The organism is Acinetobacter sp. 2JN-4 (assembly GCF_003687745.1).
GTDB lineage: Bacteria > Pseudomonadota > Gammaproteobacteria > Pseudomonadales > Moraxellaceae > Acinetobacter > Acinetobacter halotolerans.
Map to the genome: position 1 here is coordinate 1 of NZ_RDNY01000005.1, position 57,671 is coordinate 57,671.

Annotated in this window: 61 protein-coding genes (1 of these 61 running past the window's edge); 29 read left to right on the forward strand and 32 right to left on the reverse strand. The window is 40.5% G+C overall.

Annotation, left to right across the window (positions count from 1 at the left end):
- Positions 1–413 precede the first annotated feature (413 nt).
- The 3 genes from EAH57_RS08605 to EAH57_RS08615 are packed head-to-tail and all read right to left on the reverse strand — an operon-like array spanning position 414 to position 3,221.
- Positions 414–1,475 carry a DUF6670 family protein gene (locus EAH57_RS08605; protein WP_121929701.1) on the reverse strand — a complete coding sequence of 354 codons (1,062 nt, stop codon included), beginning with the start codon at positions 1,473–1,475 and terminating at the stop codon, positions 414–416.
- A gap of 16 nt (positions 1,476–1,491) precedes the next feature.
- Complete coding sequence (gene pssA / locus EAH57_RS08610; protein WP_121929702.1) at positions 1,492–2,325, reverse strand: CDP-diacylglycerol--serine O-phosphatidyltransferase; 834 nt, start codon at positions 2,323–2,325, stop codon at positions 1,492–1,494.
- A gap of 38 nt (positions 2,326–2,363) precedes the next feature.
- Positions 2,364–3,221 carry a 23S rRNA (adenine(2030)-N(6))-methyltransferase RlmJ gene (locus tag EAH57_RS08615; RefSeq protein WP_121929703.1) on the reverse strand — a complete coding sequence of 286 codons (858 nt, stop codon included), beginning with the start codon at positions 3,219–3,221 and terminating at the stop codon, positions 2,364–2,366.
- Positions 3,222–3,339: 118 nt separating this feature from the next.
- On the opposite strand from EAH57_RS08615, the gene EAH57_RS08620 reads away from it, so the two are divergent.
- Positions 3,340–3,948, forward strand: a complete 609-nt coding sequence (locus EAH57_RS08620; protein ID WP_121929704.1) for a 2OG-Fe(II) oxygenase — start codon at positions 3,340–3,342, stop codon at positions 3,946–3,948.
- Between the two features lie 112 nt (positions 3,949–4,060).
- Positions 4,061–4,588 carry a hypothetical protein gene (locus EAH57_RS08625; RefSeq protein ID WP_121929705.1) on the forward strand — a complete coding sequence of 176 codons (528 nt, stop codon included), beginning with the start codon at positions 4,061–4,063 and terminating at the stop codon, positions 4,586–4,588.
- Between the two features lie 26 nt (positions 4,589–4,614).
- On the opposite strand, the gene EAH57_RS08630 is transcribed toward EAH57_RS08625, so the two are convergent.
- From EAH57_RS08630 to EAH57_RS08645, 4 genes are all read right to left on the reverse strand, one after another.
- The gene (locus EAH57_RS08630) at positions 4,615–4,857 is read right to left on the reverse strand and encodes a DUF2789 family protein (protein WP_121929706.1); all 243 of its coding nucleotides are present in this window, start codon (positions 4,855–4,857) and stop codon (positions 4,615–4,617) included.
- A gap of 162 nt (positions 4,858–5,019) precedes the next feature.
- Positions 5,020–6,006, reverse strand: coding sequence for a malate dehydrogenase (locus EAH57_RS08635; RefSeq protein ID WP_121929707.1), 987 nt, complete (start codon positions 6,004–6,006; stop codon positions 5,020–5,022).
- Between the two features lie 166 nt (positions 6,007–6,172).
- Complete coding sequence (locus EAH57_RS08640; RefSeq protein ID WP_121929867.1) at positions 6,173–6,841, reverse strand: ribonuclease T2 family protein; 669 nt, start codon at positions 6,839–6,841, stop codon at positions 6,173–6,175.
- A 46-nt stretch (positions 6,842–6,887) separates the two neighbouring features.
- Entirely contained in the window at positions 6,888–8,846 is a 1,959-nt protein-coding gene (locus EAH57_RS08645) for a lytic transglycosylase domain-containing protein (RefSeq protein WP_171407429.1), read from the reverse strand.
- Positions 8,847–9,094: 248 nt separating this feature from the next.
- Here EAH57_RS08645 and miaB point away from each other — a divergent pair, with 248 nt between their 5' ends.
- From miaB to EAH57_RS08665, 4 genes are read left to right on the forward strand one after another with little or no spacing between them, the layout of a single operon-like run.
- On the forward strand, positions 9,095–10,546 hold the full coding sequence (miaB, locus tag EAH57_RS08650) for a tRNA (N6-isopentenyl adenosine(37)-C2)-methylthiotransferase MiaB (protein WP_121929709.1): 1,452 nt from the start codon (positions 9,095–9,097) through the stop codon (positions 10,544–10,546).
- Between the two features lie 38 nt (positions 10,547–10,584).
- A complete protein-coding gene (locus tag EAH57_RS08655) occupies positions 10,585–11,667 on the forward strand; it encodes a PhoH family protein (protein WP_121929710.1) in 1,083 nt (360 codons plus the stop codon).
- A gap of 60 nt (positions 11,668–11,727) precedes the next feature.
- A complete protein-coding gene (gene ybeY / locus EAH57_RS08660; RefSeq protein ID WP_121929711.1) occupies positions 11,728–12,213 on the forward strand; it encodes an rRNA maturation RNase YbeY in 486 nt (161 codons plus the stop codon).
- 11 nt (positions 12,214–12,224) lie between these two features.
- Positions 12,225–12,524, forward strand: a complete 300-nt coding sequence (locus tag EAH57_RS08665) for an antibiotic biosynthesis monooxygenase family protein (protein ID WP_121929712.1) — start codon at positions 12,225–12,227, stop codon at positions 12,522–12,524.
- A gap of 70 nt (positions 12,525–12,594) precedes the next feature.
- Here EAH57_RS08665 and EAH57_RS08670 read toward each other — a convergent pair whose 3' ends face one another.
- On the reverse strand, positions 12,595–14,772 hold the full coding sequence (locus EAH57_RS08670) for a TonB-dependent siderophore receptor (protein ID WP_121929713.1): 2,178 nt from the start codon (positions 14,770–14,772) through the stop codon (positions 12,595–12,597).
- 270 nt (positions 14,773–15,042) lie between these two features.
- Positions 15,043–15,927, reverse strand: coding sequence for an energy transducer TonB (locus tag EAH57_RS08675; RefSeq protein ID WP_121929868.1), 885 nt, complete (start codon positions 15,925–15,927; stop codon positions 15,043–15,045).
- Between the two features lie 231 nt (positions 15,928–16,158).
- Here EAH57_RS08675 and EAH57_RS08680 point away from each other — a divergent pair, with 231 nt between their 5' ends.
- From EAH57_RS08680 to EAH57_RS08690, 3 genes are all read left to right on the forward strand, one after another.
- Positions 16,159–16,842 carry a hypothetical protein gene (locus EAH57_RS08680; RefSeq protein WP_121929714.1) on the forward strand — a complete coding sequence of 228 codons (684 nt, stop codon included), beginning with the start codon at positions 16,159–16,161 and terminating at the stop codon, positions 16,840–16,842.
- A gap of 195 nt (positions 16,843–17,037) precedes the next feature.
- Positions 17,038–17,751 carry a DUF3108 domain-containing protein gene (locus EAH57_RS08685; RefSeq protein ID WP_121929715.1) on the forward strand — a complete coding sequence of 238 codons (714 nt, stop codon included), beginning with the start codon at positions 17,038–17,040 and terminating at the stop codon, positions 17,749–17,751.
- Between the two features lie 145 nt (positions 17,752–17,896).
- Positions 17,897–18,472: a xanthine phosphoribosyltransferase gene (locus EAH57_RS08690; protein WP_121929869.1), complete on the forward strand. Its 576-nt coding sequence runs from the start codon at positions 17,897–17,899 to the stop codon at positions 18,470–18,472.
- Positions 18,473–18,519: 47 nt separating this feature from the next.
- Here the strand turns inward: EAH57_RS08690 and EAH57_RS08695 are convergent, their stop codons facing one another.
- Positions 18,520–19,293: a YwqG family protein gene (locus tag EAH57_RS08695; protein WP_121929716.1), complete on the reverse strand. Its 774-nt coding sequence runs from the start codon at positions 19,291–19,293 to the stop codon at positions 18,520–18,522.
- Between the two features lie 171 nt (positions 19,294–19,464).
- Between EAH57_RS08695 and thyA the strand changes: the two genes are divergently transcribed.
- The 5 genes from thyA to msrA all read left to right on the forward strand — a co-directional run bounded on the left by thyA (position 19,465) and on the right by msrA (position 23,148).
- On the forward strand, positions 19,465–20,307 hold the full coding sequence (thyA, locus tag EAH57_RS08700; protein ID WP_121929717.1) for a thymidylate synthase: 843 nt from the start codon (positions 19,465–19,467) through the stop codon (positions 20,305–20,307).
- A gap of 21 nt (positions 20,308–20,328) precedes the next feature.
- Positions 20,329–20,838, forward strand: coding sequence for a dihydrofolate reductase (locus EAH57_RS08705; protein ID WP_121929718.1), 510 nt, complete (start codon positions 20,329–20,331; stop codon positions 20,836–20,838).
- A gap of 20 nt (positions 20,839–20,858) precedes the next feature.
- The gene (locus tag EAH57_RS08710; protein ID WP_121929719.1) at positions 20,859–21,914 is read left to right on the forward strand and encodes a DUF4105 domain-containing protein; all 1,056 of its coding nucleotides are present in this window, start codon (positions 20,859–20,861) and stop codon (positions 21,912–21,914) included.
- 126 nt (positions 21,915–22,040) lie between these two features.
- Positions 22,041–22,517 (forward strand): META domain-containing protein, encoded by a 477-nt coding sequence (locus tag EAH57_RS08715; RefSeq protein WP_121929720.1) that lies wholly within the window; start codon positions 22,041–22,043, stop codon positions 22,515–22,517.
- A gap of 106 nt (positions 22,518–22,623) precedes the next feature.
- Complete coding sequence (gene msrA, locus EAH57_RS08720; protein WP_121929721.1) at positions 22,624–23,148, forward strand: peptide-methionine (S)-S-oxide reductase MsrA; 525 nt, start codon at positions 22,624–22,626, stop codon at positions 23,146–23,148.
- 54 nt (positions 23,149–23,202) lie between these two features.
- On the opposite strand, the gene EAH57_RS08725 is transcribed toward msrA, so the two are convergent.
- From EAH57_RS08725 to EAH57_RS08745, 5 genes are all read right to left on the reverse strand, one after another.
- A complete protein-coding gene (locus EAH57_RS08725; RefSeq protein WP_121929722.1) occupies positions 23,203–23,607 on the reverse strand; it encodes an ExbD/TolR family protein in 405 nt (134 codons plus the stop codon).
- A gap of 1 nt (position 23,608) precedes the next feature.
- Entirely contained in the window at positions 23,609–24,229 is a 621-nt protein-coding gene (locus EAH57_RS08730) for a MotA/TolQ/ExbB proton channel family protein (protein WP_121929723.1), read from the reverse strand.
- Positions 24,230–24,272: 43 nt separating this feature from the next.
- Positions 24,273–25,031, reverse strand: coding sequence for an energy transducer TonB (locus EAH57_RS08735; RefSeq protein ID WP_121929724.1), 759 nt, complete (start codon positions 25,029–25,031; stop codon positions 24,273–24,275).
- Between the two features lie 242 nt (positions 25,032–25,273).
- Complete coding sequence (gene purU / locus EAH57_RS08740) at positions 25,274–26,137, reverse strand: formyltetrahydrofolate deformylase (RefSeq protein WP_004668566.1); 864 nt, start codon at positions 26,135–26,137, stop codon at positions 25,274–25,276.
- A gap of 84 nt (positions 26,138–26,221) precedes the next feature.
- A complete protein-coding gene (locus tag EAH57_RS08745; RefSeq protein ID WP_004668564.1) occupies positions 26,222–26,920 on the reverse strand; it encodes a TetR/AcrR family transcriptional regulator in 699 nt (232 codons plus the stop codon).
- Positions 26,921–27,042: 122 nt separating this feature from the next.
- On the opposite strand from EAH57_RS08745, the gene EAH57_RS08750 reads away from it, so the two are divergent.
- The 4 genes from EAH57_RS08750 (at position 27,043) to EAH57_RS08765 (ending at position 31,026) form a co-directional block, all read left to right on the forward strand.
- Positions 27,043–28,497, forward strand: a complete 1,455-nt coding sequence (locus EAH57_RS08750) for a coniferyl aldehyde dehydrogenase (protein ID WP_121929725.1) — start codon at positions 27,043–27,045, stop codon at positions 28,495–28,497.
- A 167-nt stretch (positions 28,498–28,664) separates the two neighbouring features.
- Entirely contained in the window at positions 28,665–28,901 is a 237-nt protein-coding gene (gene rpmB / locus EAH57_RS08755) for a 50S ribosomal protein L28 (RefSeq protein ID WP_004649871.1), read from the forward strand.
- Positions 28,902–28,913: 12 nt separating this feature from the next.
- The gene (gene rpmG / locus EAH57_RS08760) at positions 28,914–29,069 is read left to right on the forward strand and encodes a 50S ribosomal protein L33 (RefSeq protein WP_003654787.1); all 156 of its coding nucleotides are present in this window, start codon (positions 28,914–28,916) and stop codon (positions 29,067–29,069) included.
- 241 nt (positions 29,070–29,310) lie between these two features.
- Entirely contained in the window at positions 29,311–31,026 is a 1,716-nt protein-coding gene (locus EAH57_RS08765) for a cation:proton antiporter (protein ID WP_121929726.1), read from the forward strand.
- Positions 31,027–31,083: 57 nt separating this feature from the next.
- Here EAH57_RS08765 and EAH57_RS08770 read toward each other — a convergent pair whose 3' ends face one another.
- The 10 genes from EAH57_RS08770 to EAH57_RS08815 form a co-directional block, all read right to left on the reverse strand.
- Positions 31,084–31,362 (reverse strand): hypothetical protein, encoded by a 279-nt coding sequence (locus EAH57_RS08770; RefSeq protein ID WP_121929727.1) that lies wholly within the window; start codon positions 31,360–31,362, stop codon positions 31,084–31,086.
- A 113-nt stretch (positions 31,363–31,475) separates the two neighbouring features.
- Positions 31,476–31,979 carry a DUF6586 family protein gene (locus EAH57_RS08775; RefSeq protein WP_005194988.1) on the reverse strand — a complete coding sequence of 168 codons (504 nt, stop codon included), beginning with the start codon at positions 31,977–31,979 and terminating at the stop codon, positions 31,476–31,478.
- 75 nt (positions 31,980–32,054) lie between these two features.
- The gene (locus tag EAH57_RS08780; RefSeq protein WP_121929728.1) at positions 32,055–32,411 is read right to left on the reverse strand and encodes an ASCH domain-containing protein; all 357 of its coding nucleotides are present in this window, start codon (positions 32,409–32,411) and stop codon (positions 32,055–32,057) included.
- A gap of 6 nt (positions 32,412–32,417) precedes the next feature.
- Positions 32,418–32,663 (reverse strand): RNA recognition motif domain-containing protein, encoded by a 246-nt coding sequence (locus tag EAH57_RS08785; RefSeq protein ID WP_121929870.1) that lies wholly within the window; start codon positions 32,661–32,663, stop codon positions 32,418–32,420.
- Positions 32,664–32,726: 63 nt separating this feature from the next.
- Positions 32,727–34,706: an ATP-dependent helicase gene (locus tag EAH57_RS08790; protein WP_121929729.1), complete on the reverse strand. Its 1,980-nt coding sequence runs from the start codon at positions 34,704–34,706 to the stop codon at positions 32,727–32,729.
- Between the two features lie 119 nt (positions 34,707–34,825).
- Entirely contained in the window at positions 34,826–35,398 is a 573-nt protein-coding gene (locus EAH57_RS08795) for an HdeD family acid-resistance protein (RefSeq protein WP_121929730.1), read from the reverse strand.
- 199 nt (positions 35,399–35,597) lie between these two features.
- The gene (locus EAH57_RS08800; RefSeq protein ID WP_121929731.1) at positions 35,598–36,356 is read right to left on the reverse strand and encodes a hypothetical protein; all 759 of its coding nucleotides are present in this window, start codon (positions 36,354–36,356) and stop codon (positions 35,598–35,600) included.
- Between the two features lie 89 nt (positions 36,357–36,445).
- Positions 36,446–39,085, reverse strand: coding sequence for a type I DNA topoisomerase (gene topA, locus EAH57_RS08805; protein WP_121929732.1), 2,640 nt, complete (start codon positions 39,083–39,085; stop codon positions 36,446–36,448).
- Positions 39,086–39,118: 33 nt separating this feature from the next.
- Positions 39,119–39,568 (reverse strand): ammonium transporter, encoded by a 450-nt coding sequence (locus EAH57_RS08810; protein WP_121929733.1) that lies wholly within the window; start codon positions 39,566–39,568, stop codon positions 39,119–39,121.
- 95 nt (positions 39,569–39,663) lie between these two features.
- Entirely contained in the window at positions 39,664–39,909 is a 246-nt protein-coding gene (locus EAH57_RS08815; protein WP_004668540.1) for a SlyX family protein, read from the reverse strand.
- Between the two features lie 32 nt (positions 39,910–39,941).
- Here EAH57_RS08815 and EAH57_RS08820 point away from each other — a divergent pair, with 32 nt between their 5' ends.
- Positions 39,942–41,840, forward strand: coding sequence for an ATP-binding cassette domain-containing protein (locus EAH57_RS08820; RefSeq protein ID WP_121929734.1), 1,899 nt, complete (start codon positions 39,942–39,944; stop codon positions 41,838–41,840).
- A gap of 49 nt (positions 41,841–41,889) precedes the next feature.
- Here EAH57_RS08820 and EAH57_RS08825 read toward each other — a convergent pair whose 3' ends face one another.
- The gene (locus EAH57_RS08825) at positions 41,890–42,435 is read right to left on the reverse strand and encodes an O-acetyl-ADP-ribose deacetylase (RefSeq protein WP_121929735.1); all 546 of its coding nucleotides are present in this window, start codon (positions 42,433–42,435) and stop codon (positions 41,890–41,892) included.
- Between the two features lie 138 nt (positions 42,436–42,573).
- Here EAH57_RS08825 and EAH57_RS08830 point away from each other — a divergent pair, with 138 nt between their 5' ends.
- The gene (locus EAH57_RS08830; protein WP_121929736.1) at positions 42,574–43,509 is read left to right on the forward strand and encodes a lauroyl acyltransferase; all 936 of its coding nucleotides are present in this window, start codon (positions 42,574–42,576) and stop codon (positions 43,507–43,509) included.
- A gap of 248 nt (positions 43,510–43,757) precedes the next feature.
- Here the strand turns inward: EAH57_RS08830 and EAH57_RS08835 are convergent, their stop codons facing one another.
- The gene (locus EAH57_RS08835) at positions 43,758–44,894 is read right to left on the reverse strand and encodes an endonuclease/exonuclease/phosphatase family protein (RefSeq protein ID WP_121929737.1); all 1,137 of its coding nucleotides are present in this window, start codon (positions 44,892–44,894) and stop codon (positions 43,758–43,760) included.
- A gap of 186 nt (positions 44,895–45,080) precedes the next feature.
- On the opposite strand from EAH57_RS08835, the gene asd reads away from it, so the two are divergent.
- From asd to truA, 5 genes are all read left to right on the forward strand, one after another.
- The gene (gene asd / locus EAH57_RS08840; protein ID WP_121929738.1) at positions 45,081–46,199 is read left to right on the forward strand and encodes an aspartate-semialdehyde dehydrogenase; all 1,119 of its coding nucleotides are present in this window, start codon (positions 45,081–45,083) and stop codon (positions 46,197–46,199) included.
- A 186-nt stretch (positions 46,200–46,385) separates the two neighbouring features.
- Positions 46,386–47,813, forward strand: a complete 1,428-nt coding sequence (locus tag EAH57_RS08845) for a FimV domain-containing protein (protein WP_121929739.1) — start codon at positions 46,386–46,388, stop codon at positions 47,811–47,813.
- Between the two features lie 64 nt (positions 47,814–47,877).
- Positions 47,878–49,095, forward strand: a complete 1,218-nt coding sequence (locus EAH57_RS08850; protein ID WP_121929740.1) for a FimV domain-containing protein — start codon at positions 47,878–47,880, stop codon at positions 49,093–49,095.
- Between the two features lie 63 nt (positions 49,096–49,158).
- Positions 49,159–50,124: an asparaginase domain-containing protein gene (locus EAH57_RS08855; RefSeq protein WP_121929741.1), complete on the forward strand. Its 966-nt coding sequence runs from the start codon at positions 49,159–49,161 to the stop codon at positions 50,122–50,124.
- Positions 50,125–50,138: 14 nt separating this feature from the next.
- Complete coding sequence (gene truA, locus EAH57_RS08860; RefSeq protein WP_004668529.1) at positions 50,139–50,936, forward strand: tRNA pseudouridine(38-40) synthase TruA; 798 nt, start codon at positions 50,139–50,141, stop codon at positions 50,934–50,936.
- Positions 50,937–50,982: 46 nt separating this feature from the next.
- On the opposite strand, the gene EAH57_RS08865 is transcribed toward truA, so the two are convergent.
- The gene (locus EAH57_RS08865) at positions 50,983–51,993 is read right to left on the reverse strand and encodes an AraC family transcriptional regulator (protein ID WP_004668526.1); all 1,011 of its coding nucleotides are present in this window, start codon (positions 51,991–51,993) and stop codon (positions 50,983–50,985) included.
- A 229-nt stretch (positions 51,994–52,222) separates the two neighbouring features.
- Here EAH57_RS08865 and infA point away from each other — a divergent pair, with 229 nt between their 5' ends.
- Together infA and EAH57_RS08875 are read left to right on the forward strand one after the other, a co-directional pair.
- On the forward strand, positions 52,223–52,444 hold the full coding sequence (infA, locus tag EAH57_RS08870; RefSeq protein WP_001284370.1) for a translation initiation factor IF-1: 222 nt from the start codon (positions 52,223–52,225) through the stop codon (positions 52,442–52,444).
- Positions 52,445–52,673: 229 nt separating this feature from the next.
- Entirely contained in the window at positions 52,674–53,081 is a 408-nt protein-coding gene (locus tag EAH57_RS08875; RefSeq protein WP_121929742.1) for a hypothetical protein, read from the forward strand.
- A 55-nt stretch (positions 53,082–53,136) separates the two neighbouring features.
- On the opposite strand, the gene leuB is transcribed toward EAH57_RS08875, so the two are convergent.
- The 4 genes from leuB to leuC all read right to left on the reverse strand — a co-directional run bounded on the left by leuB (position 53,137) and on the right by leuC (position 57,028).
- Complete coding sequence (gene leuB / locus EAH57_RS08880; RefSeq protein WP_121929743.1) at positions 53,137–54,216, reverse strand: 3-isopropylmalate dehydrogenase; 1,080 nt, start codon at positions 54,214–54,216, stop codon at positions 53,137–53,139.
- A 43-nt stretch (positions 54,217–54,259) separates the two neighbouring features.
- On the reverse strand, positions 54,260–54,835 hold the full coding sequence (locus tag EAH57_RS08885; RefSeq protein WP_121929744.1) for a hypothetical protein: 576 nt from the start codon (positions 54,833–54,835) through the stop codon (positions 54,260–54,262).
- Between the two features lie 114 nt (positions 54,836–54,949).
- The gene (gene leuD, locus EAH57_RS08890; RefSeq protein ID WP_121929745.1) at positions 54,950–55,597 is read right to left on the reverse strand and encodes a 3-isopropylmalate dehydratase small subunit; all 648 of its coding nucleotides are present in this window, start codon (positions 55,595–55,597) and stop codon (positions 54,950–54,952) included.
- A gap of 12 nt (positions 55,598–55,609) precedes the next feature.
- Positions 55,610–57,028, reverse strand: coding sequence for a 3-isopropylmalate dehydratase large subunit (leuC, locus tag EAH57_RS08895; RefSeq protein ID WP_121929746.1), 1,419 nt, complete (start codon positions 57,026–57,028; stop codon positions 55,610–55,612).
- Positions 57,029–57,366: 338 nt separating this feature from the next.
- On the opposite strand from leuC, the gene EAH57_RS08900 reads away from it, so the two are divergent.
- A complete protein-coding gene (locus EAH57_RS08900) occupies positions 57,367–57,582 on the forward strand; it encodes a DUF2061 domain-containing protein (protein ID WP_213071146.1) in 216 nt (71 codons plus the stop codon).
- 60 nt (positions 57,583–57,642) lie between these two features.
- A protein-coding gene (locus EAH57_RS08905; RefSeq protein ID WP_121929748.1) for a LysR family transcriptional regulator crosses the window boundary here: on the forward strand, positions 57,643–57,671 show its 5' end (the start). It continues 829 nt past the right edge of the window; only the first 29 of its 858 coding nucleotides appear in the window; the start codon lies at positions 57,643–57,645; the stop codon falls past the right edge of the window.

Here is a 57,671-nt window from a genome sequence, read left to right on the forward strand (position 1 = left end):
CTCTTCAGTTTAAAATCAGTAGTACCTTTAAAGGGTACCAATCTTGGCTCATCAATTTTCTGACAAATATTTCTCAAATAAACTTCGAGTAATTTCTACCATCTAATCAATGAAAATAATTTCGATCAATTAACCAGTAAAAATCCACACAAGTTGTTCTTCTTCAATTCTTAATGATCTTCTCGATGATTCGTCACCATCAAGCTAGGTCGGCTATATTACTCTTAATCTCTTAAAAGTCAACAGGCAATTTAGATATTTTTAAAACTTATTCTTAAACACAAGATTTAAATCTTTCAATCCAAATCCTTGTTTCTCAACAAGTTTTTATCCGCATCACCGCCGATGGATGTGCATTCTACAGCATTTCTAATCACACACAACCCCTTTTTTTAATTTATTGTGACGAGTGTCTATTTCTTGCACAAATAAGGCTGAAAATGTGGAATTTGATCTAATATCTGCTCTGTTTTACTCTTTTCTTGCCAATGTAAAGGCCGACAATCAATATATTCGCAATAACCCGAACCTTCATAGGTCTCTTCTTTCCAACGTAATTGATAATTAAAACTTCCGACATAGCCTGCTGCCAATCCAAACTTATAATCACCTCGACTTTGTGCTTTAAGGTGAAAAGTAACTTGATCATTTTCCTGACATTGCCAAATAAACTCTCGTGCCAAATACATCTCCCGACCATTTGGCGTTTGAACTTTAGGATAAACTCGCGTTACATCAAAAATCACTTGATCATCGTAAAGTATAATTTGTTGTTGATCGTATTGAATTTCAATCCTTGAAAAAATGATGTTATTCCATTGATTTCTTAATTCAGAAAGTATGATTTGCAGATCTGAACGAATCTGAACAATTTGATACGTGAAAAAATGAAAGGCAATAAATGGCAAATAAACTGCTCTGGCATGTTTTAGAACACCCTGAGTTTGTATTTCATATTTTTGTTTTTTATAGGTGATTTCACCTTCACATTGGCATTTCGCATACCAATAGTCTGCAACGCCCCATTGCAATGCTGAATGATTTTCTATTTCAGAATGGGTATTTACTCTTAATTGGCAACTTAACTCGTCATCGACTCGCTTAAAATAATAATTTGTCGATTGAACTTGAATATCATCAATATCAAGAAATTGATAACGATCAATTTCAAATTGGCATTGTTCTTTAGCACTATAACTTTTGAGATGTCCAACTGTTGCAACACTACTACTCACCAATACAGTTGCAGTATCAATGGCCGTAGTCGTAATCGCACTTGCGTTATAGCAAATCGGAATACGAGGCTGTCCAATTAAACTAATGAAATTCAGGTAATGAAACGGCTCTGGTAAATTCGGCAGAATCAAAGCCTGATAAACGATTTTAAAAATACCTTTCGGTGGATAGAAAGTTAAAGCATCTGACTTATTGAGGTTCAGCTGCTTTAATTGATTGTTACTCATCAACATTGGCATACTGAACCTCCTGATTTTAAGTTGTTATTTTTGAGTCATTCTTTTTCGCAAATAAAGTCGTTACAAACCCTGAGAGTACATACAGGATACACACAATCAAGATACCTACTGGAATGTTGTACGTGATTGCGGCAAAAATCAAGACCACAGGTAACATCACGACAAAAGGTACACGCTTGCGATCCATTTGTTTAAATGAGTAATACTTGATATTTGAAATCATCAACAACCCAATCCCCACCATAACGACAGAGTTAACAACCTGAATCACAATATCTTTTAAATCAAAGATAAACGGATAATCTCGACCGACCCAAACCAAAGAAATCACAGTGACCGCAGCAAGTGGGCTAGCAATACCAATAAAGTACCGTTTATCCACCACGCCGATTTGCACATTGAAACGTGCCAAACGGAAGGCCGCGCATGCGGTATAGATAAAGCAACACGCTAAACCAATACGCCCCAAATCATGTAAGCTCCAGCTATACATCAAAATTGCAGGCGCAACCCCAAAAGCCAGTAAATCAGACAATGAGTCATATTGTTCACCGAAAGCACTCTGCGCACCAATCGCACGTGCTACTCGACCATCTAACCCATCAAGCAATGCAGCGAGGAAAATCGCATAGATCGCTTGATTAAAGTTTCCATTCATACTCGCAATGATTGAGTAAAAACCAGATAGAAGCGCCGCTGTTGTAATTAAGTTTGGCCATAGATAAATACCACGGCGTTTTACTTTTTGCCCTTCGTGCGTATGCTCTTCTTCTTCCACTTCAAATGTAATGCGATCAAAAGAACGTCCATCTTTATTTGAATCAGAATCAGGTTTAGGAGAATTTGTCATTATTTTCAATTCCTCGACAATATTTTGACGTTGGCGGGTTACTCACCCACCAACCAACGTACTGCAGCATGACCACCATTTTCACTCATACGCAAATGTGGAAATAACCATTGTAAAGCCTGATCTGCATCTTCTGAGAATTTCCATGGCGGATTAATCACCAGTAAACCACAACCATTTAATCCCACTGGCGTGTCATCAGGCCATACACAAATTTCGCAAACCAATTGACGACGAATCCCTGTTTTAAACATTTTCTTTTCAAAACGGTCAATCATGGCACGATCTTTAATTGGATACCAAACTGCGAATACACCTGTTGGCCACTTGCTGTGCGCGACTTGTAAAAGTTCAACCAATTGCGGAAAGTCTTTACGTTCTAATTCGTATGGCGGATCAATCATCACCAATCCACGCTTTTCTTTTGGGGGAATAACCCCAAATAAGCCTTCATAAGCATCACGCTCATGTAAGCCCATGCGTTTATCATGAATATTGTGACGTAACTCGGCAAATACATCGCGCTGCATTTCAAATACAGTCGCTTTATCAATATCTCGCATTGCCTGCAAAGCAAACCAAGGAGAACCAGGGTAGCTCCCCTTACCTTCTTGCTCACGTATCTTGCCAACCAATTTTAAAAACTCCTGAATGGACTCAGGTGCTTGGCGTTTTTCCATCTCACTTAATTGCATTAAACGATGAATTCCTGTGAGGAACTCACCTGATTTTTGTGATGGTGCAAGTGATAAATTATATTTACCCGCCCCACCATGGGTGTCGACATACCGATATGGTTTATCTTTAGCATTTAAACGAGTAAGCAGTTGAAGCAAAAGTACATGCTTCATAACATCGGCAAAGTTACCTGCATGGAAATGGTGACGGTAATTCATGTTGACAAATATTCCTCAATTCAAAGGATAGTTTATCATGAAAATAAAGGCTATTCTTTAGCGTTGATGTGATCATCTAAAATTGTACTGTAATCAAATGAATGTTAACTGGAGCTGTATGCAATTCACCTCGCTTCCTAAATCTTGGCATATTGATCAAATTTTAGATGATTTAAATACGTCTGGATTTGCTTTGGTGGACAATGTATACCCGCATGAATATGTGCGAGATCTGGTTCAAGAATGTAGTTCAAATTTGGAAGCGTTTCGGGCAGCTGGCATACAAAATGGTGTAGTCAGCCATATTCGAAGTGATCACATTTTGTGGATTGATGATCAACTCCCGATCGCTCAACAGCATATCAACACCTTAGAAAACCTAGCGCAGGCATTCAATCAAGCATTTTATTTGGGGATTAAAGAAGTCGAAGCTCATTTTGCTTGTTATAACGCAGGTGAGTTTTACGCACTGCATCGCGACAATCCCCAACAAAAGAATGATCGTATGATTTCAACGGTTTTTTATTTACACGAAAGCTGGCAAGAAGATTGGGGGGGGCAGTTACGACTCCAAGATAAAAATGATCAATGGCACATCATCCCACCTGTATCAAACCGTCTTGTCATCTTCCAAAGTGATTTATTACATGAAGTGTTGCTGTCAAAGCAACAGCGCTTATCCATTACAGCGTGGCTACGGAGTAGTAATTCAATTTGGAATGGATAACCGCATAAATATGCAGACAAAGTAAGGTTGCGAAGTTTATGGAACATCAACCTTTAAATTGTGAAAAATAGCCCTATATATCTAGGCATAACTGATGATTTTGGATCAATGAATGACGAATGAAACCAAAGATGTAATTGCTCGAATTGGTGAAACAGATCAACTCTATTTATCGAGTGACACCCCAGAGCTGGCTTTAGAGCGTGCCGACTTGCGCTTGCAATTGGTCATGCTGAGCCATATTCGTCAGGAACAACTCCATTTTTTACAAGAAGCTATCGTCCTGCTTGAACAGGCACGTATTGCAAACGATGAAATGCCCCTGAGCTTGTATTTGAATTTGTCTTTATATTTAGCCAAAGCATATATGATGTATTTTGAACTGACCAAAGAGCAGCGCTTTGCTTTAATTACCCAGCAAATTTTAAAACCTTTAGCACATAACCACCATGTGGATATTTATTTCTTTTTGGCTTATGCCTCAACCGCTAAAAAAGAAAATGCTTTAACTCAACACTGGTTGAAGAAGTATGTGTCATGCATTGACCATGATTTAGCGTTATTACAAGAACATTCAGCGTTTAAGTTAGTCCGACAGGAAGACTGGTTTAAAACTCTCATACGAAATAAAGCTCACTAATCATGTGAGCTTTATTTTTTGTTTTTCTAATGTGTACTATCAAGGTGTAATTGCTGATTCAGTTCATCAATGACAATCGCCCATTCATCATCTTTATCGATATGACTTTTTAAGAAGTCCCTTTGTCCTGCACTCCAAAACTCAGCTTCATGCAATTTTTGCCCAGCGCTCAGTTGATGTGTCTGAACAAAACTTTCAATTGCGGCATCATCAGCACCAAGTCCTAACTGTTCAAACAATAATTCTAATGTCGGTTGTTGCTCAAACATTTTTCTTCTCCTTTAATCCTCTCCATCCAATTTAACAACAAACGGGAGGGCGTGGCAGAAAAGACTTTTATTTTCTTGTTGCTTTTTGTTTTTATCATTTTGAATGCATAAAAAAACGCCCTCAAATGAAGGCGTTCTCAAACTTATCTAAAAATAGATAAATTATTTTAACATGTCAGCAATTGCTGCACGCTCATCTTCAAGTTCTTGAAGTGTGATGTTCATACGCTCACGGCTGAATTCATCAATTTCAAGACCTTCAACACGTGTGTATTCGCCATTTTCACAAGTTACTGGCACACCGTACATTACACCTTCTGGAATACCATAAGAACCGTCAGATGGGATACCCATAGTTACCCATTTGCCGTTTGTACCCAACGCCCAGTCACGCATATGATCGATTGCAGCATTAGCAGCTGAAGCAGCTGAAGACAAACCACGTGCTTCGATGATCGCAGCACCACGTTTACCAACTGTTGGAAGGAATGTATCTTTATTCCATTCTGCATCGTTGATTTTGTCTTTTAAGCCTTCGCCATTTGCAGTTGCAAAACGGTAGTCAGCATACATCGTTGGAGAGTGGTTACCCCAAACTGTTAATTTTTCAATATCAGAAACTGCAACGCCAGCTTTTTGAGCAATTTGAGTCAACGCACGGTTGTGGTCAAGACGTAACATTGCGGTAAAGTTTTTCGCTGGAAGATCTGGAGCAGATTTCATTGCGATATAAGCATTGGTGTTTGCAGGGTTACCCACAACCAATACTTTAACATCACGGCTAGCAACTTCGTTTAGTGCTTGACCTTGACCAATGAAGATTTCACCGTTGACTTTTAACAAGTCAGCACGCTCCATACCTGGACCACGTGGACGAGAACCAACTAACAAAGCATAGTCTGCATCTTTAAATGCAACTTTAGGATCATCAGTCCCGATCATGCCTGCCAATAATGGGAAAGCACAGTCATCAAGTTCCATCATCACGCCTTTAAGCGCTTGTTGAGCTTTCTCAAAAGGAACTTCAAGCAATTGTAAAATTACAGGTTGATCTTTACCTAGCATTTCGCCGCTTGCGATACGGAATAATAAGCTATAACCAATTTGACCTGCAGCGCCTGTAACGGCAACACGAACGGGTTGCTTCATGTGATATTCTCCAATGAGGTGCGTTAGCACGATTGAGTTCAGTTGTGACTCAATCGAATTATCATAAACGGCAAAGATTGTACTCTAAAGCAGCATCTTATGCATGTAAAAGAGAATGATTTCAACAAAAGTCTGATAGAAAATACAAATCAAGCGAGTAAAAAAGTTAATAACTGCCTTTAATTATAAATTCGTTTGGGCAACCCGTCACAACATGACTTGCACATTGCTTATACCGTCCATTTTTTTGATAACACACTCGAATCTCGGTCAAAATTGAATCTGATCGCGAAGACTGGCAACTAAAACGAATACCATTTGCAGGTAATGTCGGGTTTAACTTGGTAAATTGCTGTCGAAGACTTTCTTTTTGCACGGTAATGGTATTTTGACTGGTCAAATCAGCTGGAACTTTTAAACGCTCAGCAAAGTTAATAATCGTTCTGAAATACTGACTGGCATTCATCGGTACACAGCCCCCCACACTTTGCCAAAGTTGTACGCGCTCATTTTCATTAGGCATTACGCGAGCGACAACCGTTGCCTGTAAAGGTGAAAGCTTAGCGGAGGACTTGGTTTCACAGTTACGGTTTACAGGAACTTCCGGAAGTAGACTTGAAATTGTAAGCGAATATCCTTCCAGACATTTTCGTTGTTTTTGTTTTGATGAATCTAAGGCACAAACAGCAGGCGTCATCTGCACATGCAAGATATAACCCACAATATTCGAGCGATCTGCTGCATATAATGGCGTACCAAATGACAAGATGATGCAACAGAGCAATGCCTGCCCCAATCTTGTCAACCGCCTTTCAAATACATCTATTGATTTCATCAAATGCCAAAACTTCATGATTTCAAATTAAACATCCGCTTGTGTTTTAAGGGGTATTTCGTACAGGAATCACTCCCATCCTTTTTTCTAAGGACTGCGCCCCTTGTCCTAACACCACCCCATAATGTGTTGCATTGGTCATGACATGTTTAACGTAGTCACGTGTTTCTATTAGTGGAATACTTTCTGTGTATTGATCAGCAGCAATGGTTTGACCATCGGGCTGCCAACGCCGCGCGCGATTTGGTCCTGCGTTATAACCTGCTGTTGCAAGCACTGCATTACCGCTTAGTTGCCCCTGAATCATGGAAAGATAATAAGTACCATAACGAATATTGGTATTCATTTCACTTAATGCTGCAGGGTTATAGGTTTCACCCATTTGACGCGCAATTAACTTGGCGGTATTCGGCATGATTTGCATTAACCCACCCGCACCCACATGAGAGCGTGCGGAAGTAACAAAACGACTTTCTTGACGCATCAGACCATAGGCCCAAGCAGGATCAATGCCTGCATTGTGACTATGACTTGTCACATTGCTACGATGCGGAGTTGTATAACGATAAATGTCATTATGCTTGGACGTAGTTCGATCCGCAGCATAAATCGCTCGATCATACCAACCCATATCATGTGCTCGTTTCGCAGCTGCCAATAAAAGGCCATCATCGTCCTGCAAATAAGCCTGTCGAACAGCCCAATTCCATTCTCTATTGGTATACGTCGCAGGTGCATTTACATCTCTTAATGTAAATGCACGTTTGAAATGAATATTCTGATTGAGTCGTTGAATATCTTGCGAACTTGGCTGCTCATCGTATGGTTTATGATTATAACGTTCACCTAAACGATCTTTGGCGAGCAAATTATGATAGTCATCGCCGGCTTGAGCCAGTCTACGATAAATCTGCTGGGCTGCTTGTTTAGATGCTGCATCTGAACGCTGCTCAGACGCTCGTGCCAACCAATACTGCCAACGATCTTCTTGTTTCTGTGTCACCGACATCGCATCGATTGCACGAATCAGACTTTCCCATGAACCGAACCGAATCGACTGACGCGCATAAATTTCCGCTTCTTCAGGACTAAATGGATAACCATAACTTTGATCGAAAGCATTCAATACGCCACGATTAAAACCATTTTTCATGACCGTGGTGCCACCCACATAACCTACTGTACGATACAAATACTGTTGCACAGCTTGTGGTGTGTCCTGAACTGCACGTGGCAGATTGGCCAATGCATTAGTTAAATCATTATCTGCAATCCGCCCTATCGCATAAATGAGATAAGCATAATCCGCATCATTGCTTTTGGTCGCGCTCCACAAATACTCTAAAGGATTGGCTTGGATCTGATTTAATTGGGCTAAGGATAAGTTCAACCCTAGTGCTTGTGCAGTTGCAATAGCTTGTCCAGACTGCCCTGCGCGTAACTGCCCCCACAATCGATGTTGACGATCTTGTGCAGTCATTAATGGACTAGAAAGCATCATTCGACCTAAACCATTACATGATTCAGGCTGTGAGTTTGTAGTCAACCAAATATCTTTGTATTCAGCATAAACCAAACTATCTCCAGTTCTCGCTCTGACTTGCGCGAGCGCACAGCTTTCTGCTTGGTCTGGATTGGTCACATAGCTTAATACAGGTTTAGCATCAGCAAAACTGCCCATTTTTACTTTTTCTTCGACATAATCCGCTGCTAATTTTTCTGCCATCGCAGATTGCGGATAGCGTTGGGCAAAACTAATAATCGCAGATGAAGGCTGAAAACCAAGATTGTTATTTAATTTCCAATATTCTGGGTAATAACCTAATACATCATTTTGCATTTGCTCTTGAAACTGATCGAGCAAAGCAGTATTACTGGCGTTGGCAGCACGTAAAGCATCATTAAATTGTGCATCTAAAGCATAGACTGATGAACACGCTAGCAAGCCACCCATTGCGATAAAACGGCGGAAATTGTTCTTTTTATTCACTTTATTACGTTCCATCGCTATTAAATCACCTTGCTTTTTCATCGTCATCAATCAACATGCCCAATTCACCCAACTGTGATAGTGTAATAAGTCTGGCTTTCCACTATTGTTGTGTTATGTAACTTACTGATTCATATTCATTAACACTTATACAATTTTCATCATAAACTGTCTTTTTTTGTCAGTTTTTTATTCTCTGCGTTCACGCAAAAATACTGCTATAATCCGCGGTTTGTTCAAATCCACCTTGTTCGGGAGCCTGCATGACGGTTCAAACATTCATTCCAAGTGCTTTAAAAGCTGCCTCAGAAAACACTGTTACCCAGCCAATGCACACCACTGATGTTTCGATTAAAAAACTCTATATCGAAACGCAAGGGTGTCAGATGAATGAGTATGACAGTCATCGCATGGCAGATTTACTCGGTGATTCGCATGGTTATGTGCTGACCACCGATCCCAAAGAAGCCGACATTTTACTGATGAACACTTGTTCTATTCGTGAAAAAGCCCAAGAAAAGGTTTTTAGCGGATTGGGGCGCTGGCGCAAACTTAAAGAACAAAATCCAGATTTGGTGATTGGCGTAGGCGGTTGTGTTGCCTCACAAGAAGGCGACAACATTCAGAAACGCGCGCCTTATGTCGATATGGTCTTTGGCCCACAGACCCTACACCGTTTACCGCAAATGCTAGATCAGCATCAAGCTCAAATCGAAAAACCGAAGAAAGAAAAAATTAAACTTGTTGATATTTCTTTCCCTGATATTGAAAAGTTCGACTTTCTACCAGAACCACGCGTGGAAGGCTTTAAAGCTTTCGTGTCGATCATGGAAGGTTGTTCTAAATACTGTTCATTCTGTGTCGTTCCCTATACTCGTGGTGAAGAAGTTTCTCGCCCACTGGATGATGTCTTGGCGGAAATTGCAGGACTCGCAGAAAAAGGTGTACGTGAGATCAGCTTACTTGGTCAAAACGTCAATGGTTATCGTGGTGAAACCTTTGAGGGTAGTATCTGTACTTTCCCAGAGTTACTACGCTTAGTTGCAGAAATCCCTGGAATTGGACGTTTGCGTTATACCACCTCTCACCCACTTGAATTTTCTGATGAACTGATCCAATGCTACCGTGACTTACCACAAATGGTGTCGCATTTGCATTTACCCGTACAAAGCGGTTCAAACGATGTACTCCAAGCAATGAAACGTAATCACACCATTGATGTGTATATTGATAAAATCGCCAAACTCCGTAAAGTCCGTCCAGATATGCACTTATCCAGTGACTTTATTATTGGTTTCCCGGGTGAAACTGATGCGCACTTTGCTGAAACATTACAGTTTATTAAAGACTTAGATTTTGACCATTCTTATAGTTTTGTGTATTCAAAACGTCCGGGCACACCTGCTTCTGACCTCGCTGATGACACACCAGATCAAGTGAAAAAAGATCGTTTAGCACAAGTACAGCAAGTGATTAAAAAATCGAGCATAGATAAAACTGATGCCATGCTTGGTAAGATCGAACGTGTGCTGATTGAAAAAGTATCTGATAAGGACCCGAATGTATTGATGGGTACTGCTGATAACACTCGTTTGGTTGCCTTTATCGGTGATGCTACTTGGGTTGGACGTTTCGCAGAGATTGAGATTACTGAAATTAAAACTTTAAATTTAGTTTATGGTGAACTCTTGAATCTTGAACCTGACGTGGCGTAATGTAGAGGTATTCTCATAAGTCAATAAGAGGGTTTCTCTTGACTGCAGCGATTCGACGTACAGTAACGTTCCCTGAGATTTCAATGGAACGCTTGAAAAGCATGCTCGGTGCGTATAACGGGCATTTAAAACAAATCGAACAACGTTTAGATGTCAAAATTACTCACCGAGGCGATGCCTTCTACCTCGACGGTGAGATTGAAACGGTCGAACGAGCCGAAGCATTATTGCAACGGCTCTATGCGGAGTCTGAAACATCACAACAAGTCAGTGCTGACTTACTCCATCTTATGATCCAATCCTCCCAAACCGACCGAGACTTCGAATTGGTCGGTGAAGGAGTAGATCAAGAGGAAACCCCCTTAGATGTCTATTTTCAGACTCGTAAAGGCCGAATTAATCCTCGCGGCACAAACCAAAAACGCTATGTGCAACGTATTCTACAAAGTGATATTTCATTCGGTATCGGCCCAGCAGGTACAGGTAAAACCTACCTAGCAGTTGCTGCTGCTGTTGATATGCTAGAACGTAATGAAATCCAACGCATCTTGTTGGTTCGCCCTGCCGTTGAGGCTGGTGAGAAACTTGGTTTTTTACCTGGTGATTTAACCCAAAAAATTGATCCATATTTACGTCCACTTTATGACGCCTTATATGAAATGCTTGGCTTCGAGAAAGTTGCCAAACTGATCGAGCGTCAAGTGATTGAGGTTGCCCCACTTGCTTATATGCGTGGTCGTACCTTAAATCACTCTTTTGTGATTTTAGATGAAGCGCAAAACACCACGCCTGAACAAATGAAGATGTTCCTCACTCGTTTAGGCTTTGGTTCTCGCGCTGTAATTACTGGTGATGTCACGCAAGTCGATTTGCCGCGTGGTCAGCAATCTGGTTTAGCACAAGCTTTGCGTGTCCTAGAAAATGTACATGAAATCCATATCACACGTTTCCACTCTCGTGATGTGGTCCGTCATCAATTGGTACAGAAGATTGTTGAAGCTTACGAAGGTTGGGATAGCGAACAGCAACGATTGTCCGCTGAAGCACGTGCCGAACGTAAGGCCAAACAAGAAGCACTGATTGCAGAGAATGACTCCGCAGCAGATGCGCAACACATTTAAGAAAAACCTCACCCCTGCTTTATAACAGTGGGGGTGAGGACGATTAATTAAGGATCTATTTTGAAAATCAATTTAAGTCTTCAACAAGACTTTCAAACGGCTGAACTACCACTAAAACGTGGTCAAATCAAAAAACAGCTCGAAACAGCATTACGCCATGTCGGTTTCGAGGTTGACTGTGAAATAGGCATTGCTTGTGTTGATATTGCTGAAAGCCATGAGCTGAATTTGCAATATCGTGAAAAAGACAAACCAACCAATGTACTGTCCTTTCCCAGTGATATCCCAGAAGAAATGCTTAACCTACTGGATGCTGAGCCTCTAGGCGATTTGGTCATTTGTATTCCAGTGGTTTTACAAGAAGCCACTGAGCAACAAAAAACACCGAATCAACATTTCACTCACCTACTGGTTCATGGTGTTTTGCACTTATTGGGCTACGATCACGAAACCAATGAAACAGATGCTGAAGAAATGGAAGCTTTGGAAATCGCGATTCTTAAAAAGCTCGGGGTTACGAATCCATACCAAGCCGATGAGATATGAGTAAAGCACCCATGTATATCGTCATTTTTAAAGCCAAAATTAAACGACTTGATGCAACTTATTCAGAAATGGCGCAAAAGCTAAGAAATAAAGCTTTAACGGAATTTAACTGTCTAAAGTTTGAAGCATGTAGTGAAAATGGCTTTGAAATTGCGCTGTCATACTGGAATTGCTTGGAAGATATAAAGCTCTGGCAACAAGATGCAGAACATCAAGTTGCTCAGCATCTAGGTAAAGAAAAATGGTATCAAAGTTTTAGTGTTGAGATCTGCAAAGTTGAACGTGCTTACTCTAGTCAAAATAGATTGTGAATAACCATCAAGTTATCCACATGCTCAATAAAAAACGGCTGAATTCAGCCGTTTTTTATTTATTAAACTTTTAGAATTGATAACGGAAAGTCAATGTTGCATTTCGTGGTGCGCCATAATTCATACGATTTTCACCAATTCCATCAAAATATTCTTTATCCAATAAATTATCCAAGTTCAGTTGCACACTGATATTTTGATCAACTTTATAACCTAACATCGCACTCAGCAAAAAAACCTCATCTTGCTCAATTAAAGTTGCTCCAGTCCCTGTATAGGTTTTACCACGATAATTTACCCCGACACCCGTATTCCACTGATCACGTTTGTATTTAACGAATAAATTAGATGTTGTGCGGGCGCTTGTCGTAGCGACTTTCTGATCTTTACCATCTTTTGCTTCAAAGTTCGCGATGCCAAAGTTGATTGCCCAATTGTCATTGATCTCCCCATCAGCTTCAAGCTCAACCCCTTTACTTACAACGCCATCAACCCCACGATAGGCTTGCTCAGAAGTATTTATACCTTGCGCATTCTTAACGAACTTACCTGAAATTGCTTCAGCGAAATTGGTTTGTTCAATTCTAAAGATAGATAGAGCTGTATTTAAATGACCACCAAACCATTCACTTTTGATTCCTGTTTCATAATTCCGTCCAATGATTGGGTCTAAATAGTTCCCATTTTCTTCGCGACGATTTTGAGGCGTGAAAATATCGGTATAACTTGCATAAAGAGAATGATCTTGAGCGAAGTCATAAATGACACCAAAATATGGCGTGATTTGATCATTAAATTGTCGATTACCTTTATGATCTTCCGATTTATATTCCCAGTTCGTCAATCTTGCCCCTGCCACAATCTTTAATGGATCAAGAACTTGGAATTTACCTGCAATGTAATATCCTGTTTGCGTGGTTTCATTTCCAGCCAATTTCTTGGGGTTAGTAATAGGCGTTAACAATTGAGTATTCATATTAGAAAAATCTAAATGTTCCCATTGATCAATATCCAAATCATTGGTTCCTTCATCTTTTCCCTGAATCGTTCCATAACGGCTATAAACCAATTCATTTTTATTCCATGAACCGCCCAATATAATTTCTTGCTTACGATTGGCAATGGTGAAAGGTGCTGATATATACATATCTACGTTATTTTCTTCATTCCTCTTATCTGAAGAATATACAGACACAGCCCCTAAGCTTTTATTTGTTTCTTTATTGACTTTACCTGCGACATAGAGCAGAGCTGATTGGTTATCGTTTTGCTGGTATGAATAAGCAATATTTAAAGCAACATCATTAAAAAGGTTCTGTTTCAAGTTAGCAAAAACCGCTTTCGTATCAACGTTCCAATAAGTCCAATCCGAACTTACAGTCAAAGAGCGATCAAATTTGGTTCTTGTTCCATCATTATAAAAAGCTGGCAATCCTCCCCAACGGATTCCATCGCGCTTTAATTCCTGATAGGTTGCAGCCAATGATAAATTTGTTTTATCAGTCATATCGTAATCAATTACGCCATAAACAATATTTCGCTCTCTTGAAAAGTTGTCCATAAAGGAATCTTCATCTGAATGTTTCACATAAATGCGACCACGTAATGAACCATCTGCATTTAATGAATTCGAAAGATCCGCCGAACTCGTATAATTATTCCATGATCCAACAGCTGCATTAACATTGCCTGTAAACTCCGTGGCATTCGCTCGTTTACGCACCATATTTACCCCCATTGAAGGGTTGCCTGCGCCAGAGTTAAGACCATTTGCTCCTTTCACCACCTCAACACGATCATAAATTCCCAAATCTAAATCACCTTCTGCAAGTGATGATGTACTTGGCATCCCATCGATTAAGTGATAATCCAATTGAAAACCTCGAGCAAAATAACTTTGACGTTCATCTGTTCGAGAAACTGTTACTCCTGTGACATTACTCATTAACTCTTGAAACGACTCAATATTTCGATCATCTAAATACTCCCGAGTATATATCTTCACTGCTTGTGGCGTTTCTCGTAAAGACATATTCAGTTTAGTCGCTGTATTGGAACTTTTTGCTGTATAACTTCCCGTGCCTTCAGTGGTCGCATCATTATTTTCTTTAGCTTTTACTGTAATCGTTGGCAATTGTGTACTTTCAATATTTGACTCAGCAGAAGCCAATGATGGTAAAAATATCGCGGCCATCGCCAGTACAAGTGGATGGGCTTTAAATAAGTTCAACTCAGAAACATGTTGCATGCAAAAATATCCTTATCACAAAATCTAGAGCATTTGGGAACATACACCTCTCTCCCCCGAAACTTTAAAGAAGGATGTATGGATGCTCTAAAGGAGAATTAAAAAATAACAAAGCAAATGATAATCGTTTTTATTATCAATTCAAGAATTATAATGAAGAATTGCTGTATAGCTGTTAAGTTTGGGTTAAAAAAAGAGAATATTTTAAAGCTAACCTATTTATTTTAATTCATATTTTCCCACACCGACTTAAAAGTACATTCAGTTGAATCAATGTACTTCAAACTCAGCATCTACTGGATCAAAACGCCATGTTCGGATAATCCGTAGCTCAGAAATATCTTTCATATTGCTGTCAAAAGCTCCAAATGGTGCACCACGGCGAACAGAAGCACGAGCTGCTTCATCCAAAATCGGATGTCCTGAGCTCTCAATTAAACGAATGGCTCGGATACCGCCTTGCGCATTTAAAATCACCATTAAACGGACTTCACCTGCTAAGCGTTGCTGTTTTGCCGCATCGGGATAATAGCGATTGCCGTACAATTCTACCTTTTGACGGAACTTATCCAAATAAGCCGCTGATGCATCTTGTTTGGCCTGAATACCATCAACGGTTTTAATACGTTGTTTACGGCTGAAATTTTGTTGTCGTTGTAAATATTGCGCTTCTAAGCTTGCCACCATCGCCGCTTTTGCTTGGAACTGACTTTGCAATTCTTCTAAAGCTTTTTTACGCTCACTTTGCTCTGCTTGTTTTTGCCAACTGAGCACTGTCATAAGCACTTTTTCTTCAAATTTTAGCTCTCGCTTCTGTTGAATCGTCTCTAAACTTTCAAGCTCAGCCTCCCCTGCCGTCGCATCGGCTTGCATTGGCGATGGCATATCACTCGACATACGGTGTGCTTTGTGAAAATCACCTGAACCGGTTTGATCAGCTTGCGCTAAAAAATCTGCATCTTTGACTTTTTCTTGACTTAAGCGAACCGAAACCGCGATTTCTTTGGTCGAAGTATCCGATGGAGATGGCATCGCAAACTGAGTCACCAGTACACCACCATGTAACAGCATCGCTAAAGCAACAGCCCCAACGAAAATTGGATCTTGCCACCAATGATGAGACAACTCAGTACGAAAATTTATTTTATTCCACATGGTATTTAAGCGACAAAAAGTCGCATCCCCAACGGCACTCACCGTATAAAAACCAAACCAATATTCAAAAGTTAAGAAAAATGTGATCCACTTATGGTTGCAGTGTTTCCATACCTTCATTTTATGAAAATGTAGCAATTAATTTTGCTACACTGCAAGCTACAAATTTAATTTTATTTTTTAGTTAATAAAAGATGGCGAATAAACCATTCACTTTCTGGAACAACTTTTATGCAAACGCTACTCTCATCCGTCGTTAAACGTCTACGTAAAGTTTACCAAAAAGCCGAAGAATTCATTGAAGAAGAAAGAGAATTTCCACTCTCACAAGTATTTGTAAATGCAACAATGGAACGTTATGTCACAGACAATGTAGAAATCATGCAAGACCTACATGCAGACCTATATGATGGCTGGCTACGTTTATACACCACATTGGATGTCAAAGGTTTAAAAACTACCCTTTCTGTAGACTTAAAACTCATACAGATGGAAATGAACCAAAATGTGCAATTGATGGTATTTGAGCAAATTAGTAATACCCAAGTCATCGAAGCAAAGTTTAAAAATATTTTCCAAAAATGGGGTTTTTATGTTGCCATTTGGTATTACCAAAAATTCAAAGAAGAAGATCCTCTAGGCAAAATTTTAGCGCATTTTGAAATCGTGACCGTCAAAGATGATTTACTTTATCTTGATTTAAATCGCTGGTTTGGTAAAAAACCAAGCATTATCGAAACACTCAGTAAAGTTCACGTCAATCGTGCTCGGGTTCGTCCCGCTGAACTGATTGTGTGGGGCAATGTCAATCTTGCTGCAATGTTATATCCATCGGATGATGATCGCTTTGATGATGAGTATATAGAAGACACGACAATTACCCCAATCCAGCAAAAAAACCTGAAGAAGAAATAAGACTCAATCGAAATCAGGCAAATAACGCAGTCGTTCTTGCCATTGGTAACACATATATCGCTATGATTTATACGAAAATTAACAAGTGCTGAGCAAAAAACCTGATTTTTTCTTCACAATCTACAGGCATAATAATTATAAATCCTCCTGATAAGCGAGTGATGCATCAGGTATTCACTCAAAGGACATCGTAATATGACAAAGAAATTATCGAAAGTTCTTCGTATCACTACTGCAAGCTCAGCTGCAATCTTATGTGCAAGCTTATCGAGTCATGCATTGGCGATGACGCCCTTCCAAGCGAGCTATCAATTTAGCTACAACAATAAGAACTTAGGTTCAGCAACTCGTACCTTGTCTCAGCAAGGCAATAACTGGAAGTACCAATTTACAGCGAAAGCGGGTGGTATTGCGTCAGCGTCTGAAACCAGTCAGTTTGGTTTTGTAGACAATAAAATTATTTCTCAGAAATTTAGTCGCAGCAGCAAAATTTTAATCCACAATAATACAATGAGTATTAACTTCAACCCCAACAGCAAAGTCATCAATACCAAAAAAGATGATAAATCTCGCTCATTTGCATGGCAAGCAGGCGCATTAGATGAACTCAATGCTGAACTGCAAATCCGTGAAGATTTGAAAAATAATACACTTAGAACCAAATACCAAATTGCCGATGCAAAAGCATTGGATGATCGTCGCTTTGTGAAACAAGGAACTGAAACAATCAAGACCAATTACGGTACTTTTAATACGATAAAAGTCGTAATGCAACACGACAAGCCTGAACGTAATACCGTATTTTGGCTAGCGCCAAAACTTGATTACCTACCAGTGAAAATGGCCCACAATGATGGAAAATCCTCATATGGACTCTTGTTAACTGGTTATTCAGGTAAAACCAATTAATCGCTAAGTTACCTGCAGCCAAATGTCAGACATCCCAAACTTATGTGAAATATCACCAAACTCTGTAATTTTGGCTTGCAATTTTTTCGATGCTTTCTAAAATATGCCTTTGCTTGAAAAAGCATCCGTTTTAGAGGATTCTCCCGTGTACGCTTTAGAACAGAAAATCTTAAATGAAGGTATCGTTCTATCTGATCAAGTCTTAAAAGTTGATGCTTTCTTAAATCACCAAATCGACCCTGTACTTATGCAGTTGATTGGTAAAGAGTTTGCCGCTCGCTTTAAAGACGCAGGTATTACCAAAATTATTACCATCGAAGCATCAGGGATTGCACCTGCGATCATGGCAGGTCTAGAACTTGGTGTACCAGTGATTTTCGCTCGTAAATACCAGTCATTAACGCTGAAAGATGATCTTTACCGTTCTAAAGTGTATTCATTTACCAAACAGACTGAAAGTACCATTGCGATTTCAAACAAGCACATTAACTCAAGTGATAAAGCACTGGTAATTGATGACTTCTTAGCAAATGGTCAAGCAGCTTTGGGCTTAATTGATTTAATTCATCAAGCCAATGCTGAAGTAGTTGGTGTTGGTATCGTGATTGAAAAATCATTCCAAGTCGGACGTGAATTATTGCTTGAAAAAGGCTATCGCGTTGAATCTTTGGCTCGAGTTAAATCATTAGTCGATGGCAAAGTAACTTTTGTGACCGAATAAGATTCAATATCTAGAAAAAGCGGATGATCACTCATCCGCTTTTTTATTTAGCAACAGTCCCAGTTATAGAGGACTTTAGAAAAATCTCTTTTCTTTAAATCTTCTGGGTGAATAAAGAAATTACCGACACCAGAATCCCCCCACATAATATCGTTTTCGGCATCATCCGTATCCAATTGAAATAGCAAAATATAGTCTTGAATATTTTCCTTATAGCCACGTGGATCGCTTTGCGTAAAAAATGGATAGCCACCTAATCGATGCCCTGTTGAAGCAAAGGTTTCACTGTATGACTCATAAACTTCATCTTCATCAATTCCAATATTAAACCCATCATCTTGAGCACTGATTGGCTGGGATGTTAAAGTGAATTCAATCGAATACTGTCCAGTAAAAGGCAAATAAGCATCTTCATCAAATTCAAGCTCGGAAAAATCCTGTTTTAAGTGTGTTGCATCTTCAATAATCTGATCAAAATATAAAACTTTAAAGCCTGATTGCTGCTGTTGGTCATCAAAATTCATCCCATATAAATCATCGGCAGCGATATAAAACTGCAAAATCCCCTTGTCTGGGAAATTAGGTAAATTTGGAATTTCAGCAAAATTGAACTGCGCCAATAAAACTAATGGATTGCCATCCGAATCGACAGGATAAGTGACGTCTAGCGGTAAATAAGGCTGCCCACCAATCTTACTTTGCCATAAAATTAAATCATCACTTGGTGTTAGCTGCATGGTGACAGTCGGCAGCATAGTTGCTGAAATTTTTTCTAAGTATGGATGCAAAGTACTCGGTAAATTCTCAGGTTGAAGTTTCATTTTGTTGATTATCCATGTCGCTATTTATAGAACTTAATATAAAACAAGCAGCTAAATTAAAATAGAGAACAAAGCTTGTACTGCGACAGTTAGTGACGCTCAATTGCCCCATTATTTATCACATAAATTCTGATAAGATTAGCCCGAGCAAAATCTGCGATAGGAATGACGATGCGCACATACTTAGACCTTTTACAACATATTCTCGACAATGGCGGCGACAAAGGAGACCGCACAGGAACTGGGACACGTTCAGTATTTGGTCATCAAATGCGCTTTGACCTCTCCAAAGGTTTTCCCTTATTAACCACCAAGAAAGTCCACTTTCGTTCGATTGTGATTGAACTACTTTGGTTCCTGAAGGGTGATACCAATGTGCAATATCTAAAAGACCACAAAGTCTCAATTTGGGATGAATGGGCAACCGCAGAACAAACTGCTCGTTTTGGTCGCCCTGAAGGCGAACTCGGTCCTGTTTATGGACACCAATGGCGCAACTTTGGCGCGACTCAAAATGACGACGGTAGCTATCAGCAAAATGGTTTTGACCAAATCAAATGGCTGGTAAATGAAATCAAAACCAATCCAAATTCACGTCGTCTAATCGTATCTGGTTGGAATCCAAACGAGGCTGGGAAAGTTGCACTCCCGCCTTGTCATACCCTGTTTCAATTTTTTGTACAAGATAACAAACTGTCATGTCAACTCTATCAACGTAGTGCCGATGTCTTCTTAGGTGTACCATTTAATATTGCCAGCTATGCCCTACTCACTCATATGATCGCGCAGGTCTGTGGCTTAGAGGTTGGTGATTTTGTCTGGACAGGTGGTGATACTCATCTATATGCCAATCACTTTGAACAAGCACAATTACAGCTTTCTCGTGAGCCATTAGCTTTATGTCAATTAAAACTCAATCCAGAGATCAACGATATTTTCGACTTTAAATTTGAGGATATTGAACTTGTAGGCTATGAATCACATCCTGCAATTAAAGCACCTGTCGCAGTTTAATTATTTTAGAGAGATTACCAGATGGCATGGCAAGGAACTGAAGTTGTACACGTTGTGGCAATGGACCAAAAAAACTGTATAGGTAAAGGCAATGCACTACCGTGGCATATTTCTGCCGATCTTAAACATTTTAAAGCCATCACCCAAGGCGGCGTAGTGATCATGGGTCGTAAGACCCTTGAATCCATGGGACGAGCGCTGCCAAATCGCGTGAACTGGGTGATTACACGTGACCCATCTTGGCAGTTTGATGGGGTTAAGGTTGCGCATAGTATCGAAGATGCATTAAATGCTGCACTTACAGACGTACAACACTCTGAAAAAGCATCCTTATTTATTATTGGGGGTGGAGAGATTTTTAACCAAACACTTGCGATTGCCGATCGTCTGGAACTCACTCATGTGGATTTAGATGTACAAGGCGATGCTCATTATCCAAAAATCTCTGAGGACTTCCATAAAGTAAACTCAGAACAACATACTGATGAAAAATCAAATGTAGCATTTGAGTTTGCAACTTATCAAAAATAAAAAATGGATCGCGAATTGTTATGCATGACATTGGATCACGTGAGTTTTTCATTGCGCTAGGGATAGGACTCTTACACAGTACTTTTACCCTATTCGTGATCCTTTCAAGTGCATGGTTGTGTCTTGCTTTATGGATTCAACAACCCCTTGGCAGTGTTTTTAGTCGTCTGATCATACTGCTTTGGGTCTTATTTGCACTCAGCTTAATTGGCTTTTATATCAGTGGTCATATTTTTAGTCGGCGCACTGACATTATTCTTTATTGTTGTGCATTTGCTTGTTCACTGCTTTGGTATTTCTCATTAGATGCAAGACAAGATCGTGAATGGGATCCTGAGGTTGCAGAACAACTCAATTATGAGAAGCATGGCGATATTGTTACATTACATCATGTTCGCAATTTTAACTGGCATGCCGACGGTAGTTATGATGTTCGTTGGGAAAACCGCACTGTTGACCTGAGTAAAATTACAGGCATTAATGTCATTGCATCATATTGGATGGGACCACAGATCGCCCATACGCTAGTAAGTTTCGATTTCTCAGATCAAAAACCCTTGGTCTTTTCGATTGAAATCCGTAAGGAAAAGGGCGAATCATTTTCAGCAATTGGTGGTTTCTTTCGTAAATATGAGCTGAGCCTGATAGCCTCTGATGAAAAAGATATTGTGTATACACGAAGTAATATTCGTAACGAACAAGTCTATCTATTCCCCATCAAAATGCCTGCCGATGAACGCAAGGCCTTATTTATTGAATATCTAAATAAAGCAGATGAATTGCGTGCTGAAGCAAAATGGTACAATACCCTGACCAGTAACTGTACCACCCTCATTTTTGACATGGCACAAGCCATCAACCCACACAGGTTGCCGAAAGATTACCGCCTTTTGGCTTCGGGCTATTTACCAAATTATTTACATGATCTGAAAGCACTTAATCAAAACTACAGTATGAAAGAGTGGTATCAACTGGCTCATATCAACCCTCGTTCAGAACAATACGCTAAACAACCCAATCAAAGTAGCGAGTTTTTTTCGACAGCTATTCGTGCCAGCCTACCTAAAACTGAATAAACCTCATACTAGTTATATTAGAAATAAATTAATATTTACAAAAGAATACGCTACATACCATGCTTCTACATCAATATTGATTTAAATAATGACCATATAAACACAACGACTTGGATTTAAATTTTTATGTTAAAAACATTGTTAACTTCTAGTACTTTGGCGGTTGCGGTTGTCATGTCTGGTTGTGCAGCCACTGAATCGCTGCATACCTCATCCAATGCATCTCAAAAAGAAAGTGTCGGCTTATATAACCACACTTGGGTCGCGACACAGATCAATAGTGTCGACATCAAAATTGATGGTCCTTCTCATCAAAAACCAGCTATCCAATTTGATGCCAACACCAAGCGTTTCTCTGGTGCTGACGGCTGTAACAAGATTTTTGGTAGCTTTGAAAGTAGTGCTAAACAGTTACAACTTGGTCCAATTGCATCGACTAAGATGGCATGCATCGGCAACGACAATGCGACCCTTTCTCGTCAATATGTTGATGCTTTAACCCATACAGCAAGCTATAGGCTTAATGGAAATGAACTTCAATTGTCAGATAGCGCGGGTAAAGTCCTCGTCAGTTTCGTGACAGTGACTCAACCATTGCCTTAATGCTTTATCATGAAAAAGTAAAAGTTCGTTTCAAACACGGGCTTTTACTTTTTAAGCACTTGGTTTACTTTAGACACATTCTTAAAAATAAAAATTGGGGAATTTTATGCAACAAGCACTGTTTGGTGGTGGATGTTTTTGGTGTGTAGAAGCTGTATTTCTACAACTCAAAGGTGTTGAAAAAGTGGTCAGCGGTTATGCTGGTGGAATTGTTCAACACCCAAGTTATGAGCAAGTCTGCCAAGGCACGACACAACATGCTGAAGTCGTACTCATTGATTTTGATGAACAGCAGATCAGCTATGTTCAACTTTTAAATGTATTCTTTACCACGCACGATCCAACGACATTAAACCGTCAAGGCAATGATATCGGTACACAATACCGTTCTGTTATTTATTACTTTAATGATGAGCAGAAACAACTCGCAGAGCAAGTGATTCAAAGTTTGGAAGATGAAAGCTTAAATATTGTCACTGAACTGAGTCCTGCCCCGATCTTTTATCCTGCGGAAGATGAGCACCAAAATTTTTATGCACGTAATCCTTCACAAGGCTATTGTAACTTTAGCATTCCGCCGAAGCTTTCTAAATTGCGGGCGAAATTTCTTGATCTACTCAAAACTGAGTAGACATAAAAAAAGCAACTCTCACTGAGTTGCTTTTTTTATTTATAAGCTTAAATACTAATTTTCACTGACAAAAGCAATATCACTTAAGCCTGCTTCACTAGCACGAGACATCACTTGTGCAACTGTATCGTATTTTGATTCTTTATCTGCGCGTAATTGTACAGTCGGTTTATTCTCTGCTTGACCCGCTTCTTGGAAGCGCTTATCTAACTCATCTAAGCTAATAATTTGCGCATCCCAAGCCACTTCACCTTTCGCATTAATACTAATAGTAAGTGCTTTTGGCGGTGGATCTATAATTTCAGCAGTTGTCTTTGGTAAGCTTAATGGAATTGATGGGCTAGCAACCGTTGCCGTGACTAAAAAGATAATCATCAATACCAACATAATATCGATCAGAGGAATGAGGTTCATCTCATTCATGCCACTGTCGTGATCTTCACCCAATTGAAAGCCCATTTTAAGCTTGACCTCCAACTAAACTTTGTTGAGTCGCTTTAGTTTCAGTCTTTGCTGTGGTTTCTTGCTGCAACATGGTATCAATCAACAAGCCATGAGCCTGATCTTGTAAATCATGTGCCAAACCACGATTGAAACGCATACAGATGTTGTAAGCCAATACCGCAGGAATCGCAACCGCAAGACCTAGACCCGTCATGATCAATGCTTCACCGACAGGAATCGCAACTTGTGCTAAACCAGCCTGACCGCTTTTACCGACCGCCACAAGTGCATGGAATATCCCCCACACTGTACCGAACAAACCAACGAACGGTGCAAGTGAAGCAATTGTACCAAGTACAGATACGCCTTTTTCTGCTTGTGATTTCTCAGCAGAGATTTGACGAAGTAGGGCTTGTTCAGCAACTGCTTTACGCTGCTCAAACGTTAATGGTTGTAACTTCGCTTTAAGCGTCGACAAAGCCTGAGCAAGCTGAGCATAAGCCTGTTGTTTTAATTGGCGTGTTCCTAAAATACGTAGAATAAAAATCGTCCACGTCGCAATCGACATTGCAAGAAGAATGAAATACAGCGTCTTACTCACTGCATCTGCATGTTGCCAATAAACTGAAAAGTTCATACTCGAACTCCTAATTAAAGTTAGCCGTTAAGGCTTAAATCTTTTAAAGGGTTAAATCTAATGGTAGCTCTGCTTTAATCGGATAAGCAACGCCATTTTCCATATACGGTTTGAATCTTCCACTTCGAACCTGCCTTACCAGCTTTTCATCTAATGCAGGTAAACCGGTACTACGTACAATACGAACACTTGTAATCTTACCTTTCTCATCTGCTTCAATCGCAAGCACGGCAGACCGTGGCTGGTTTCCCATGTCTTTTGCAGTCGCTGTTGGCTTCGGTGTACGACTCCATTGGATACCAGCACCACCAATTGATACACTTTTTGGTGATGGATCAGCAGCAGGTTGAGGTTTAGCGGCTTCTTGAACAGGTTTTGGTTTTTCAACCACCTTTTCCGTTACAGTTGTACTTACAACTGTCGTTTCAATCTTGGTTTCAACTTTTGGTTCGGTTTTTTGAATCACTTGCTTAGGTGCTTCAGCTTTTACTTGCTGCACTTTTTCAATTTTCTTCGGTGGTGGAGGCAATGGTTTTTCAACTATTTTAACCTCTTTCACTTCTTTTTTAGGTTCGGGCTTTGGTGTCTCTTTAGGTTTAGGAAGTTCAGCTTTTGGCGGTTCTTTAATTTTAACGAATTTAACCTTAAGCGGCTCTTTTTCGATTGGTTTCAACTCAACCGTTTTGATGTGGCTAACCGCCCACAGAACTCCCACATGTCCAATCACAACTGCAACTAAGGCAGTGATGATTTTCTTTTTCATCGGGCTTGATGTGTTGAATGTTGCAGGAGATGGACTCATAAAAATCAAAGTACCTAATAGATGGTGTTCGTAAAAAAACGATTACACTCATCGGATAGAACAATTAAAGTGCTGCAATAATAAATGAGAAGTGTTTTCATTTGCAACTATTTTTTTGTGAATATGACTCAAATTAATAACTCAACCCACTTAAGACGCAATATTATAACATAACAATACCGTATGGTAAAAAAACATGCCGACCGGCATGTTCCTTTTCATGACATAGGGACTTAGGTCTATTAGAAAACGACGGTCTTATTACCATCGACAATAATACGGTCTTCTAAATGCCATTTGACTGCACGTGCCAACACGTTACGCTCAACGTCTTCACCTAGTTCACGTAATTGTTCAACGTTATAATCATGACTTACACGCTCAACATCCTGCTCAATAATTGGCCCTTGGTCCAAGTCTGCAGTGACATAATGCGCTGTTGCACCAATCAATTTTACACCCTTTTCGTAGGCTTGCTTATATGGGTTCGCGCCAACAAAAGCAGGTAAGAATGAATGATGAATGTTGATGATCTTCATTTCCCATTTCGCGACGAAGTCTTCACTCAAAATTTGCATATAACGTGCTAAAACAAGTAAATCATTGCCTTGCATCATCTCATTAATTTGCGCATAAGCTTCTGCTTTATTGTCTTTAGTCACTTTTATCACGGTAAATGGAATACCAAAATTCTCCACAGCTTCACGCAAATCTTCATGATTTGAAATCACATGGGTAATTTCACATTCCAATGAGCCACGCGCATGACGCCATAACAGCTCTAACAAAGCGTGGTCAACTTTAGAGACTAAAATCCCGACTTTTTTCAGCTCATTTACAAATGCGAGTTTCCATTGCATACCATAACGTTCAGCAACATTAGCCGCAAAGGTTTGCATCAATGCTTCTTTGCGAGACTGCAAATGATCTAACTCAAACTCAACACGCATAAAATAACGTCCGCCTTGAGCTTCTGTTGCGTACTGATCAAGTGCGGTAATGTTTGCTCCCTGATGATACAAAAAGCTCGATACAGCTTGCACGATGCCCGGCTTGTCTTCACAAGTAATCAGTAGTCGTGCTGTATGGGCAGTAGTCGTGTTCATGTGGTTAATATCACTTATTCAAATCAAATTAAAATCAAGCCGAGCATTCTAACGCTTTTTTGTCACGGACTAAATAGCTGTCGCCTACCCGCCATCATTTTTAAGCATTGACAAGCTTGCAAAAAGATCAGAAGGACCAAGCGATTGAAGTAACAGCTCATAAGTCTGACGACTTTCACCCATTAAATAAGGTCCTTCTAAAAACAACATTTGTCGCAATGCTTGCCATACCCACTTTTCTTCTAAGTGGTTGTTGTCACTAATATGACCTGACATATAGAGGAAATTGGTCCAGTTGGTTAGTACGATCCATAAGTTGATAATCAACGCTTCGATTTCAGAATCAGTCATTTTCATCAACCCAGCATCAACGAATGCACGATAGATTCTTTGCCCTTGTTGCATGACCTGCCCCGCAAAACGCGGATAAATCTTTCTAAAATCATCATTATTTTCAACGAGATGATAAACATCACGATGAATAAAACGATAAGCCCAAAGTTGATTGCTTAACACTTGAAAATAACTAATCTTGTCATTGGCATTGAGTTGGCGATCATCAGGTAACGCCAACATACCTAAGGTCTCAGCCTGATATTGCAGCGCAAGTTCTTTAATGATTTCTTGCTTATTACGAAAGTGATAATACAAATTACCTGGACTAATACCGAGCTCAGCCGCGATGTGATTGGTCGTGACGGAACGCTCGCCACGCTCATTAAACAGTTGCAAACTGATCTGCAAAATTTTGTCTTTAGTTTTGTTCGGTTTAGCATTCGACATCGTTTTTAACCATCTATAAGATTATCAATGAGTTATAAAACAAACCCACAAGGCGACTTGACACTTTAGAGTATTTACTCTAAAAATGAAAAAGTAAATAAGTTTTCTTTTGGTCTACTCCTATGAACAGTCAAACAAAAACAACCGCAATGACACCTCATGTTGATGTAAAACGGCTACATGATTTGCTTGAACAGCAAAGAGTTGCTTACCAACGTCATCCTGTCCCAAGCGCAAAAGAACGTATTGAGCGCTTAGCTCGACTTAAAAACATCTTGGTAAAGTACCAAGATGAATTTGCGAATGCAATTAGTCAAGATTATGGCAATCGTGCCATTATGGAAACCAAAATTGGTGAAGTTCTTACTTGCTTAGAACATATTAAATACTATAGCAAGAACTTGACCGAATGGATGAAACCATCTAAACGACATATCAGCATGTTACACCAACCTGCTAAAGGCTGGGTACAATATCAACCCTTAGGTGTCATTGGTGTTATTGCACCATGGAACTATCCTCTATTGCTCTCCGTTGGCCCACTGATTTGTGCATTGGCTGCGGGTAATCATGCCATGATTAAAATTTCTAGTGCATCGTCAAACTTTGGTTATGCTTTAGAAAATGCGCTTTCAGAAGCCTTCCCTCAAGAATTGGTTGCTGTTGTAAATGGTGGCGGCCCTATTTCCGATGCATTTAGTCACCTTGCGTTCGACAAACTGATTTTTACAGGCTCGACTTCTGTTGGTAAAACAGTCATGGCTGCTGCCGCTCAGAATCTTGTGCCTGTTATTTTGGAACTGGGAGGTAAGTCTCCAGCACTCGTTCACTCATCCATGAATATTCGTGATGTCGCTCAACGCGTTGCTGTTGGAAAGCTTTGGAATGCGGGTCAAACCTGTGTTGCGCCAGACTATATGTTCCTACCTAAAGGCAAGACGGCTGAATTCACGAAGCATTATCAAGACTTTGTGAATAGCATGTATCCAACTTTGGCTGACAACAATGACTACACCTCGATTGTCAATGACAAACAATATAACCGTCTACAAGGTTATCTTGAGGATGCACAAAAGCAAGGTGCTAACATTGTTGAGTTAAACAGCAAGAACGAATCTTTAACTGAAGTTCGTAAAATAGCACCGACCTTATTGACTGGTGTCAGCACTGACATGGAAATCATGAAGAATGAGATCTTTGGTCCAATTCTTCCTATTTTAGAATATGAACACATCGAAGATGCACTTCAATTCATTAATAGTCGTCCTCGTCCATTGGCTTTCTATTACTTTGATGTGGATAGTACACGTGCAGAATATGTTGCTGGACGTACTCATTCAGGACATTTTGGTATTAACCAAGTCTTAACTCATGTCGCTCAAGACGACCTGCCATTTGGTGGTGTCGGTGCATCAGGTATGGGCAAATATCATGGTAAGGAAGGTTTCTTTAGTTTCTCACATGAACGCTCGATGATGTCTAATCCTGTAAGCCCTAAACTTTATAGTTTAAAATTCATTCTGCCGCCATATAATAAAGCGGCGCACAAACTGCTTTTGAAAACACTATTTCGCTAGGCTGATCAAGGCATGACCTATCAAACAAGTTCATGCCTTGTTTTTACCAATTTCGCTTGTCTTTTAATCGTATTTTTGGTATAAAACGCCCCTTGAATGATTTCATCCGTTTACTTGAATGGCTAGTTGCACGAAACAGTGCTATAAAACTAGCAATGGAGTTCACCATGTCTAAGGTTTGCCAAGTTACCGGCAAGCGTCCTATCGTTGGTAACAACGTATCGCACGCAAACAACAAAACCAAACGCCGGTTCGAGCCGAACCTGCACCACCACCGTTTCTGGTTAGAAAGCGAAAAGCGTTTTGTACGTCTTCGTTTAACCACTAAAGGTATGCGTATTATTGATAAATTGGGTATTGAGAAAGTTGTTGCTGATCTCCGTGCTCAAGGTCAAAAGATCTAAGGAGTCTGAACAATGCGTGATAAAATCCGTCTCGTTTCTACCGCTGGTACTGGTTATTTCTATACCACGACTAAGAACAAACGTACAATGCCGGAAAAAATGGAAATCAAGAAATTTGATCCAAAAATCCGTCAACACGTAATCTTCAAAGAAGCTAAAATTAAATAATTTTGGTTTCTTTAAAAAAACGACTTCTTTTGAGGTCGTTTTTTTTGCTCTAAAAAAGTAGCAGCCCCTACAAGACAATGCGCTTATAGCAACATAATAGAGATTTACATGATTTTTTTTGATAATTAAAAAAATTGTCATCAACAATTTCTATTTTACTTGTTACAATTTATTCGATTTCTTGTTGGCATGTTTTATGCTGATTTATTTATACCTTAACCGCAACGATTAAGGAGTTCTAATGCCACATGATGTTGGTTTAATTATATTACTTGCTGTTGGTTTTGGTTTTGCGCTTATTTTTGGCTATATCGCAGCACGTTTACGCTTACCTCCTTTAATTGGTTATCTTATTGCGGGCATTATTATTAGCCCGAACACCCCAGGTTTTGTGGGTGATATCAAACTTGCCAATCAGTTGGCTGAACTTGGTGTCATGTTTCTCATGTTTGGCGTGGGCATGCATTTTTCCATCAAAGACTTACTTCAAGTCCGCCGTATTGCCATACCTGGTGCAATTCTGCAAATCAGCGTCGCAACCTTACTCGGTGTGGGTGTTTCCATGTTTTGGGGATGGAGCTTTGGTTCGGCCCTCGTCTTTGGTTTAAGCTTATCTTGTGCTAGTACTGTGGTACTGCTCAAAGCACTCGGCGATCGAGGCTTACTCGAATCAGTCAACGGTAAAATCGCTGTTGGCTGGCTCTTGGTTGAAGATCTGGTCATGGTGTTGGCATTGGTGCTTTTACCCGCTATCGCCGTTCTACTGGGTGGACAAGCTTTACATGGTACGGATACATCACAAAGCATTTGGATGACCATCGGCATTACTTTATTAAAAGTCGTTGGTTTTATCGCCTTTATGTTAATCGTGGGCAAACGTCTTGTTCCCATGATTATACAGTTTGTCGCTCGTCTAGGTTCACGCGAATTATTTACCTTAACTGTTGTAGCAGCCGCAGTATCGATTGCCTATGGGTCTTATGCCGTTTTTGGCGTTTCGATGGCCCTCGGTGCATTCTTCGCAGGCATGGTAGTGAAAGAGTCTGACTTTAGCCATCGAGCCGAAGAAGAAACCCTCCCCTTACGTGAGATCTTTGCGATTTTATTCTTCGTATCAGTCGGGATGCTATTTGATCCAAGCATTCTGCTAGAAGAACCATTACATATTCTGGCTGTGGTTGCGATTATTATGGTAGGTAAAACATTGGCAGCGATTGCCTTGGTTTTGTTCTTCCGTTACCCAATCAATACCGCTTTAACTGTCGGTGCAAGTCTCGCTCAGATTGGCGAGTTCTCATTTATTTTAGCCACGATGGGGGTCGCCCTCGGTTTACTGACCTTAGAGGCTCAAAATCTGATTCTGGCAGGTGCATTATTTTCAATCACATTAAACTCGTTTATTTTCTCCGCCATCGAACCAACCCAACAATGGATTCGTCAACGTTCGCATCTAGCACGTTTATTAGAGCGCAGTAGCGATCCACTGGCGATGCTACCTGATGAGGTCGATCAAGACTATTTACGCGATCAGGTGGTGATTATTGGTTATGGTGGAGTCGGTCGTCGCATTAGTGACAATCTAATACAACAAAATATCAAAGTGGTGATCGCCGAAGAAAATCGTGAAATCGTGGAACGATTACGTACTCAAGGCATCGCAGCGGTCAGCGGTGAAGCAACCGAACCAAATGTTTTGATTCAGGCACATATTCAACATGCGCGTTTATTGGTTATCTCACCAATGGATATTTTGGATATTCATCGGATCGTCGACATTTCCAAACAGCTAAATCCTGAAATCCAAGTCTTGATTTGTGCTGAAAGCAAGGAAGAAGCAGCAGTGATTCGAGAGGAAAATATCGGTGAAGTCTTCTATGCGAAAGAGGAGATGGCGAAGAATATGAGTCATCACATCTTAAATCGGATCGAAATAGCGCATCAATCCACTGGATATTAAGTTCTTTAAGCCCAATAAAAAAGCGTACTCTCAAGTACGCTTTTTTGCTTATAAATATTAGCTTAAATGAGGTGGCTGCTCATCCACAACTTCCGCTTGCCACTGGTTCATTTGCTTTTCTAGCAAACCAAATAAAGCCGCTTGAATCATATGTTGCGCGACTGCTGGTGTTTGATCGCCAAGAATTTCTTTCACTTCGTCACTAAATTGAATCTTTACTAAAGGCTCTTGTTCAGAACCAGCATTACGTAACGCGAGCTCACCACCTTCGAGTTGAACCAATTCTAGCACCGCTTCTTGGTTACCAAATAATTCTTTTAACTGTTGCATTGACATATACATTCTCCATGCTTCAATCATGGTGGCAAAGCACGTGTGTACTTTGCGATCTCACGTCTTATTTATATAAGTGCTGTTTGCATGAATTTCAAGTATCTCACTGCTTTAACTTAGAACTCAACCATTTCGTTACGAAAACCATCAATTAAGTGACTTAACTCGCGATGCCATTCACGCAAAATTTTGGCATCAGGCAACCATGCTTGTGGGCTTTGGGTGACTTTGATGATCAAATTGGATGAGGTTTCATTCTCAGGCTCTGGCGAAGTCGGCTCTGGCGCATATTGGCACATCCGATAAGCACGTTTTAATTCAGCCACAAAACCATCTTTTGCCAAATGTTGTAAGACTGAAATTTCTGGAGAGACCTGACCTTTATCCGCCATATGCGCTTCAATGGATTTAAACGTTGGTTGTAAATCATTGAGACGATAATAGCGCACCAATTCTTGCAAGAACGCTAAAATCGCCCCATGCAAATGAAATACCGCAGCTTCACGATAAGCCTGTGCCTGTTGAATGTGTTCAGTTTGCTCTGCTTGTTGACATGCAAGTCGAGCAAAATAAAGTTTTTGATTGGTACGATCGGCATGGTAGCGAGCAACACGAGACATCTTAAATCCCTATTTTATTTCATTTAAATCATGAGCAATTGTAAAGCGAATTGACGATTAAACAAATAGTGATCATCACATCAATTCGACAAGATAAATTCTACGCTTTGCGATACATGCTATAGGTTTAACAAAAGGACGAATATTGCTGATCACCCAAGCATAATACCCTTCTGCCCAACGAGATGCCTGTGCTGCTTCAACTTCATGTTGTTGCCAAGCATGCACAGATTCAATGTCAACCAAAGCAACCGCTCTGCCCATTTCCTCATCGCCATCTTTCAACAGGTAGTTTTGGTTTTCTACGATAACGAGATTTCTGAGCGGCAATTCCTCAGGTAACCATGAGCGAATCTCTAAAGTTTTAAGACCTTGTGCGATGCGCTCACCGTTCGGTGCAACAATAGATAAAGCTGCATATTGCTTAAACATTGAGAATTAAGCTTTATCGTCCGCAGCTTTCACTCGGATGCCAACACCTTTGACACGTAAAGTATTTAAGCCTTTAATCGCTTTGATGCCCTCTCTTGGATTGGTCATTTCTACAAAGCCAAAACCTTTAGATTTTCCTGTTGCTTCATCCTTCACCACGACACAAGATTCGACTTTGCCATATTGCTTGAATAACTCAAGGACTTCTGCATCAGTCACGGAACGATCTAAATTACGAACTAAAATTTTCATGCTAAAACCTAAAAAATGATTCATTTTTAAAGAAATGAATCAAAATAATTGAATATGCCTAGTTTAATCGAGATCAATACCAAAACCTAAACTTATTGCTGAGTTACGCTGCCAACTACTTTTATTAAATGAAGACGGAACTTGACGATGAATCTGTACATCAAGCAAATGTTGAGGTAAATCATTAAGAAAATAGCTTTCTACTTTCCGCCCTAACTCATCATATTGATCTTGTGACCATAGATTTAAATTCTGTTTGGTCAAAATCAATTCATTTTCGGCGCGTGTAAGTGCCACATAAAGCACACGACGCTCCTCCTCTACATCATCAAAATCGCCTTGCGCACGTGCGTGCGGATACTGATTCGGTGAAACATGCGGGACATAACACACTTTTTGTTCCGTACCTTTGGCGGAATGAATCGTAATCAAAGTCACTAGGTCTTGATCAGGAGTTTTATCTATTTCTGAAACTGAAATAGGATCAAGCACATATTCCTCTAAGAACTCGCCCAACAACTGATGTTTCCGAGCCAGTTGTTTTACCAGATCAAAATCTTTGACGCGGCGATTCCAATCTTTGCTTTTATAGTTATTTTCTAATTGTTCACTCAACGCATCCAATGCCAAGCCAATACAAGCTTCGACATGCTGTTGCAACACATCAAGTTGCTTCAAGATTAAAATTGCGTGTTGTGGCACTTTGCCATGCCGCTCTAAACGCTGACAACGCGCATCAATATCTGTGAGTTGAATCAACTCTTGCGCCAATTTACTCGCACCAACATCGCCAACACCATCCCATAAGGTCAAAAACCGCATCCAAGCCAAATCATCCTGCGGATTGACACTGACCCGAAGTAAACTTAAGACATCTTTGACATGTGCGGATTCGAGTAGTTTGACCCCACCAATAAAACGATACGGAATATTGGCAGCAATTAAAGCCCCTTCTAAATATCGACCACTAAACCCAGAACGGAGTAAAACCATGTGTTCAGCCCACGCTGCACCTTGGTAATGTCGTTGATTCAAATCTTGAATAATCCAATTGGCTTCTTCAAATTCATTGCCTAAAATATGTAGCTGTGGCTTCAATCCTTTACCACGATAAGCCAACAAGTGTTTGTCATAACGAATCTGGCTCTGCTCTAATAACCAATTAGATAAGTCTAAAATTTCCTGCGTTGAACGATAATTCATTGCCAAAGTAAGCACCTCAGCATCAGGCACTCGTTCTTTAAAATGATGAATATTTTCAAAATCAGCACCACGGAAACCATAAATCGACTGAGCATCATCCCCTACACAGAAAAGTGTCACTTTTCCGACTAAGGGTTGCAGCAAAGCCCATTGCAGTGGATTGGTATCCTGCATTTCATCGACCAATAAAGCAGAACAGAAGCCTGTCACCCATTTCACCAACTCAGGTGAACTTTGTAAGTGCACTGCGACAATCGATAAAATATCATCATAATCAAGAAAATTTCGTGCTTGCTTACGCTGTTCATAAGCCTGCATCAGTTCAGCAATTTGCGTTTTATATTCGACTGCCTGAGGAAGCTGTTGAATCAGTGCATCGGAAAGTTTGGTCTTGGTATTACGCGCATAGGAATACAAATCACAAAGTTCAGCAGCTTTGGGTAGCACATTGCCTTTATCTTTGCCACGCAATAAACGAAACATCAACAACTGGTCATCACGATCAATAATACTAAATTGTGTTAAACCAAAAGCTCTAGGATTGCGACGCAATAGATACATGCAAAAAGTATGAAATGTTGATGCCCTTAAACCCTTGGCTTGTGCGCCCATATGCTGCTCTACACGGGTTACGATTTCACTTGCTGCACGACGAGTAAAGGTCAATATCTGAATCTGTTGTGCTGCTAAACCCTGATCGATCAAATACGCTGCTCTTGCCACAATGGTTTTGGTCTTCCCACAACCCGCCCCTGCTAAAACCAAGCAGTTTTGTGCAGTCGTGGTTGCGGCTTGTTTCTGTTGAGGATTCAGTTCATCAATTAGCTTGGCAAGCGTCATAAAATCGGTCAGTTTAAATTGAAGTGGTATTTTAGCAGACTAAAGGAAATGAAACATTTCACGCTACAAAAACAAAAAGAGCATGTTCAACACATGCTCCAAATACAAGACCATTCAGTTTAAACCACAGTTGAGCTATGTGGGAGTTGCTTAATTGCTCCAGCAAAGGTCAGATAATTGATGCCTTGAAATAAGATATCAATCGCAAGGAACATACCGAGTACCCAGAAAGGTGAACTTGGCGAGGATAATATCAAAACCCCAGTGAATAACGTTACGACACCTGAAAAGAGCACCCAGCCCCAACCCGACATCGGTCTAAGGATAAAGGCGTTCACAGTCCGAATAATCCCTGCAATAATTAAAGCAATTGCTAAAAAACTAGTCAGAACCACGGCGGTAATCACAGGTGTGGTAAATGCAAAATAACCTGCGATGAGATACAACACACCAAACAATGCCCACAACCAGCGTGTACCACCTTTGAAGACCATAAATGCTGCAAGAAAATGTAAAGCCCCGCCCAACATCATCAGCACACCGAATAAAAGAACGGCTGAAAGCGTTGCGAAAGGCAAAGCAGCCAAAAGAATCAGACCAATAATAATCAATACCACACCCAATAGCAGATACCATTTACGGTCAGCGTGTAGCTGATTGCGAATCAGATCGTTACCCACTGTTTTCATCATTATTTACTCTTTTATCATCAAGTTTATATTTATATTCTGAGCGTCTTTTATCCGAACTTCTGTATAAGGCATGTTGATAATTCATGATGTAATGTCAGGGAAACTAGTGTTTTATTTCATCATTTTTATTTAAGGAGTGTTTTGTTTATATGTGGGTAAATGCAAACTTATCCACAAATTCACTCCAGTTACCTTCGCTTTACTTGATCCAACCAATTTCTTTTGCTGTAAGCATACTCATCATCGTTTGCTCTAGATCATTTGGCATTTTACTTTTATGTCCTGAAAGTGGAATACGCCCACCCATAATCTCAGCTTTGGTTTGCGGGTACAAAGGTTTCTGATCTGCTTGCGCATAACCAATTGGGAAAATGGGCTCACCCGTATCTAAATAATATTTATCGGTGGCACCAAACCCATGAAGTAACTCATGCACAAGTACCACATTGTTCTGCTCAGCTTGTTTCTGTGATGCAAACAGATTCACCGAACCAATTCGACCCCGTTCCAATGCAGTAGAGTGCTTTAATTCATTGGTTTTCTTTGGATCATAAAAATTCAGATACAAGGTTAAACTTGGATAACCATCAACGGATTGACGTTGTTTCCATGCATAAAATCGAAATTTCAAACTCCATAAAATACTCTGGAGGACACTTTGCTGCTCTGGCATTTTTGGAGGTGTTTGATTAAGCTCTCGCCCAATCTGCAACATAAAATAGCTGCTTTGCCCCCGATAGTGCTGACTATTGCGCTCTAAATACTGTTTGACGTCAGCAAAATCATCTAACTGTAATCGCTGAATATAATGTTGAGTCGTTTCTAATCCATCGGCATTAATTGGGTGAAGTAGAATGATAATCGGCTGATTCCAATCTTGATTTTGATCTCGATAAGCATTCACCGCAACTACCAAGAGCACCATCAATAAACAAGCCACTCGAATATTTTTCCACATTGCTTAACCCCAAGTAGAATTCAATTATTGCTTTTATTTGTTCTATAAAAAATGCTAGCAAATCGCTAGCATTTTTATTTTATCAATGATTAAGCTTCAACCCATTTCCCATTTTGGAAAACTAAACTCCATTTGGTTTGCTTACCTTCTAGGGTTTCTGAACCCACGTATTGCACTTGATTCTTACGGCTAAATTTGACCACTGTTGGATTTCCCTCAGGGTCTACATCAGGTGCTTGCAATAAGAATTGATACTTCTCGTCCAACTGCTCAGCCACGCTACGTAACTCAGCCACTTTTGGGGCACGTGTTTCACGAATTTTCGGGAATTTACTTGCTGCCAAGAACAATCCTGCTGCACCATCACGTAACACGAAGAAATCATCATGTTTGGTTGAACGTAAATGTTCCATCTTGATCGGATCAACACGAGGCGGCGCAGGCTGACCACTCTTTAATACTTTACGGGTATTATCACAGCTTGAACACGCAAAATACGGACCGAAGCGACCTGTTTTAAGCTGCATCTCGCCATCACATTTATCACATGGAATGGTTGGACCGTCATAACCTTTGATCTTGAACTGACCTTCCTCAAGTTCATAACCATCACAGTCTGGGTTATTACCACAGACATGCAGTTTACGACCGCCATCAATCACATAACTATCCATGGCAGTGCCACACTTCGGACAACGATGCTTTGACATCAAGTCTGCTGTTTCAGCGCCATCATCATCAGACAGCACAGCTAATGACTCAACAGGTGTCAGATTCAATGTACCTTTACAGCGCTCTTTAGGCGGCAAGTTATACCCTGAACAACCGAGGAATACCCCAGTTGTACCTGTACGTACTTGCATCGGACGAGAACATTCAGGGCATTGCACGTCAGCCACTTCGACAGGCTGATTACGGCGCATGCCGCTTTCGCCTTGTGCATTGGTTAGACGCTTTTTGAAATCGCCATAGAACTCATCCAGTAACTCTTTCCAGTTCCGATCACCCATTGCCACTTTATCAAGTTGCCCTTCTAAATCTGCGGTAAACGCATAATTCATGAGGTTGTTAAAGCTTTCATCGAGGCGATCTGTAACGATTTCACCCATCTTCTCTGCAAACAGACGACGGTTTTCAAGTTTGACATAACCACGATCTTGAATGGTCGAGATAATCGCAGCATAAGTCGATGGACGACCAATGCCACGTTTTTCTAATTCTTTAACCAATGATGCTTCTGTAAAACGTGCAGGCGGCTTGGTAAAATGCTGGCTTGGATCAAGTTGTTCTAATTTCAGCACTTCGCCGACTTTAACAGCAGGAAGCAATACATCATCATCAGATTTATTGGCACCACGAACTTTGGTAAAACCATCAAAAACCAAGGTACGACCTTTGGCTTTCAGCTCTACATTTGCCGCTTCAACGGTTAACGTTGAAGATAAATATTCGGCTGGTGTCATTTGACACGCAACAAATTGACGCCAAATCAAATCATATAAACGCTGAGCATCACGCTCTACACCAGCAAGTTTATCACCCGTTAATACCACATCAGATGGACGAATCGCCTCATGCGCTTCTTGTGCACCGGCTTTATTGCCATAACGATTTGGCTTTTCAGGCACATATCGATCGCCAAAGGTTTGCTGAATATGGTTACGTACCATATTGACTGCGTCATCACTCAAAAAGGTCGAGTCAGTACGCATATAGGTAATAAAACCACCTTCATATAACCGTTGCGCCAGCATCATGGTTTTTTTGACTGAGAAACCTAAGCGTGTGCTTGCTGCTTGTTGTAAGGTCGAAGTGATATATGGTGCACTTGGATTAACTTTGGTTGGTTTGTCTTCACGCAATGCAACTTTATATTCAGCATCTTTTAATACACTGAGCAAAGCATCAGTCTGAGCTTTATTTTTAAGCTTGAGCGTTTTACCTGCTTGTCTCACCGCTTCTAAGCGAATGTCATCTTTCTGAGAAACAGTGTCTGCAAAGACTTGCCAGTATTCTTCTGGAATAAATGCACGAATTTCACGTTCACGCTCGACGACCAGCTTAACCGCAACTGACTGAACACGTCCTGCCGATAAACCACGGGCAATCTTTTCCCATAACAACGGCGAAACCATAAAGCCAACCACACGGTCGAGAAAACGACGTGCTTGTTGTGCATTGACGCGATTTAAATCTAAGCGTGTTGGCTGCTTAAATGCTTCTTGAATGGCATTTTTGGTAATTTCGTTAAAGACCACACGATGGTAACGACTATCATCGCCACCGATAACTTCTCTCAAATGCCAAGCAATCGCTTCCCCTTCTCTATCCAAATCCGTTGCGAGATAGATTGCATCAGCATCTTTGGCGAGTTTTTTTAGTTCGGCAACGACATTCTCTTTACCGGGTAACACTTCATAGTGTGCAACCCAATCATGTTCTGGGTCGACACCCATACGATTGATCAGTGCTGATTGTGCTTTCTCAGTCTTTTGTTCATCGGTGAGTTTAACGCGGGTAACAGGCTTCTTTTCAGTTGCCTTACTTCCCCCACCTGTCGGTAAATCACGTACGTGACCTACTGATGATTTCACAATAAATTGTGAACCTAAATATTTATTAATGGTTTTCGCTTTTGCAGGCGACTCCACAATCACTAAGGCACGTTTAGTTGCAGCAGAGGTTGAAGCTGCTGTGCTTTTTGCAGCAGAGCGTGGAGTATTCGCCATAATGAACCATTTTTCCTGTGGTAAATCAAATAATTAGATTTTAGCTAATTCGTGTAAATAAGTTTTCATATCTTCAAGTTGTGTGGCTCTGAGATCAACTTCTTCATCCCAGTACATGCCGACACAGTTCGCCTGCATATCAATAGCATAAACTCCTTTTAATGCAATAGCTAAGTCATTAAATTTCTGCTCACCTTGCACGACTTGGAGTTTTCCATCGACCACTCTTGCCCGCATAAGTGGCAATCGGGCATCTGGGATCAGTACACTATAATAAGTCACCATACTGGCACGATTTTCGGTTGCCATTGGAATCTTGGTCCACTCTGGCGCAACGATGACGCGCGGATGCAATCCCATTTTTCGCGCTTGGTCACGCATTATACCGAGTGCTTTTTCTCGAGGGCTAACACGCAAACCAAAAATCGAGCCAAGTACAAACAGTACAATCGCAACTGTTATCCAAATTCCAACATTACTCATTCAGGTCGCTCAAAACGTTCTTTTATTAGCGTTACATAAGTTTGAGTTAAAAGGCAAGTTTTCCTTACAGTATGTGTTCAGGATGCCTGTTTCAATCAATAATGCGGTGGTTTATCGCTCATTGGATCAAAAGTCGCAATGCCCTCTGACAAATCCGATGCTTCTATGCGACGATACAAGAACTGCATTTGTTTTTTTAAATCTGCAATTTCTTGTGTCTGAATCACCAATTGTTGGTTCAGTTGTTCAACTAAATCGTCTAAAAATGCAATTCGGACTTGCAAATCTTCAATGGGTGCGGACAATGACGCTTGATCATCAAAATTTTGTTGTTTAGTCATTTCAGACCTCATCTGAGCTTTTAGGAAACATTATGGCCTATATTACTTTAAGGGATGTCCACCTCGCATTTGGTGGGCCTGCCCTACTCGATGGCGCACACTTTAACCTAGAACGTGGCGAGCGAGTCTGTTTAATCGGTCGTAATGGTGAAGGTAAGTCTACTTTACTTAAACTGATTGAGGGAAGCTTATTGCCCGATAGCGGCGAAGTTTCGATTCAAAATGGTTTAACTGTTTCAATGTTAGCCCAAGATGTACCTATGGATTCAGGCAAGGTCGCTGACATTGTAGCTGACGGTGCAGGCGAAGCAGCAGCGGTACTTAAAGCCTATCACGAAGCCAGCGATAGCTGTGTACTGGGTGATATGGATGCCTGCGATCGGATGGGCATGTTACAGCATAAGCTCGATCAGTTAGATGGTTGGGCACTAGAAAATAAAGTGAACTCTATTCTGAGTAAAATGGGCCTCGATCCAAATGCGGATTTGGCAGATTTATCGGGTGGTCGTAAACGTCGTGTGTTATTGGCACGTGCGCTGTTGACCCAACCTGATGTACTGTTACTCGACGAACCAACCAACCATTTAGATGTTGAAAGTATCGAATGGTTAGAGAAATTTTTACTTGACCAAAATAATCTAACTCTGCTGTTCATTTCGCATGACCGTTCATTTGTCGACAGCATTGCGACTCGTATTGTTGAGCTAGATCGCGGCACATTACGCAGCTATGACGGTAACTATTCACGCTATTTAGAGCTCAAAGCACAGCAAATGGAAGCAGAGGAAAAACAAAATGCTTTATTTGACAAAAAGTTAGCTGAAGAAGAAACCTGGATTCGCCAAGGCATTAAAGCACGTCGTACCCGTAATGAAGGTCGTGTTCGTGCGTTGAAAGATTTACGTGAACAATCTAAAGCGCGTCGCTCGCAACAAGGCAAAGTCAGCATGGCAACTCAGGATGCAAACCGTTCTGGCAAGTTGGTATTTGATATTGAACATCTGAGTGTTACTTTTGGCGACAATGCACCGATTATTAAAGACTTTTCAGCATTGGTCTTACGTGGTGATCGTATTGGTCTAGTCGGTGACAATGGTGTCGGTAAAACCACACTCATCAAAGCGATTTTAGGTGCCATTGAGCATGGTGGTTCAGTTAAAACGGGTACACAGCTTGAAGTTGCTTATTTTGACCAATTACGTAATGCCTTAGATCTTGAAAAGTCAGTCATGGCAAACGTTTCAGAAGGCTCTGACTTTGTCGATGTGAATGGCAATCGTCGCCATATCTATAGCTATTTACAAGACTTTTTATTCTCTCCAGAACGTGCCCGCACACCTGTAAAAGCACTTTCTGGCGGCGAGCGTAACCGTATCTTGTTGGCAAAATTATTGCTTAAACCATCGAATTTAATTGTGATGGATGAGCCAACCAATGACTTGGATATGGTCACGCTTGAACTGCTTGAAGAAATGCTTTCTGATTATAAAGGTACACTCTTATTAATCTCGCATGACCGTGCCTTTATGGACAATGTCGTAACATCTACTTGGGTGTTTGATGGTAAAGGTCATATTGATGAGTATGTCGGTGGTTATCAAGACTATTTAGAACAACGCCCTGATCAAACTGTGGTTGATCAGAAAAGTGATGTTAAAAAAGCACAAGCTAAGGCTGAAGCCGCAACTGCACCGAAGAAAGTCAAACTCAGTTATAAAGATCAGCGTGAGTTAGAGCAACTTCCAGCAGAAATGGAAAAACTAGAGGCCGAACAAACTGAACTTTCAGAAAAGCTAGCTGATGGATCATGGTTTCTTCGCGATGCCAATGCAGCGACATTGGCAAGTCAACGTCTCGCAGAAATTGAAGAATTACTGCTCGAAAAGTTAGAGCGTTGGGATATCTTAGAAAATATGTCAAAAGGCAATTAAGCTAAACTTCCTGAGCATCTATTCTTTAGGGAGTAGATGCTCACTCAATTTAATTAAACACAATTCCTTTGGCTATAAACTCACTTGCAAGCGATTGGTAAATTCTAAAATTTTCCTCATCAAAACACACAAAAACAACTTCTTGAACAAAATCTGCGTTATCCAATTCATCACTTATGATTTCCAATGCAATTTGCGCTGCGAGTTGTTTAGGAAAACGATAAATACCTGTTGAAATATTTGGAAATGCAAGCGTTTTTAGTTGTAAACTTTCTGCTAACTTAAAGCTATGTCTATACGCATTTTTTAATAATATAGTTTCATTCTTTTGCCCATCAACCCATGTTGGGCCAACGGTGTGAATGACATGTTTAGCGGGTAAATTTCCTGCGGTTGTAATAACAGCTTCACCTATATTACAACCTCCTTGCTTCGCACGAATTTTTTGACATTCCGCTAAAATTTCAGCACCACCTTTTCGATGAATTGCCCCATCCACACCACCACCGCCTAAGAGTGAAGTATTTGCTGCGTTGACAATTGCATCAACGCTCATTTGAGTAATATCACCTTGTTCAATTGTTATTTTTTTCATAATTTTTCCTTTGCGATTTGCTTTCAAATATACACTCTACAACAGAATAGATTGATTCTGCAGTTACATCAGTGAATTAAAAACTCACTTCATGTTACACTTTTCAAAAATTCAACTTAATTCACATATCAAAGTTCTATGAGCCAACAACAGTCTTATATTCCTGGCGAATTTCGATGGGAATTTTTATTACCAAAATATTGGAAGAATTGGATTGGCATTTTCTTTCTCGTGTCATTGGCAATCCTTCCTTGGGCAATACAATGGCGCTTGGCACATGGCTTGGCGCATATATGTTGGTCTTTACTCCGATCACGTCGTAAAACTACGCTACGGAATTTAGAAGTATGTTTCCCAGAATGGTCGGCAGCGGAAGTTGAAACCAATGCAAAAAAAGTCTTCATTGACATGATGCTTGGCATGTTTGAAACCCTGAATGCGTGGTATAGCCCCAAATGGTTTAAGAACCGTCATCATATTGAAGGTCTGGAACACATTCAAAATGCCCAAGCACAAGGTCATGGCGTACTATTGCTAGGAACGCACAGTACCCTACTCGATGCAGGGGGCTATCTATGTTCGCAATATTTTGAACCAGATGTAGTTTATCGCCCACAAGATAATCCGATGCTGGATATGTTTATTTATCGCTGTCGAGCCACGATTTATAATCATCAAATTGATCACGATGATATGCGTGGACTCATTCGCAGACTCAAAGATGGTGGTGCAATTTGGTATAGCCCAGACCAAGATTTTGGTTTAAAACAAGGGGTTATGGCACCTTTCTTTGGCGTACCCGCAGCAACTGTCACTGCCCATCGTCGTTTATTAAAAATTGCTAAAGCTGTTGCAATCCCGCTCTATTTTTATCGCTACGGTGATATACGCAACCCACAATATAAAGTGTTGATTGAACCTATTGTTGAAAATATGCCAAGCGAAGATGAAGTTGTTGACGCCATTCGCGTCAATAAAATTATTGAAGCACAACTTAGAATCGCGCCAACACAATGGATGTGGTTTCATCGTCGTTTTAAAACACGTGCTGAAGGGTATGAGCAGATTTATTAAAAATTAAAACCCGAGTTCTGCATCCTGCAAAACTCGGGCAAATGAGGTTGTGCTTTCGCTCTGTTTTTTATTATCTTGCTTCCATCGCATGCATCATATCCATGATGACTTCTTCCATCTCAGCGTTGCTATCCTTAAGCGGAAATCCATTCCTGCGTCCTTGTGCTGATGTATTTAGAATAAACCTTTTAAACTTGTAGGACTATTCGCTACAGACCTAAATCATTGTACGATATTGCTTACACCGTTCATTGTTTATCTGGAGTCGCCATCATTGCCTTATGCGGTTGGGCAAGCTCATCTACCACCGCCTTTTCTTCTCGCTCCGCCTTTTCTATTCCCTCTTGAATTGCTTGCTGTGCTTCTTCTTCATCGGCTTGCGTTTGCTCCAACTCTTGCTGCTGTTGCTCGAAAATTCGTCCCGTCTGCAATACAACATAGACAGGGAAATGATCCGATCCAATATGAGATAAACGTTTCATATCGACTAAACCAAAATCAGTACTGTGGAATACATGATCAAGCGACCAACGTAATAACGGGTAATCCGCATGAAAGGTATTCATAAAATATCGACCTACACGTGGATCAAGTAAACCACTAATACGCTGAAACAAGCGAGTCGTTCTTGACCAAGCCACGTCATTTAAATCACCCATCACGATACAGCTTTGATCTAAGTCTTTGATCCGATCACCTACAATCAAAAGCTCAGCATCTCTCAAGGTCGAATCTTTAGCTTCGGTCGGACTAGGTGGCTTGGGATGTAAACAATAAAGCTGAACCAGAATCCCGGAGCGCAACTTTAAAGTTGCATGAATCGAGGGAATTTCATCACTTAAAATAAATTTAACTTCTGGCTCAATTAAAGGAAAACGACTATATAGGTGCATACCATATAAATTATCTAAAGGCACGGCGACTCGATAGGGATAGTCTTTTTCTATCGGTTCTAATGCATCCTGCCAACTTTGGTCGGACTCTAGCGTTAGAACAATATCAGGTTGCAACGCCTCAATATGCTGAAGAAGTAAATCATATTTATCATTTGGGGTTAAAACATTTGCCACCAGTAAAGAGATTTGCTGTTCAGGATCCAGTTGATCCTGACCCACCTGTTGCACTTGTTTCTTCCATATCGGGGTATATGGCAAAACCATTTTAAGTTGATATGCGACAGCTGCAATCACACCTAAAAGTAATATTTCTCTTTGTAAAGTCCATTCAGCAGGTATAAACAGCAAACCAACCAAAGCAACGATTCCGATCGCTAAAATCTGTAATCGAGGAAAGTCTGCGCCCCTAAACCACCATTCATCACGGGGAATCAAGGACCATACACTTAACCAAATAACCAAAACTGCGCAAATCTCAATCCATATCATGTTCATTTTACTCTTAGAGATTTCGTGGATTTTCAATAAAGTTACGGCTTTATCAATTTTTCATCTAACACAAACAAATAATTCCACACAATAAATCAACTGTTTTATTCATGTAACACTTGCAGTTGCGTTCACTTTTGATACACTCAAGCCCCTTAAAAGTTTTTACATACCGAGGCAAATGACATGAAAGTAGGTCTGGTCGGTTGGCGTGGGATGGTTGGTTCTGTCCTGATGCAACGTATGGTTGAAGAGAATGATTTTGCTCACATTGAGCCATTCTACTTCTCTACCAGTAATGCAGGTGGCGAAGCTCCTTCATTTGGTGGTAAGACTGCCCCAGCACTTATGGATGCAACAGATATTAGCAGTCTGAAGCAAATGGATGTCATTTTAACCTGTCAAGGTGGTGACTACACCTCTGAAGTTTTCCCAAAACTGAAAGCAGAAGGTTGGAACGGTTACTGGATTGATGCAGCATCAACCCTGCGTATGGCTGATGATGCCATCATTGTACTTGATCCTGTCAATCTAAATGTGATCAAAGATGGTTTGGTCAATGGGACTAAAACTTTCGTTGGTGGTAACTGCACCGTTTCTTTAATGTTGATGGGCTTAGGTTCACTATTCCAAAATAATTTGGTGGAATGGGCAACCTCGATGACGTATCAAGCAGCGTCTGGTGCTGGTGCACAAAATATGCGTGAACTGATCACGGGTATGGGCTATTTGTATAACAACACCAAAACATTATTAGATGATCCAAAATCTGCGATTCTAGATATTGACCGTCAAATCGCTGACTTACAACGTGGCGATGATTTCCCTAAAGCAAACTTTGGCGTGCCATTAGCGGGTTCATTGATCCCATATATCGACAAACAACTCGAAAGTGGTCAATCAAAAGAAGAGTGGAAAGGTCAAGTCGAAACCAACAAGATTTTAGGCAATCAGCAAATCGTGCCAATTGATGGCCACTGTGTTCGTATCGGCGCAATGCGTTGTCATTCTCAAGCCATCACATTGAAACTCAAAAAAGATGTGCCATTGGATGAGATCGAAGAGATGATTCGCAACTCAAGCCAATGGGCGAAAGTTGTTCCGAATACTCGTGAAGCGTCGATGACTGATCTTACGCCTGTAGCGGTAACCGGTACTTTAACAGTTCCTGTCGGTCGTCTGCGTAAACTCAATATGGGTAAAGAGTATTTAGGCGCATTTACAGTAGGCGATCAACTCCTTTGGGGTGCGGCAGAACCATTGCGTCGTATGCTTCGTATTTTAGTTGAATACAAGAACGTCTAAGCAAAATAAGACCAAAAACCAAAAGCCGATCACACTTGATCGGCTTTTTATTATTATTAAATATGAATAATTTACAATTCATTTACATCACGGTAATGTATACTCAGACCTTGTTGAGATTTCACCATGGCTGAAATATCGGCAGGCTTTATGACCTAACTAAAACATCACTTTTCATGGATCGAGATGACTGTTAATAACAAATTAAAAATTGCCATTTTAGCCATTTTATCTTCGCAACAACTTTATGCGATTACCTTTGACCCACTGCAAATCAAGTCTGCACCGGGTGAATTACTCTATGCAGAAATGAGCTTCCATCAGGCAGATCGAAATTCTAAATTTGACGTAAGCCTAGCCACGCCAGAGGATTTACGCATGATGGGTGCCATGCACCAACCTCCATCGCAACTCAATTTTTTTACACGTCATAATAATCGAGGTGAAGGAGTCATTGTGATTACCTCCTCCCGCCCCATGATTGATCCTGAACTAAATATTATCCTTAAAATTAAAGAAGGCGATTCAGCCCACTTAAAGCATATTCGACAACCAATACGTAAAAATACAATAACTGCATCAGATACCAAAACCAGTAATGAAAAATCGCTGACCCCGAAGTTTATTGTCAGTGAAAAAGATATTGCCTTAAATTTGCCTGAAAGCACACGCTATATCGCAAACACCCAACCTGATTTAAAACAGGAAAAACTGCTGAATGTGCCCTTTGCTCTTCCGCCAGTATTAAATATTTCAGAGACCCGCATTGCTACAACCACCAATACCGCAGTGCAGCCAATCGAACAGACTACGAACACTCAAGTGGCCTCCGTTGCTTCCGCAGCCCAAGATCAACAAGCAACAGCCGTGAAGCATGACAGCACAACATTCGCATCAGAAAATCAAACAGTAAGTACTCCAGCGCAAATAAACCCTATAATCTCTGAAAGTGAGCTGAAGGGCACGGAGATTGAAACTGCGCAACAAAATAGTAAAACTCAACACCAAGCTAAAAACACCACTCCACCAGCAAAGAAAAAAACTGCAGCGGATCATTCAACACTGGCAAATAACCAACAACATGTTGTGCAACGCAATGAATCATTGTGGAGTATTGCACAACGGATCTCTGCTGATACCCAGCAGCCTCTTCCACAGGTGATGAAGCAAATTAAAGTACAAAATGAGCATGCCTTTATCGGCGGAAATGCCAGCCGACTTAGACAAGGCTCCCATTTAAATTTCAATCTCAATTCAATCCCTGCTCGCAAAAATCAAAATGCCAATCAAGTTGCAGCAAAAACTTTAGCTGCACCTGCCGAAAAAGCCAAATATCGCTTACAACAAGCAGAAATGTCTTTGGTCGCTGAAAGCAATCAAGATTCGAGCACAGGAAGTGCCAAAAAAGACACATTACAACAAAAAACCAGCGCTGACTTATCATTAAAAGTTATGACAGCACGGGAAAAAACCGTTACATTACAAAGAAACGTAACACAGTTGGAATTGGCCTTACGCCAGAAGGATCAACGGATTCAGCTTTTAAATGCTCGACTTGCTGAGCTGCAAGATCAACTGAAAGCGCAGCAGGAAACTAAAAAACCAACACGCTGAGTTATGGAAGAAAATTCTCAAAGATTTGGATAAAAGCGGTTCTATTTTTTAAGGGGTATGGATCATGTCAACGATAATAATTGTATTACTCGTCATCGTATTGGTCGTTGCGATCGTTTTAAAGAAACGTGAGAACACTCAAAATCATGCGGCATCCAAGAAAAGTGCAAGCAAGACAGCAAAGAAAGTAGCGACGCGCACTGCACTCGCACGTGAAGAACGAGAGTCTGCCCCTCCTGCAACGACTGCAATTCCAGAAAGCTTGCGTCAAAAACTTACGCAACAAATTCAAAGCGGTAACTATCAATCTGCCGAAGCACAAATCAATCAAGCTTTAAAACAAGATAACTCCCAACATGAGCTTTATCTATTTTTACTTGATATCCATTTAGCGCAAAAAGATGACTTTGCGATTGATCAACTGATTAAGCATGTACACGCATTAAAATTAGAGGATATTGCACGGGCGGCTGAAGCAAAGAACCAAGAGCGTATAAAGAACTCTCAATCATTTGATAGTATTGACTTCAACTCGCAACCAACACAATCATCACGTATTGCAGAAGTTGAAGCTCAAAATAAAACGGCCGACTTTGATGCATTAGTTCAAACACCGGCTAAACCGACTTTTGAGGATATACAATCTGAATACACCGCTCCTGCTGAGCAAGAGAAACCTGCCGAAGCAGCGGCACAGGTTCAAGCTTTAGATTTCGACTTTTCCTTTGAACAGAAAGAAAACGTCAAACCGACAACTGAGCTACAACAGCAACCGGCTTTAGACTTTTCATCCGACTTGGCATCAGCACCTACGACTGAAGCATTATCGGGCAATGATGCAAAGCCTGAATTAGATTTTAATTTCTCTAATTTAGATGCAACATCTAGCCAGAGTGAAATAAAAAATGACAATATTACCGAAACATCTGGCTTAGATTTCAATATTGATCAATCACAACATCATAGTGAAAAGCAAGCAACGAGCGAAAAAACCGAGTTTTCTTTTGACGTTACAGAACCTACCACAGCTACTGAACCAAACCTAGAAGTCGCTGAGCCGATTCCACAGACACCAACTGTAGAATTCAACGATCCTTTAGCTCAATCATTCCCAGATTTACAGCAGTTAGATGAAGCTGAACTGAACTTAGATCTAGCTGAGCAATATATAGAGCTAGGTGCTTATGCGTCTGCCCGTGAACTATTACAAAACCATCAGCTTCAGCTAAACCAAGAACAACAACAACGTTCAGAAAAATTACTCAATAAAATAGCGTCTTGAAGCATATCGGTCTAATATAAGCAGTCTCTATGACTGCTTTTTTATGATGAAAAACTTTTTATTATGCAAAAGATCGCTTTAATTTATATGGGTGGAACTTTTGGCTGTGTTGGCGAACCGCTGATGCCAATGCCAGAACAAAATTTTTTACCTGCACTCAAAAAAGTGATTCCACCTCACTTAGATGTAGAGTGTTTTGCCGCACCCAGTATTCAAGATAGTAGCGCATGTACAGCGACTGATTGGTTGCAATTAGTACAAAAAATTCAACAGTTACAACTCAAAAATTATCAGCATTTCGTGATTATTCATGGCACTGATACCTTAAGCTATGCGGCAGCAACGCTTGCTCGTTTTTTGGGACATTCTTGTCACGCGATTATTACAGGTAGTCAGTATCCCTTACTCAATATTGAAGGAAATGATACCAGAGAGTTTACTGATGCATTGAGCAACTTATCTCTCGCACTTGAGCAAGTCATACAACGACCTGCTGGGGTTTATCTTACGTTCCATCAGCAAGTTTTCCATGCCCAAACCACCCTAAAAGTCCACACCACAGAGCTAGATGCATTTTCAGGTAAAGATGCAAATCAAGCCTGTAAAACGACGGCTGATTATTTTATTGTTCAAAATGAACATATTGAACAAGCCGCGCAACTCAGTATGCTCAATCTCATGCTACAACCGATTGGCAAAGAGCAACTAATCTCGCAGTTAAATAATATCTTGGCTGCACCACCAAATTTCCTCGTGTTTCAAGGATTCGGCACTGGCAATATCGCGGTGAATGATGAGATTTTAGCGTTATTTGATGCACTCTATCACAAGCAATGCCTTTCAATTGTCAGCACTCAAGTGACCTTTGGACAGCTTGATCAGCGTTATGCGGTGAGTGCTTGGATTAAATCAGCTAAAGTTTTGATCAATGATTGTCACTGCCATGCTGATTTATATGCAAAAGTGCTGCAAATGTATTTAAAATACCCGACCCATGATCAATGGTTTGAGCATTGGCAGCTACACTAATCTGAGGTTAAGACATGCAACGTTATGCAATCGGTATTGAATTTTGCGGTACTCAATACCGTGGTTGGCAAACCCAACAAGCGGGCATTGCAAGTGTTCAGGAAACCATTGAAAAAGTCCTCAGCAAAGTCGCCAACGAAACCATTATTTTACATGGTGCAGGACGTACCGATGCAGGCGTACATGCCACCAATATGGTGGCACACTTTGATACTGAAGCTATCCGCCCTGAACGAGGCTGGATCATGGGCGCAAATAGTCAACTTCCTAAAGATATTTCGATTCAATGGATAAAATGTATGGATGAAAACTTCCATGCACGTTTTAAAGCAATTGCGCGACGTTATCGCTATGTTGTTTATAACGCTCCAATGCGACCTGCGCTACTACACAAACAAGTCACTCATCTCTATCAAAACTTAGATGTAAAAAAAATGATCGCTGCCGCAGCAAAGTTTGAAGGCACTCATAATTTTGAATCTTTCCGCGCCGCGGCATGTCAGTCCAATCAACCAGTGCGTCATGTCAAACATTGTCGTCTGTTTGAACATGGTCGCTATCTCGTCCTCGATATTCAAGCCGATGGTTTTTTACATCATATGGTCCGAAATATTATGGGATGTTTGCTGGAAATCGGACAAGGGCTCTATGAGATTGAACATATTGACACCATGTTTGCTGCTGAAGATCGCAAGGCGGCTGGTGTAACAGCACCAGCGGATGGGCTTTATTTTATTCAGGCGTATTATCCAGAGCACTTTGACTTACCACAACCGCCACTGGGACCGCAGTGGTTAAACTTGGCTGAATAAAAAAAGCCTTATCTTTCGAGATAAGGCTTAGTTGAATCAGTTTAAATCACTGACGCTGTTTACGTTTACGATATTCCACCGGAGTTTCATTGGTCCAACGTTTAAATGCACGATAGAAAGTACTTGGTTCAGAGAAGCCAGTTAAATACACAATACGCTCGACACTTTCAGTGGTATTTGCGAGTAATTTTTTCGCTAGACGACAGCGATAATCTGAAAGAATTTGCTGAAAACTGGTATTTGCTTCGCTAAGCTGTGTTCTTAGACGGCGCGGTGTAATATTAAGTTGTGCTGCAACAGTTTCCAAGGTCGTCTCACCGCTTTCCAAGGTCGAACCAATCGCACGACGAACTTCACCAACCAAATCATAGCGCGCAAGCTCTTGTAATTTTTCAATGGCAAGCTGTTCATGCAGTTGTAGTAGCTCTGGTTCAGCTTGCCACAATGGATAATCTAACACCGCAGCATCAAAATAGAGTCGGGTCTCTTTTTGTCCTAAGCTAACGGGACAGCCAAATACTCTAAAATATTCGTCATCCTCAGCCCCTTCACTGAAATTAAAATCAATATAAATTGGCTGAAATTGACCTTCAGTAATAAACTTGAAGAAACGTAAAATACCAGAAAATACACATTCAGAAAAATGACGATTAACAAATTGGTCAGGCCATAATTGTTCACCGTTACTTAAATAACAGCGTCCATCTTCAACAATAAGTTTCGCATCAAAAGCATCACTAATCAGACGTTGGTAAGCCAGTGCTCGCTTTAAGCCCTCACCAAAGGTTTCACTACTGATAAATAAATGCTCAATCACTTGACCACGATATAGCGGTAAATATTCCCCTAAATGCAGCCCAATATCTTGATCATTACTCACATCCCGAGCAGCAATCCAAAATGCATGCTGTGCACTTAATGGCGTTCTTGCATTGGTATCAACTTGATTGAGTGCAACCCCTGCCTTTGTTAAAATCTCTTCGGTTGGTAATCCTGCTTTACGAATTGCCTGATAACCAAAGCGCAATACAACCGATGCATCTGTTAGCTGACCCACGCAGTGCCCTTCCCTGTAGATACTTTATTGTGACAATGAACAATAATTTTAGATTAACGTTGATTGACCAAACTGACAACACTATTCTGCTTCTTTTGTTAAAAAAAATTTATAAATTGTCTGACAGTTCTTTTGATTAATATCTGACAGCCTTGCTTAGCTTATATCTTGTAAATTTTAAATAAATTGACTATAATTTGCGCCTTTCCAATTTGATCTCAGGTAGGCTATGGCCAATAAAGAGGAACTCATTGAGTTCGAAGGCGTTGTCACCGAAACGCTTCCTAATACGATGTTCCGTGTACGTTTAGAAAACGGTCACGAAGTTATTGCTCACATTTCTGGTAAAATGCGTAAACACTATATCCGTATTTTGACAGGTGACAGTGTAAAAGTTGAAATGACACCTTATGATTTGACAAAGGGTCGTATCACTTATCGTGCGCGCTAAGAATTAGTGAATGCAAAAAAGCCACATCTCGTGGCTTTTTTTACAAGCGATAAGCGAATGCGCTATTTAACGGTCTAACATTGACTTAAATGTTTAAGTCATTCTCAGCAATATGTAATTATTGCTGTAATATAATATCGTCTCCAGAACGAATAGACTTAAATATGTCTCTCACGCTCTTTGATCAAATATAAAAATTATTTATTCCAAAAATAAGGAAATAGTCACAATGCATTATAAATTTTTTATTATTTTCTTCGCATTACTATTACAAGGCTGCGCAACACTTGGATGGCAATCTGTTCAACTGCAAGATTACTTACAACCTTATATTGGGCAGTCGGCTGATGACATTCAACACAAGCTCAATTTGAACGATTTAGGCTTTCAAACGTTAAAACAACCTCGAAAAACTGATAATTCTTTGATTTTCACCGTATTGCGTCCAATCAATATTCCTGTACCGATGCCACAATCCTTTGGTGAATCTGGTTCAGGTATGGGAAGTTCTACTCGTATAGCTACGGTTCAAACGGGTCAGCAATCCTACGATGTGAATTTTTATTGTCATATTATTTTTGAGTTAGATCAGCAACAGATTGCGCGTTCAATTCGCTATGAAGGCAAAGCTTGCTAAATCTATATCCCAAATAAAAAACGCAGCCTTAGCTGCGTTTTTTATTTATAAGCATCTAGTTGAGTGCAGAAACAACCGCTTCACCCATCGCATCTGTACCCACTTTGGTCATGCCTTCAGACATAATATCTGCGGTACGTAAACCTTGATCCAATACTTGACCTACAGCATCTTCAATCGCTTTAGCTGCTGCTTCTTCACGGAAGGTATAACGCAACATCATCGCAACTGAAAGCACAGTAGCAAGTGGATTTGCGACATTTTGACCTGCGATATCTGGTGCAGAACCATGACATGGTTCGTACATGCCTTTGCCCTTTTCATCCAATGATGCTGAAGGCAACATACCGATTGAACCCGTTAACATTGCCGCTTCGTCCGACAAAATATCACCAAATAAATTACCAGTCACAATGACATCAAATTGTTTCGGTGCGCGAACCAATTGCATCGCGGCGTTATCAACATACATATGCGACAACTGAATATTTGCATATTGCGCTTGCTGCAAATCAGTCACCGTTTGCTTCCACAACTCGGTCACTTCAAGCACATTGGCTTTATCGACTGAGCAGACTTTGCCACCACGTAATCCAGCTAGCTCAAAGGCAACCTTAGCAATACGTTTAATTTCACTTTCTGAATATACGTCGGTGTTATAGCCTTGCTTCTCGCCATTTTCTAGTTCACGAATACCACGAGGCTGACCGAAATAAATACCGCCCGTGAGCTCGCGAACAATCAAGATATCTAAACCTGCAACAATTTCAGGCTTCAAACTCGAAGCATCAGCTAATTGTGGGTACAGAATCGCTGGACGTAGGTTTGCAAATAAATTGAGTTCACTGCGGATTTTAAGTAACCCGCGCTCAGGACGGATAGAACGCTCAATGCTATCCCATTTTGGACCACCGACAGCACCCAATAAAATTGCATCTGCTTTTTTGGCTTGTTCACTGGTCACAGCTGGATAGGGTTCGCCATGCGTATCAATTGCTGAACCACCGAGCAAACCATGCTCCCATGTCAAACCTAGATTAAATTTATGATTGACCTTGGTCAAAACTTTTTCAGCAGCACCCACGATTTCAGGGCCAATACCATCACCCGCTAAAATTAAAATATGTTTAGACATCTATTTTTCCAGTTTGATATAAGCAGTTTACACTGCAAGCCAATTAAACTTTTTTCTCAACAAACTCACCTAAGCCATTACGGACATCATAAGATCGGCAAAAACGGCGAATGGTGCGTTGCTCTTGCTGTAAATCAACACATAACGGGTCAGGTGCAGATACGTTCAACAAACTCCCTGAGCCTTTTGGCCTATCTCTATACATCTTAAAGGTATAGTTTAAATAAGGCTTGAACTCATGAATGACATGGAAAGTCTCTGCACGATCTAAGGAGATTGGATAAAAGCGAATCACGACTTCATATTCTTTGGCAGGAACACTCAGATAGACTTGTTGTTTTCGACTAAAAACCGAACCTTGTAGTCTCACAATGCCTCGCTCCATCGCCTCTCGACTGATGCGATGCGAGGTCGCATTAATCACCTCAGTATCATCGATACGTGCAAATTCACAATTTTCTACGCCTGAACAATATAAAGTTGCGTTATTCGCTCTCTGCTCTAAAGTATTTTGAGCAATACGAACTTGATCAACCACATTTTGTGTGTTCTGACAGGCAGTTAAAGTCGTACCAACACATAAACACAGCAAAATATTGCGTGCTAATATCCTTCTCATTGTTCGGGCCCAGTCCTCATGTCATATCAACATGCAAGCAAAATAATCTTTGTTTGCATGTTAACAAGAGTTGTATCGCTATGCCATGATTATGTTCAAATTGTATTCAAACAACTAGGCTTTGATTTCATCAAACACCCAAGGACGCACTTGTTTGGCTTTCGCTTCAAAATCTCGAATCTCGTCAGCCACTTGTAAAGTTAAACCAATGTCATCTAAACCATTCAATAAACAATGTTTGCGGAATGGATCAATTTCAAAGTTGAAGGCCTCGCCTGTTGGCGTACGTACTTGTTGTGCTTCCAAATCAATGGTCAATTCATAACCTTCTTCAGCACATTCTTTAAATAACTGATCCACAATCTCTTCAGATAAGATCACAGGCAACATGCCATTTTTAAAACAGTTATTAAAGAAAATATCTGCAAAGCTTGGCGCAATCACGGTACGGAAACCATATTCATTGAGTGCCCAAGGCGCATGTTCACGACTTGAACCACAACCAAAATTGGTACGCGCTAGCAAAATCGTTGAACCTTGATAACGAGGCTGATTCAAGACAAAATCAGGGTTTTTAGGACGTTTACTAATGTCTTGACCTAAATAGCCTTCATCTAAATAGCGTAATTCATCAAATAAGTTATCGCCGAAGCCAGTGCGCTTAATTGATTTTAAAAACTGTTTCGGAATAATTAAATCAGTATCCACATTGGCACGATCTAAAGGTGCAACAATACCTTGTTCTACAGTATATTTTTCCATGATTTTGCTCCCTTAGAATGAACGAACATCAACGAAGTGACCTGCAATCGCTGCCGCAGCTGCCATCGCTGGACTGACTAAATGGGTACGCCCACCATTGCCCTGACGACCTTCAAAGTTACGATTTGAGGTTGATGCACAATGCTCACCTGATTGTAACTTATCAGCATTCATCGCCAAACACATTGAGCAACCCGGTTCACGCCATTCAAAACCTGCTTCCAAGAAAATTTGATCCAAACCTTCTTGCTCTGCCTGCTGTTTTACCAAACCAGAACCTGGAACGATCATCGCCTGTTTAATGCTTGAAGCCACCTTACGACCTTTCACGACTTCGGCAGCGGCACGAATATCTTCAATACGTGAGTTGGTACATGAACCAATAAAGACACGATCCAATTGGATATCAGACAAAGCCTGCCCCGCGTTTAAGCCCATATATTGATAAGCGCGTGTCCAATCATTACGTTGTACATCATCTTTGGCTTGTTCTAAAGTCGGTACTGCTTGCGTAACTGGGATTACCATTTCTGGAGAGGTTCCCCAAGACACTTGCGGCTCGATCTCTGCGCCATTCAATACAACGACCGCATCAAACTCAGCGTCTTCATCAGAATGTAAAGTATTCCAATATTCTACCGCTTGTTCCCACTGCTGGCCTTTAGGTGCATAGTTACGATCCTTCACGTAGGCAATAGTCTTGTCATCCACTGCAACCATACCCACACGCGCACCCGCTTCAATCGCCATATTGCAAACTGTCATACGGCCTTCAATCGACATATCACGGAACACTTGTCCGCCAAACTCGATTGCATAACCTGTACCACCAGCCGTACCAATCTTGCCGATGATGGCCAAAACCACATCTTTCGATGTCACGCCTTTGCCCAATACACCATCCACACGGACTAACATATTTTTAGATTTTTTCTGTACTAAGCATTGTGTTGCCAATACATGTTCAACTTCTGATGTCCCAATCCCATGTGCCAAACAACCAAAAGCGCCATGCGTTGCCGTATGCGAGTCACCACAAACCACGGTCATACCCGGTAAAGTTAAACCTTGCTCTGGACCTACAACATGCGCAATCCCTTGGCGAATGTCATTAATCCCAAACTCAACGATATTAAATGTTTTACAGTTATCGTCTAAGGTTTGCACTTGGATACGAGAGGTTTCGTCTTCAATTCCTGCAATCCCCTGTTCACGCTCTTTTTTAGAGGTTGGAACGTTATGGTCAGGTGTTGCGACATTGGCACTTAAACGCCATGGTTGACGCCCAGCAAGCTGTAAACCCTCAAAGGCTTGAGGACTGGTGACTTCATGCAATAAGTGACGATCAATGTAAATTAAGCATGAACCATCATCACGTTGCGTTACTAAATGGTCATCCCATAATTTGTCATACAATGTTTTGCCTGCCATGTCGTCGCTCTCCATCGTGCTTGTCATAGGACTGGGTAATTTAATCTTAGACTGATTATAACAATCGTTTTACATAAAACTAATTTATCATTTTTATAAATTAACAAACTTTTTGGAATAATACTTTATAACCTCAACAATCAATCTACCTCTCGCCAAGGAAAAGAATCCTAAATCAAACAGATACCTTTTTTCAAAAAATTAAAGCTTATTTTTCAACTTATTTTATTGATACACAAATCAGTTATTCATAAATCCAATCACCAGCAATCAAAATTTCTTTTTTACATTACAAGTGATAATGATTATTATTTAAATAATTAAAATTTACGATGGTGATGGCAATGGCGAATATTCAACAATTCGTAATAAACAATCAACGGACGCTCAAAAAGACCTTGAGTTACTACATCTTACATATTAGTGTTGCTATGCTAGTCGCCTATGCGATTACTGGAAACTTACTCGTTTCCGCAACCTTGAGCTTACTTGAACCCACTGTACAGGCTTTTGCTTTTTTCTTTCATGAAAAAGTGTGGAGTCGTTTTAGTTAAATGGCATGAAGTAAATCAAGATCTGGGTTAAATTTTTAAAATGTTCTTGGATACATCCCTATGAACCTTGCTGCATTTGAAGCATTTGT

Coding starts and splice junctions, on each gene's coding strand:
- EAH57_RS08605 (WP_121929701.1), bottom strand. CDS start 1,475: ATGCCAATGTTGATGAGTAACAATCAATTAAAGCAGCTGAACCTCAAT.
- pssA (WP_121929702.1), bottom strand. CDS start 2,325: ATGACAAATTCTCCTAAACCTGATTCTGATTCAAATAAAGATGGACGT.
- EAH57_RS08615 (WP_121929703.1), bottom strand. CDS start 3,221: ATGAATTACCGTCACCATTTCCATGCAGGTAACTTTGCCGATGTTATG.
- EAH57_RS08620 (WP_121929704.1), top strand. CDS start 3,340: ATGCAATTCACCTCGCTTCCTAAATCTTGGCATATTGATCAAATTTTA.
- EAH57_RS08625 (WP_121929705.1), top strand. CDS start 4,061: ATGACGAATGAAACCAAAGATGTAATTGCTCGAATTGGTGAAACAGAT.
- EAH57_RS08630 (WP_121929706.1), bottom strand. CDS start 4,857: ATGTTTGAGCAACAACCGACATTAGAATTATTGTTTGAACAGTTAGGA.
- EAH57_RS08635 (WP_121929707.1), bottom strand. CDS start 6,006: ATGAAGCAACCCGTTCGTGTTGCCGTTACAGGCGCTGCAGGTCAAATT.
- EAH57_RS08640 (WP_121929867.1), bottom strand. CDS start 6,841: ATGAAATCAATAGATGTATTTGAAAGGCGGTTGACAAGATTGGGGCAG.
- EAH57_RS08645 (WP_171407429.1), bottom strand. CDS start 8,846: ATGGAACGTAATAAAGTGAATAAAAAGAACAATTTCCGCCGTTTTATC.
- miaB (WP_121929709.1), top strand. CDS start 9,095: ATGACGGTTCAAACATTCATTCCAAGTGCTTTAAAAGCTGCCTCAGAA.
- EAH57_RS08665 (WP_121929712.1), top strand. CDS start 12,225: ATGTATATCGTCATTTTTAAAGCCAAAATTAAACGACTTGATGCAACT.
- EAH57_RS08670 (WP_121929713.1), bottom strand. CDS start 14,772: ATGCAACATGTTTCTGAGTTGAACTTATTTAAAGCCCATCCACTTGTA.
- EAH57_RS08675 (WP_121929868.1), bottom strand. CDS start 15,927: ATGTGGAATAAAATAAATTTTCGTACTGAGTTGTCTCATCATTGGTGG.
- EAH57_RS08680 (WP_121929714.1), top strand. CDS start 16,159: ATGCAAACGCTACTCTCATCCGTCGTTAAACGTCTACGTAAAGTTTAC.
- EAH57_RS08685 (WP_121929715.1), top strand. CDS start 17,038: ATGACAAAGAAATTATCGAAAGTTCTTCGTATCACTACTGCAAGCTCA.
- EAH57_RS08695 (WP_121929716.1), bottom strand. CDS start 19,293: ATGAAACTTCAACCTGAGAATTTACCGAGTACTTTGCATCCATACTTA.
- thyA (WP_121929717.1), top strand. CDS start 19,465: ATGCGCACATACTTAGACCTTTTACAACATATTCTCGACAATGGCGGC.
- EAH57_RS08705 (WP_121929718.1), top strand. CDS start 20,329: ATGGCATGGCAAGGAACTGAAGTTGTACACGTTGTGGCAATGGACCAA.
- EAH57_RS08710 (WP_121929719.1), top strand. CDS start 20,859: ATGCATGACATTGGATCACGTGAGTTTTTCATTGCGCTAGGGATAGGA.
- EAH57_RS08715 (WP_121929720.1), top strand. CDS start 22,041: ATGTTAAAAACATTGTTAACTTCTAGTACTTTGGCGGTTGCGGTTGTC.
- msrA (WP_121929721.1), top strand. CDS start 22,624: ATGCAACAAGCACTGTTTGGTGGTGGATGTTTTTGGTGTGTAGAAGCT.
- EAH57_RS08725 (WP_121929722.1), bottom strand. CDS start 23,607: ATGGGCTTTCAATTGGGTGAAGATCACGACAGTGGCATGAATGAGATG.
- EAH57_RS08730 (WP_121929723.1), bottom strand. CDS start 24,229: ATGAACTTTTCAGTTTATTGGCAACATGCAGATGCAGTGAGTAAGACG.
- EAH57_RS08735 (WP_121929724.1), bottom strand. CDS start 25,031: ATGAGTCCATCTCCTGCAACATTCAACACATCAAGCCCGATGAAAAAG.
- purU (WP_004668566.1), bottom strand. CDS start 26,137: ATGAACACGACTACTGCCCATACAGCACGACTACTGATTACTTGTGAA.
- EAH57_RS08745 (WP_004668564.1), bottom strand. CDS start 26,920: ATGTCGAATGCTAAACCGAACAAAACTAAAGACAAAATTTTGCAGATC.
- EAH57_RS08750 (WP_121929725.1), top strand. CDS start 27,043: ATGAACAGTCAAACAAAAACAACCGCAATGACACCTCATGTTGATGTA.
- rpmB (WP_004649871.1), top strand. CDS start 28,665: ATGTCTAAGGTTTGCCAAGTTACCGGCAAGCGTCCTATCGTTGGTAAC.
- rpmG (WP_003654787.1), top strand. CDS start 28,914: ATGCGTGATAAAATCCGTCTCGTTTCTACCGCTGGTACTGGTTATTTC.
- EAH57_RS08765 (WP_121929726.1), top strand. CDS start 29,311: ATGCCACATGATGTTGGTTTAATTATATTACTTGCTGTTGGTTTTGGT.
- EAH57_RS08770 (WP_121929727.1), bottom strand. CDS start 31,362: ATGTCAATGCAACAGTTAAAAGAATTATTTGGTAACCAAGAAGCGGTG.
- EAH57_RS08775 (WP_005194988.1), bottom strand. CDS start 31,979: ATGTCTCGTGTTGCTCGCTACCATGCCGATCGTACCAATCAAAAACTT.
- EAH57_RS08780 (WP_121929728.1), bottom strand. CDS start 32,411: ATGTTTAAGCAATATGCAGCTTTATCTATTGTTGCACCGAACGGTGAG.
- EAH57_RS08785 (WP_121929870.1), bottom strand. CDS start 32,663: ATGAAAATTTTAGTTCGTAATTTAGATCGTTCCGTGACTGATGCAGAA.
- EAH57_RS08790 (WP_121929729.1), bottom strand. CDS start 34,706: ATGACGCTTGCCAAGCTAATTGATGAACTGAATCCTCAACAGAAACAA.
- EAH57_RS08795 (WP_121929730.1), bottom strand. CDS start 35,398: ATGATGAAAACAGTGGGTAACGATCTGATTCGCAATCAGCTACACGCT.
- EAH57_RS08800 (WP_121929731.1), bottom strand. CDS start 36,356: ATGTGGAAAAATATTCGAGTGGCTTGTTTATTGATGGTGCTCTTGGTA.
- topA (WP_121929732.1), bottom strand. CDS start 39,085: ATGGCGAATACTCCACGCTCTGCTGCAAAAAGCACAGCAGCTTCAACC.
- EAH57_RS08810 (WP_121929733.1), bottom strand. CDS start 39,568: ATGAGTAATGTTGGAATTTGGATAACAGTTGCGATTGTACTGTTTGTA.
- EAH57_RS08815 (WP_004668540.1), bottom strand. CDS start 39,909: ATGACTAAACAACAAAATTTTGATGATCAAGCGTCATTGTCCGCACCC.
- EAH57_RS08820 (WP_121929734.1), top strand. CDS start 39,942: ATGGCCTATATTACTTTAAGGGATGTCCACCTCGCATTTGGTGGGCCT.
- EAH57_RS08825 (WP_121929735.1), bottom strand. CDS start 42,435: ATGAAAAAAATAACAATTGAACAAGGTGATATTACTCAAATGAGCGTT.
- EAH57_RS08830 (WP_121929736.1), top strand. CDS start 42,574: ATGAGCCAACAACAGTCTTATATTCCTGGCGAATTTCGATGGGAATTT.
- EAH57_RS08835 (WP_121929737.1), bottom strand. CDS start 44,894: ATGATATGGATTGAGATTTGCGCAGTTTTGGTTATTTGGTTAAGTGTA.
- asd (WP_121929738.1), top strand. CDS start 45,081: ATGAAAGTAGGTCTGGTCGGTTGGCGTGGGATGGTTGGTTCTGTCCTG.
- EAH57_RS08845 (WP_121929739.1), top strand. CDS start 46,386: ATGACTGTTAATAACAAATTAAAAATTGCCATTTTAGCCATTTTATCT.
- EAH57_RS08850 (WP_121929740.1), top strand. CDS start 47,878: ATGTCAACGATAATAATTGTATTACTCGTCATCGTATTGGTCGTTGCG.
- EAH57_RS08855 (WP_121929741.1), top strand. CDS start 49,159: ATGCAAAAGATCGCTTTAATTTATATGGGTGGAACTTTTGGCTGTGTT.
- truA (WP_004668529.1), top strand. CDS start 50,139: ATGCAACGTTATGCAATCGGTATTGAATTTTGCGGTACTCAATACCGT.
- infA (WP_001284370.1), top strand. CDS start 52,223: ATGGCCAATAAAGAGGAACTCATTGAGTTCGAAGGCGTTGTCACCGAA.
- EAH57_RS08875 (WP_121929742.1), top strand. CDS start 52,674: ATGCATTATAAATTTTTTATTATTTTCTTCGCATTACTATTACAAGGC.
- leuB (WP_121929743.1), bottom strand. CDS start 54,216: ATGTCTAAACATATTTTAATTTTAGCGGGTGATGGTATTGGCCCTGAA.
- EAH57_RS08885 (WP_121929744.1), bottom strand. CDS start 54,835: ATGAGAAGGATATTAGCACGCAATATTTTGCTGTGTTTATGTGTTGGT.
- leuD (WP_121929745.1), bottom strand. CDS start 55,597: ATGGAAAAATATACTGTAGAACAAGGTATTGTTGCACCTTTAGATCGT.
- leuC (WP_121929746.1), bottom strand. CDS start 57,028: ATGGCAGGCAAAACATTGTATGACAAATTATGGGATGACCATTTAGTA.
- EAH57_RS08900 (WP_213071146.1), top strand. CDS start 57,367: ATGGCAATGGCGAATATTCAACAATTCGTAATAAACAATCAACGGACG.